Source organism: Prolixibacter bellariivorans ATCC BAA-1284, assembly GCF_000621705.1.
Classification (GTDB): Bacteria; Bacteroidota; Bacteroidia; order Bacteroidales; family Prolixibacteraceae; genus Prolixibacter; species Prolixibacter bellariivorans.
In genome coordinates, this window is record NZ_JHXO01000010.1 from 115,344 (window position 1) to 173,014 (window position 57,671).

The 57,671-nt window shown below is 44.9% G+C and carries 46 protein-coding genes and 1 riboswitch (2 of these 47 cut by a window edge); of the genes, 22 read left to right on the forward strand and 24 right to left on the reverse strand.

The window, feature by feature from the left end; translation table 11 throughout:
- The 3 genes in view from T426_RS0113870 to T426_RS0113880 are tightly spaced (at most 54 nt apart) and all read left to right on the forward strand, a layout consistent with a single transcriptional unit that may run on beyond the window.
- Positions 1-101: the final stretch of a rhomboid family intramembrane serine protease gene (locus tag T426_RS0113870; protein WP_025863100.1), read on the forward strand. The gene continues 718 nt to the left of window position 1, outside the view; 101 of the gene's 819 nt are visible here — the last part of the coding sequence; the start codon falls outside the window, past its left edge; its stop codon occupies positions 99-101.
- Between the two features lie 54 nt (positions 102-155).
- On the forward strand, positions 156-986 hold the full coding sequence (locus tag T426_RS0113875) for a rhomboid family intramembrane serine protease (RefSeq protein ID WP_169737687.1): 831 nt from the start codon (positions 156-158) through the stop codon (positions 984-986).
- A 12-nt stretch (positions 987-998) separates the two neighbouring features.
- Positions 999-2,084 carry an endonuclease/exonuclease/phosphatase family protein gene (locus T426_RS0113880; RefSeq protein WP_025863099.1) on the forward strand — a complete coding sequence of 362 codons (1,086 nt, stop codon included), beginning with the start codon at positions 999-1,001 and terminating at the stop codon, positions 2,082-2,084.
- On the opposite strand, the gene T426_RS0113885 is transcribed toward T426_RS0113880, so the two are convergent.
- From T426_RS0113885 to T426_RS0113905, 4 genes are all read right to left on the reverse strand, one after another.
- Positions 2,076-3,032, reverse strand: coding sequence for a DUF58 domain-containing protein (locus T426_RS0113885; protein WP_148303666.1), 957 nt, complete (start codon positions 3,030-3,032; stop codon positions 2,076-2,078). The genes T426_RS0113880 and T426_RS0113885 overlap by 9 nt on opposite strands.
- A 42-nt stretch (positions 3,033-3,074) precedes the next feature.
- Positions 3,075-3,392, reverse strand: coding sequence for a thioredoxin (gene trxA / locus T426_RS0113890; RefSeq protein ID WP_025863097.1), 318 nt, complete (start codon positions 3,390-3,392; stop codon positions 3,075-3,077).
- Positions 3,393-3,446: 54 nt separating this feature from the next.
- Positions 3,447-7,079 (reverse strand): DNA polymerase III subunit alpha, encoded by a 3,633-nt coding sequence (dnaE, locus tag T426_RS0113895; RefSeq protein WP_025863096.1) that lies wholly within the window; start codon positions 7,077-7,079, stop codon positions 3,447-3,449.
- Between the two features lie 249 nt (positions 7,080-7,328).
- Positions 7,329-8,018 carry a hypothetical protein gene (locus T426_RS0113905; RefSeq protein ID WP_027585863.1) on the reverse strand — a complete coding sequence of 230 codons (690 nt, stop codon included), beginning with the start codon at positions 8,016-8,018 and terminating at the stop codon, positions 7,329-7,331.
- Positions 8,019-8,251: 233 nt separating this feature from the next.
- On the opposite strand from T426_RS0113905, the gene T426_RS0113910 reads away from it, so the two are divergent.
- From T426_RS0113910 to T426_RS23750, 3 genes are all read left to right on the forward strand, one after another.
- The gene (locus T426_RS0113910; protein WP_025863094.1) at positions 8,252-8,833 is read left to right on the forward strand and encodes a 30S ribosomal protein S16; all 582 of its coding nucleotides are present in this window, start codon (positions 8,252-8,254) and stop codon (positions 8,831-8,833) included.
- Between the two features lie 116 nt (positions 8,834-8,949).
- The gene (gene rimM / locus T426_RS0113915) at positions 8,950-9,492 is read left to right on the forward strand and encodes a ribosome maturation factor RimM (protein ID WP_025863093.1); all 543 of its coding nucleotides are present in this window, start codon (positions 8,950-8,952) and stop codon (positions 9,490-9,492) included.
- A gap of 78 nt (positions 9,493-9,570) precedes the next feature.
- The gene (locus tag T426_RS23750) at positions 9,571-10,281 is read left to right on the forward strand and encodes a head GIN domain-containing protein (protein ID WP_051538509.1); all 711 of its coding nucleotides are present in this window, start codon (positions 9,571-9,573) and stop codon (positions 10,279-10,281) included.
- Positions 10,282-10,341: 60 nt separating this feature from the next.
- Here T426_RS23750 and T426_RS0113925 read toward each other — a convergent pair whose 3' ends face one another.
- A complete protein-coding gene (locus tag T426_RS0113925) occupies positions 10,342-10,920 on the reverse strand; it encodes an L-threonylcarbamoyladenylate synthase (protein WP_234406385.1) in 579 nt (192 codons plus the stop codon).
- Between the two features lie 14 nt (positions 10,921-10,934).
- Positions 10,935-11,753: a 2,3,4,5-tetrahydropyridine-2,6-dicarboxylate N-succinyltransferase gene (locus tag T426_RS0113930; RefSeq protein WP_027585864.1), complete on the reverse strand. Its 819-nt coding sequence runs from the start codon at positions 11,751-11,753 to the stop codon at positions 10,935-10,937.
- A 199-nt stretch (positions 11,754-11,952) separates the two neighbouring features.
- Here T426_RS0113930 and T426_RS0113935 point away from each other — a divergent pair, with 199 nt between their 5' ends.
- Together T426_RS0113935 and T426_RS0113940 are read left to right on the forward strand one after the other, a co-directional pair.
- The gene (locus T426_RS0113935) at positions 11,953-12,771 is read left to right on the forward strand and encodes a carboxypeptidase-like regulatory domain-containing protein (RefSeq protein WP_027585865.1); all 819 of its coding nucleotides are present in this window, start codon (positions 11,953-11,955) and stop codon (positions 12,769-12,771) included.
- A gap of 74 nt (positions 12,772-12,845) precedes the next feature.
- Entirely contained in the window at positions 12,846-13,790 is a 945-nt protein-coding gene (locus tag T426_RS0113940) for a pyridoxal-phosphate dependent enzyme (protein WP_027585866.1), read from the forward strand.
- On the opposite strand, the gene T426_RS23755 is transcribed toward T426_RS0113940, so the two are convergent.
- Positions 13,787-14,842: a PorP/SprF family type IX secretion system membrane protein gene (locus T426_RS23755; protein WP_025863089.1), complete on the reverse strand. Its 1,056-nt coding sequence runs from the start codon at positions 14,840-14,842 to the stop codon at positions 13,787-13,789. The genes T426_RS0113940 and T426_RS23755 overlap by 4 nt on opposite strands.
- Positions 14,843-14,859: 17 nt before the next feature.
- The gene (locus T426_RS0113950; protein WP_027585867.1) at positions 14,860-25,512 is read right to left on the reverse strand and encodes a PKD domain-containing protein; all 10,653 of its coding nucleotides are present in this window, start codon (positions 25,510-25,512) and stop codon (positions 14,860-14,862) included.
- Between the two features lie 849 nt (positions 25,513-26,361).
- Here T426_RS0113950 and T426_RS0113955 point away from each other — a divergent pair.
- Entirely contained in the window at positions 26,362-26,778 is a 417-nt protein-coding gene (locus tag T426_RS0113955) for a DUF6146 family protein (RefSeq protein WP_051538504.1), read from the forward strand.
- On the opposite strand, the gene ribD is transcribed toward T426_RS0113955, so the two are convergent.
- The gene (gene ribD, locus T426_RS0113960) at positions 26,775-27,830 is read right to left on the reverse strand and encodes a bifunctional diaminohydroxyphosphoribosylaminopyrimidine deaminase/5-amino-6-(5-phosphoribosylamino)uracil reductase RibD (protein ID WP_025863086.1); all 1,056 of its coding nucleotides are present in this window, start codon (positions 27,828-27,830) and stop codon (positions 26,775-26,777) included. The genes T426_RS0113955 and ribD overlap by 4 nt on opposite strands.
- A gap of 25 nt (positions 27,831-27,855) precedes the next feature.
- Between ribD and prmC the strand changes: the two genes are divergently transcribed.
- Positions 27,856-28,698: a peptide chain release factor N(5)-glutamine methyltransferase gene (prmC, locus tag T426_RS0113965; protein WP_025863085.1), complete on the forward strand. Its 843-nt coding sequence runs from the start codon at positions 27,856-27,858 to the stop codon at positions 28,696-28,698.
- Here prmC and T426_RS0113970 read toward each other — a convergent pair whose 3' ends face one another.
- From T426_RS0113970 to mobA, 12 genes are all read right to left on the reverse strand, one after another.
- Positions 28,699-29,631, reverse strand: a complete 933-nt coding sequence (locus T426_RS0113970; RefSeq protein ID WP_027585868.1) for an MOSC domain-containing protein — start codon at positions 29,629-29,631, stop codon at positions 28,699-28,701. It lies immediately after the preceding gene.
- A gap of 4 nt (positions 29,632-29,635) precedes the next feature.
- Positions 29,636-30,088 carry a cyclic pyranopterin monophosphate synthase MoaC gene (gene moaC, locus T426_RS0113975; RefSeq protein ID WP_025863082.1) on the reverse strand — a complete coding sequence of 151 codons (453 nt, stop codon included), beginning with the start codon at positions 30,086-30,088 and terminating at the stop codon, positions 29,636-29,638.
- A gap of 66 nt (positions 30,089-30,154) precedes the next feature.
- The gene (locus T426_RS0113980; protein WP_025863081.1) at positions 30,155-30,955 is read right to left on the reverse strand and encodes a GTP 3',8-cyclase MoaA; all 801 of its coding nucleotides are present in this window, start codon (positions 30,953-30,955) and stop codon (positions 30,155-30,157) included.
- A complete protein-coding gene (locus T426_RS23760; protein WP_025863080.1) occupies positions 30,939-32,126 on the reverse strand; it encodes a molybdopterin molybdotransferase MoeA in 1,188 nt (395 codons plus the stop codon). Before T426_RS23760 ends, T426_RS0113980 begins: the two co-directional genes overlap by 17 nt.
- Positions 32,111-32,638, reverse strand: coding sequence for a P-loop NTPase family protein (locus T426_RS0113990; protein WP_027585870.1), 528 nt, complete (start codon positions 32,636-32,638; stop codon positions 32,111-32,113). Before T426_RS0113990 ends, T426_RS23760 begins: the two co-directional genes overlap by 16 nt.
- Positions 32,639-32,714: 76 nt before the next feature.
- A riboswitch (molybdenum cofactor riboswitch) is annotated at positions 32,715-32,850 on the reverse strand.
- 43 nt (positions 32,851-32,893) lie between these two features.
- A complete protein-coding gene (locus T426_RS25210; RefSeq protein ID WP_025863078.1) occupies positions 32,894-33,514 on the reverse strand; it encodes a rhodanese-like domain-containing protein in 621 nt (206 codons plus the stop codon).
- A 38-nt stretch (positions 33,515-33,552) separates the two neighbouring features.
- Positions 33,553-34,143, reverse strand: coding sequence for a YeeE/YedE thiosulfate transporter family protein (locus T426_RS0114000; RefSeq protein WP_025863077.1), 591 nt, complete (start codon positions 34,141-34,143; stop codon positions 33,553-33,555).
- A gap of 11 nt (positions 34,144-34,154) precedes the next feature.
- On the reverse strand, positions 34,155-34,682 hold the full coding sequence (locus T426_RS0114005) for a YeeE/YedE thiosulfate transporter family protein (RefSeq protein ID WP_234406382.1): 528 nt from the start codon (positions 34,680-34,682) through the stop codon (positions 34,155-34,157).
- A gap of 28 nt (positions 34,683-34,710) precedes the next feature.
- Positions 34,711-35,655 (reverse strand): NrfD/PsrC family molybdoenzyme membrane anchor subunit, encoded by a 945-nt coding sequence (gene nrfD, locus T426_RS0114010; protein ID WP_025863075.1) that lies wholly within the window; start codon positions 35,653-35,655, stop codon positions 34,711-34,713.
- A 20-nt stretch (positions 35,656-35,675) separates the two neighbouring features.
- Positions 35,676-36,209: a 4Fe-4S dicluster domain-containing protein gene (locus T426_RS0114015; protein WP_051538500.1), complete on the reverse strand. Its 534-nt coding sequence runs from the start codon at positions 36,207-36,209 to the stop codon at positions 35,676-35,678.
- A 2-nt stretch (positions 36,210-36,211) separates the two neighbouring features.
- Complete coding sequence (locus tag T426_RS0114020) at positions 36,212-38,452, reverse strand: molybdopterin-containing oxidoreductase family protein (RefSeq protein WP_025863073.1); 2,241 nt, start codon at positions 38,450-38,452, stop codon at positions 36,212-36,214.
- Between the two features lie 362 nt (positions 38,453-38,814).
- On the reverse strand, positions 38,815-39,384 hold the full coding sequence (gene mobA, locus T426_RS0114025) for a molybdenum cofactor guanylyltransferase (RefSeq protein WP_025863072.1): 570 nt from the start codon (positions 39,382-39,384) through the stop codon (positions 38,815-38,817).
- Between the two features lie 122 nt (positions 39,385-39,506).
- Here mobA and T426_RS0114030 point away from each other — a divergent pair, with 122 nt between their 5' ends.
- Together T426_RS0114030 and prfB are read left to right on the forward strand one after the other, a co-directional pair.
- The gene (locus T426_RS0114030; RefSeq protein WP_025863071.1) at positions 39,507-39,980 is read left to right on the forward strand and encodes a regulatory protein RecX; all 474 of its coding nucleotides are present in this window, start codon (positions 39,507-39,509) and stop codon (positions 39,978-39,980) included.
- Positions 39,981-40,055: 75 nt separating this feature from the next.
- Positions 40,056-41,151, forward strand: a protein-coding gene (prfB, locus tag T426_RS0114035; protein ID WP_148303665.1) for a peptide chain release factor 2 whose coding sequence is annotated in 2 segments (ribosomal slippage) — positions 40,056-40,118 and positions 40,120-41,151 — 1,095 coding nt in all. Because the reading frame shifts where the segments join, the coding sequence is not laid out codon by codon here.
- Between the two features lie 41 nt (positions 41,152-41,192).
- Here the strand turns inward: prfB and T426_RS0114040 are convergent.
- On the reverse strand, positions 41,193-41,837 hold the full coding sequence (locus T426_RS0114040; RefSeq protein WP_025863070.1) for an HAD-IA family hydrolase: 645 nt from the start codon (positions 41,835-41,837) through the stop codon (positions 41,193-41,195).
- Between the two features lie 125 nt (positions 41,838-41,962).
- Between T426_RS0114040 and T426_RS0114045 the strand changes: the two genes are divergently transcribed.
- From T426_RS0114045 to T426_RS0114070, 5 genes are all read left to right on the forward strand, one after another.
- Positions 41,963-42,304, forward strand: a complete 342-nt coding sequence (locus T426_RS0114045) for an arsenate reductase family protein (RefSeq protein ID WP_025863069.1) — start codon at positions 41,963-41,965, stop codon at positions 42,302-42,304.
- Positions 42,305-42,843: 539 nt separating this feature from the next.
- Complete coding sequence (locus T426_RS0114055; RefSeq protein WP_025863067.1) at positions 42,844-44,772, forward strand: methylmalonyl-CoA mutase family protein; 1,929 nt, start codon at positions 42,844-42,846, stop codon at positions 44,770-44,772.
- Positions 44,773-44,838: 66 nt separating this feature from the next.
- Positions 44,839-46,995, forward strand: coding sequence for a methylmalonyl-CoA mutase (gene scpA, locus T426_RS0114060; RefSeq protein ID WP_025863066.1), 2,157 nt, complete (start codon positions 44,839-44,841; stop codon positions 46,993-46,995).
- Between the two features lie 348 nt (positions 46,996-47,343).
- Complete coding sequence (locus tag T426_RS0114065) at positions 47,344-48,624, forward strand: DUF2202 domain-containing protein (RefSeq protein ID WP_025863065.1); 1,281 nt, start codon at positions 47,344-47,346, stop codon at positions 48,622-48,624.
- Positions 48,625-48,656: 32 nt separating this feature from the next.
- The gene (locus tag T426_RS0114070) at positions 48,657-49,214 is read left to right on the forward strand and encodes a DUF302 domain-containing protein (RefSeq protein ID WP_234406381.1); all 558 of its coding nucleotides are present in this window, start codon (positions 48,657-48,659) and stop codon (positions 49,212-49,214) included.
- Between the two features lie 69 nt (positions 49,215-49,283).
- Here the strand turns inward: T426_RS0114070 and T426_RS0114075 are convergent, their stop codons facing one another.
- Both T426_RS0114075 and T426_RS0114080 read right to left on the reverse strand, forming a co-directional pair.
- Positions 49,284-50,459, reverse strand: a complete 1,176-nt coding sequence (locus tag T426_RS0114075) for a S8 family peptidase (protein ID WP_025863063.1) — start codon at positions 50,457-50,459, stop codon at positions 49,284-49,286.
- Positions 50,460-50,647: 188 nt separating this feature from the next.
- Positions 50,648-52,087, reverse strand: a complete 1,440-nt coding sequence (locus tag T426_RS0114080; RefSeq protein WP_153637572.1) for a hypothetical protein — start codon at positions 52,085-52,087, stop codon at positions 50,648-50,650.
- Positions 52,088-52,364: 277 nt separating this feature from the next.
- Here T426_RS0114080 and T426_RS0114085 point away from each other — a divergent pair, with 277 nt between their 5' ends.
- The 5 genes from T426_RS0114085 to T426_RS23770 all read left to right on the forward strand — a co-directional run.
- The gene (locus T426_RS0114085) at positions 52,365-53,048 is read left to right on the forward strand and encodes a response regulator transcription factor (RefSeq protein WP_027585876.1); all 684 of its coding nucleotides are present in this window, start codon (positions 52,365-52,367) and stop codon (positions 53,046-53,048) included.
- Between the two features lie 253 nt (positions 53,049-53,301).
- On the forward strand, positions 53,302-53,544 hold the full coding sequence (locus T426_RS0114090) for a PqqD family protein (RefSeq protein ID WP_025863059.1): 243 nt from the start codon (positions 53,302-53,304) through the stop codon (positions 53,542-53,544).
- Between the two features lie 33 nt (positions 53,545-53,577).
- Positions 53,578-54,624 (forward strand): ATP-grasp domain-containing protein, encoded by a 1,047-nt coding sequence (locus T426_RS0114095; protein WP_025863058.1) that lies wholly within the window; start codon positions 53,578-53,580, stop codon positions 54,622-54,624.
- 30 nt (positions 54,625-54,654) lie between these two features.
- Positions 54,655-56,001, forward strand: a complete 1,347-nt coding sequence (locus T426_RS0114100) for a type III PLP-dependent enzyme domain-containing protein (protein WP_025863057.1) — start codon at positions 54,655-54,657, stop codon at positions 55,999-56,001.
- Position 56,002: 1 nt separating this feature from the next.
- Positions 56,003-57,671, forward strand: partial view of an urea transporter gene (locus tag T426_RS23770; RefSeq protein ID WP_025863056.1) — the 5' portion only. Its footprint extends 542 nt past the window's final position; 1,669 of the gene's 2,211 nt are visible here — the first part of the coding sequence; its start codon is at positions 56,003-56,005; its stop codon lies off the right edge, out of view.

The window sequence follows — 57,671 nt, forward strand, 5'->3', positions numbered from 1 at the left end:
ATCCGGGAAGTCATGTGGCACATTTTGCACATCTGGGTGGTATGATTTTTGGTTTTATCTTGATTAAATTCTGGAATCGGAATTCCAACAGCTTTTATTGATTTGAAATGGGAATTTTAGAGGAAATAAAATTATCGTTTAAACACGGTTCATATTTGACACGGCTGATTTATCTGAACGTTGGTGTTTGGGTAATCGTCCGCCTGATTTATGTTATTCTGTTTTTGTCAGGAGCACAAAATACGCCGGTACTAAGTTGGCTTTCTTTGCCTTCCTCTTTCGCCGTATTTATGACCCGTCCGTGGACGATCATTACTTATATGTTCCTCCATTTCCAATTTTTTCATATTCTCTTTAATATTTTATGGCTCTATTGGTTCGGGCGTATTTTTCTCGAATATCACGACCAGCGAAAACTACTAGGACTATACCTGATTGGTGGGGTTGCCGGTGGCCTGGTATACATGCTGGCTTACAATTTCCTTCCCCCTTTCCAGGGAAAACCGTCTGAACTGCTGGGCGCTTCGGCTGCTGTTATTGCTATTGTCATAGCCATCTCGGTTTATGTACCCAATCACGTTATCCACCTGATGTTTATCGGACCGGTAAAAATCAAGTGGATTGCTGTCGTTTCTATTATCATGTACATTATTGGCCTGGGCGGAAACAATGCCGGCGGCGACTTCGCCCATCTTGGCGGAGCACTATGGGGTTGGCTTTACATGTCGCAACTGATTAAAGGACGTGACATTACGCGAGGCTTTGAGCGAGTCATGGATGCGTTCTTTACCTGGTTCAAACCCCGAAAAAAACTAAGGGTAGAACATCGTGGCGAGGCTGTTAACATTGACTATGAGTACAACCACAAAAAGAAGGAACAACAGGAGCACATCAACGAAATTTTGGAGAAAATCGGTAAGTCTGGTTACGACAGCCTCACAAAAGAGGAGAAAGAAACACTATTCCGAATGGGAAATAAAAAATAACCAAAAGCCACATTGAAGAGCTTTATCCTCAAAATAGCATTCTTTGTCAACATCATCTTTGCCCTGACATTGGGTGTATCATATCTTTCGGTGCATATTCCGCCCGACAGGTTTTGGTATCCTGCGTTCCTCGGAATGGCTTATCCATACCTGCTCCTTATCAATATCATTTTCATATTCTTCTGGCTTTGGTTTAAACCGCGCCGCATCTGGCTTTCCATTCTGGTATTCATTCTTGGAATCAATCACTTCAACGACTACTATCAACTCTTTCCGAGCAAAAAGTTCACAGGTAAGGGGATTAAAGTACTCAGCTACAATGTTCATCACTTCACCTACGACCTGAGTAAAAAGAAGAGTAACTCACCGGAACTGTTGGAGTTTTTAAAATCTGAAGCTCCTGATATTATCTGTTTGCAGGAAACCCGCTTGTTGAAACGGGGAAAACTGAGTCCTGCTTCCATATGCGATCTTATTCCATCGATTCATTATTACCAACTGGCGCATACCACCACTTATGCCGGTCCGCTAACTTTTTCGCGTTTTCCTATCGTGAATCTTGGGGAAATCCGGTTTAAGAACTCCTATAACATGGTGCTTTTTTCGGATATTGTCCTTCCGGGAAATGATACGGCGAGGGTCTACAACTGTCACTTACAATCCAATCGTATCCTTCCGGATGAATATGGCGTTGTTGATTCGTTGACCACCGGAAATGATCCCAAACTTAAAGAGACGAGACTCGTTTTAGGAAAATTGAAAAGAGCATTTGTTGTCAGGGCAAATCAAGCCCGGATTTTATCGGCTCATATAAAAAAATCACCTTACCCGGTTATTGTTTGCGGCGACTTTAATGACACGCCTGTTTCGTTTACCTACCGGGAAGTGAGAGGAAAACTAAAAGATGCTTTCGTTGAATCGGGTTTCGGAACCGGCAATTCTTACAACGGAAAACTGCCTTCGTTCCGGATTGATTACATTTTGTACAGCAACCTGTTTGAAGCACATAACTTTAAACGAATAAAAGTCGGGTATTCCGATCACTATCCGGTGACAACTACCTTGACTGTTCGGGATAACGCTTCCGAATCAGAATAGCTTTTTTCGCTTGACCAGGTAAGACCACAAAACATCGTGAAAATCTTCACGAATATCCGCCTCCACCAAATCAATATTGAATTGCCCACACCGAAGCTTCAACTCGGTGAAAGTCTTTTCTTGTGCATCCCGGTACATTTTCCGGTAATCCGCCGGATTCATATTGATGCGCTCACCGGTTTCAATATCGACAAAGCGATGTGGACGATTGCTGTAACCCAGTTCTTTCTCCAACTGATGATCAGTTACATGAAAGAGGATAACTTCGTGTTTGTTATAGCGTAAATGCTGCAAAGCCTGAAAAAGCTCATCAGGTGCTGAACCGGAAATCATATCGCTAAAAATGATGACCAGCGAACGCTTGGGCATACTCTCGGCCAGCCGGTGTAACACATCGGCCGCCCCCGTTCCGTGATTGATTTCCGGGGAACCGTTATGTATCAATTCAGCCAGCTTACCGTAAATCATATCGGAGTGAACAGATGATAAACGTGCTTCGCTGTGAAAATTCAGTTCTTCATCGAACAACGAAAGGCCAATGGCATCGCGTTGGCGGCGCATCAGATACGTAAGTGCCGCCGCACTGTAAACCGAAAATGCCAGCTTACTTTTCAGCACTTCCTTCCCTCTTCGCCGGTAGGGAAATAGCATCGACGAGCTGGTATCGACGACCAACTGGCACCGGAGGTTAGTTTCTTCTTCGTACTGCTTGACAAAAAGACGTTCGGTCCGCGCATAGAGCTTCCAGTCGATGTGCTTGGTCGACTCCCCGGTATTGTACAACCGGTGTTCGGCAAACTCTACCGAGAAACCATGAAACGGACTTCGGTGCAAACCGGTAATGAATCCCTCCACGACTTCGCGGGCAATCAGTTCCAGGTTATCGAACTGCTGAAAAGCTTCTATGTCAAACAGATTTTTCAACGGAAGTGCAATAAAAAAAGGCATAAGAAAGAAATCTTATGCCTTGTAATTATACTCAATATTTTCTTACAAGAGAGCATCTAATTTCGAAGAAAGAATTGTTTTCGGTACTGCTCCAACCTGCTTGTCTGCAACATCACCACCTTTAAAGAAAAGGATGGTAGGAATATTGCGAATGCCAAATTTAGCCGCCGTTCCGGGATTGCTATCCACATCCATTTTGGTAACGACCACTTTCCCTTCATAATCATGGGCCAGCTCTTCCACCAGTGGACCAACCATACGGCACGGACCACACCATTCGGCCCAGAAATCGACTAATACAGGTTTGTCTGATTGCAATACAATCTCCTCGAAATTAGCATCAGTAACTTCAATTGCCATGTCAATATTTTTTATAGTTATTAGAATTTTCTTTGGAACGCCCAAAGTTACAAATTAATTAATTGTAAACGCAATATCCGGATTATTTTGAAAATACTCCACCAATTCATCCGTTAGTTCAACACGTTTGTTCCGGGAAAACATCTGAACACGGATATTGTTTTTCACATCGAAAACAGCAAATTTCAATAGCGTATTACCACTATTTCCATTGAGGCGTTCACCCAATTCTTTAAGGAATTCATTGGTGATCGTTTCCGACGGAATTTCCAGCATCACGCTTTGCACCTGACTGCGCAGTTCGCTCAACAAGTCAATCTTGTTTACCTTAAATTCCCAGTCGTTGCTGTCGCGCCACCTTGGCTGAACTTTCCCTTTTACCAAAAGGAATAATCCCTGGCGGCAAAATTTTCCAAAGTTAACGTAATCGTTTCCAAAGAAATATACCTTATGCGATTCACTGTAATCGGTCAGGGTTATTGTCGAGAACGGCTTCCCATTTTTTGAAATGCCTTCGTGCGCTTCTGTTACCATTCCGGCAAACGTCAAATCGCGGTTGCGGAAAGCATCGATATTTTCTTTCAGCTGAGCTAAATTGATTCCTTTGGTACAAAAACTCTCGATTTCCAGTTTATAATCGTCAAGCGGATGAGCCGACAAATAAATGCCAATTAAGTTTTTCTCCTTGTCGAGTAAAACAATGCGTGGCCATTCCGGAACATTCGGAACATCGGGCCTTTTCACCTCAACCGCATTCTCACCACCAAACAGTGAGGCCATCGCGTTCTGCTTCTCCCCCTGCATCCGGCTTCCATAGCGGACCAGCGCCTCGATAAACGAAACACCTTCGCTGTTTTCGGCAAAAAACTGCGCCCGTTTCATTCCGCCTAGATTATCGAATGCACCAGCCATGGCTAATGATTCCATGTTTTTCTTGTTAACGGTTTGCAAATTCACCCGTTCAACAAAATCAAAAACATCGGTAAACTCACCGTTTTCTTCCCGTTCACGGATAATCTCATCAACAGCACCGTTACCAACACCCTTAATCGCTGCCATTCCGAAACGCAGGTCGCCTTTCTTATTCACAAAAAACTTGGCCCTCGATTCGTTCACATCGGGCCCAAGAACAGGCAACCCCATGTGATTCGACTCATCCATGAAAATGGAGATCTTATCGGCATTAGACAGGTTGCGACTTAACACGGCTGCCATAAACTCGGCCGGGTAATGCGCTTTTAAATAACCTGTTTGATAGGCGATGTAAGCATAACAAACCGAATGTGACTTGTTGAAAGCATACGAAGCAAATGCTTCCCAGTCTTTCCAGATTTTATCAATCAGAACTTCCGGTTTCTTGCCTAATTCCTTACAACCTTCCATAAATTTTTCGTTGCTGAGGCAACCATCATGGAATTTCACCTTCAGCTTGGCCATCAGGTCGAATTTCTTCTTACCCATGGCTTTCCGCAACGTATCCGATTCACCACGCGTGAACTGTCCCAGTGCCCGCGATTGCAACATCACCTGCTCCTGGAAGACCGTAATTCCGTAGGTATCATTCAGGAAGGGTTCCATCATTGGATGATCGTATACAATCTCTTCGTAACCATGCTTCCGGTTAACGAAATTGGGTATGTATTCCATCGGTCCCGGGCGGTACAAGGCATTCATCGCCACCAAATCTTCAAAACGGTTTGGCTTCAGTTTGCGCAACCATTTTTTCATTCCCGGCGACTCGAACTGGAAGATGGCCGTCGTATCACCGCGACCGAACAGCTCAAAAGTTTCCTGGTCATCCGGCGGCAGTGTGTCTATATCGATTTCAATACCACGGGAGAGTTTGATATTATCAAGACACTCTTTTATTATCGAAAGTGTTTTTAACCCCAGGAAATCCATCTTGAGCAAGCCAATAGCTTCCACGAATCGTCCGTCGTATTGGGTGGTAAGTAACTCCTCCTCTTTGGTAGGCATCACCGGCAGATGCTGGTCCAATGGATTTTTACCAATGAGGACACCACAGGCATGTACACCCGTCTGCCTTACCGAGCCTTCCAGCGTTTCGGCCAACCGGAGCGTCTTCGCAACCAACAGGTTCTCCGACTGTTTTTCCATCTCCAGTTGCGGATTCTCCTTGTAGGCTTTTTGCAACGTCATCTTCGGTGCTTCGGGCACCATCTTCGCCAACCGGTCGGCTTCCGGCAAGGGAAGCTTCAGTACCCGAGCCACATCACGCAAAGCCAGTTTGGCAGCCATGGTTCCGAAAGTACAAATGTGCGCCACTTTATCGTGACCATATTTTTTCGTCACCCAATCCAAAACCAACTGCCGACCGTCATCATCGAAGTCTATATCGATATCAGGCATCGACACACGGTCGGGATTCAGGAAACGTTCAAACAGCAAATCGTATTTAATCGGGTCAACGTTCGTAATCCCCGTACAGTAAGCAACGGCTGAACCCGCTGCCGAACCACGCCCGGGACCGACAATTACACCCATTTCACGTGCCGCGTTAATGAAGTCCTGTACAATGAGGAAGTATCCCGGGAAACCCATGGTTTTAATGGTTTCTAGCTCAAAGTCGATACGTTCTTTATTGTCGCCCGAAAACGCTTCGCCATAACGCCATTCAGCTCCCTTATAAACCAGATGCTTTAAATAATCTGCTTCGAATTTCACCCGGATCACCTTATCGTAGCCCCCCATCCGGTCGTAAGCTTCACCAAACTCTTCTTTCAGCTCATTCTCACCAAACTTGTTCCGAAACTCTTCAAGCGTGCTAAAGCTTTCCGGAATCGGGAATTCCGGCATAATCGGGCTGGAATCGAGATCGAAAAATTCAACTTTGTCAACAATTTCCTGTGTGTTGGCTAACGCTTCGGGAACATCGGAAAACAATTCATTCATTTCAGTAGTGGTTTTAAACCACTCCTGCCGGGTATACCGCATCCTGTTTGGATCGTCTATGTCTTTACCGGTATTCAGGCAAATCAGCAAATCATGTGCTTCGGCGTCTTCTTCATTAATAAAGTGTACGTCATTGGCGGCAATCAATTTAACATTGTGCTTTTGTGCTATATCCATCAGCACCTCATTCACCATCACCTGCTTGTCGTACACATCCATCTTCATCCGCGGGTCATCGGTACGATGCCGTTGAAGCTCCAGGTAATAATCGTCGCCAAATACACTTTTATACCATTCGATGGCTTTTTCAGCACCGGGAATATCGCCGCGCATAATTAGTTGAGGTATCTCGCCTCCCAAACAAGCTGACGAAACAATGATCCCCTCGTGGTACTTTTCCAGCATCGACTTATCGATACGGGGTTTATAGTACATCCCACGCGTATTCGCAATCGAAACCAGTTTCAGCAAATTTCGGTAGCCTTTCTCGTTCTTGGCCAGCAGAATCAGGTGATTTCCTGAACGATCAACTTTATCCGACTTGTCATCAAGGCTTCGGGCAGCAACATACGTTTCGCAGCCGAGTATCGGTTTTAATCCATTTGCCTTACAGTTTTCATGAAACTCTTTCATTCCAAACATGGAACCATGGTCGGTCAGGGCAACTGCCTTCATTCCATCATTTTTGGCTTTTTCGACCAAACCGGGTACACTGGCGGCTCCATCCAAAATGGAATACTGACTATGGACGTGCAAATGGGTAAATGGGATCATATGGTATATTTTTCGTTCCTCTGCTCAATACGTTCCCCTACCGGAATAGGTTTCCGGCAGGCTGTTTTTTCATCACTAAAGATAGAAAATTGACACCCGCGGATGAATTTTACTTTTCAACACCTTGTCAAAAATATCGTTTAGCGAGGGCACAAAATTATATCAACAATTCAACAAAGGAAATAGCCGTGCATAAAAAAGGGAGAACCGCTTGGTTCTCCCTTTTCAAACATGCTGTTAGCTGGCTATTTAATTGATCGTAATATCCCGGTTTGTGTTCGATATGGTCTGAATTTTGATATATGCAGAGGTTTCAAATTTCAAAGCAATCACTTCAAACTTCAACGTTGCCGGTACATAATTCTGGATTACAGATACCGGAATTGCCATTTGAAATGTGTCCTGTCCGGCGCTTCCGGAAAACGGCGCTATATTATATATCTGCTGGTCACCATCGAAAATTTTAATTTGGTAACCATCCGCATCAGCTACTTTATCCCACTTCAGAAAAACCTGATTTTGATCCGCCTGGTATTCAGCAGCAAGGATATGCGGCGGATACAGGAAGTCAGTTGTCAAATCGTTCGTATCGGTAGCCGTCATTCCGTCACTAAAGTTGACCGAGAAGGTGTAGGTTCCCGGAACTGGAACTGTTGAAGTCATCAACGAATCAGGCGTTTGCTTATAGTAAGAATACCCTGTCCCATCATAACTATCAAGCGGAACCGTCTGTCCATCGGGCGTTTGGACCTCTACGCTGGCCGCCTGTGCCAGCGTAATCACCGAGTACACGATTCCGTGAACCGTATCGTTATTATACACCGTGGTATGTGAAAATACATCAACAGTTGTGGTATAATCCGGCCTGGATTTTTTATTACATGACACTAACCCCATCAGTATCAATCCAACACCTAGTAACACATGCAATCTTTTCATAGATATTTATTTGATTTTACTATTGTATACTTGAATAAGATGATATTTGATAAAAAACGTTGCATTAAAATTACTCTTTTTATCAGAAATTCTTTCATTATGGCTTTTGAACCTAACTTCAAATTCATTCGAACCTAATCATTTGAAAACCATAGAACGGGTATTTCAGAATTAAAATATTGTTGTAACTTTGCCGAGCATTTAAAATTTTCAAAAATTAATTGTAATTTCTTATGCCAGTAAAGATTCGTTTAGCAAGGCATGGTCGTAAGAGACATGCTTACTACCACATTGTGGTAGCAAATAGCAGGGCGCCACGGGATGGTCGATACATCGAAAGGATTGGTTCTTACAATCCGAACACAAATCCTGCTACCATTGAGCTTGATTTTGACAAAGCTCTGGACTGGCTACAAAAAGGCGCCCAACCAACTGATACCGCACGTGCGATTCTTTCGTACCGTGGTGTAATGATGAAAAAACACCTCCTGGAAGGTGTGAAAAAGGGTGCTTTCGACGAAGCAGAAGCTGAAAAACGTTTTGAAGCATGGATGACGGAAAAAGAAACCAAAATCCAGGCTAAAGTTACTCGGTTAGCTGCTGAATCTGACGAAGCATACAAAGCAAGGCTGGAAGCGGAAGCAAAAGTTAATGAAGCCCGTGCTGCTGAAATTGCCAAGCGCAATGCAGACCTGGCTGCTGAAGCTGAAGCCGCCAACGCTGAAGAAGCTGCAGAGGAAGTATCAGAAGAAGCAGAAGCTGCTACTGAAGAGCCTGCCGCTGACGACAGTGCCGAAGAGAACACTGAAGCATAAGGTGTTCATTTCTTTGCTCCGACTTCGACGTTGGGAAAAAGAAATACAAAGCGATGGTCTTATCAGGCCGTCGCTTTTTTTATGTAACTTATCCGGACATCTAATTGGTTGAAACAATGATGAGGGCTATCATTAAAGAAGATTGTACAACAATTGGCTATTTGCAGAAAACACATGGACTCGACGGAAGTTTCTCCATGCATTTTGACGAACAGTTTGACTTAACGCTGGAAGAAGCAGAATATCTCTTTCTGGAAATTGACGGAGGTTTGGTTCCATTCTTTATCAGCGAAGAAGGTTTTCGCTTTCGTGGTAACGATGGTGCCATCATTCATTTCGACGAAATTGAATCACAGGAACAGGCCCGTGAATTTACCGGAAGTCCTGTTTGGGTATTTACCGATGAAATTATTGAATCGGAGGAGGACAATTCCCCTTCATTGCTGATCGGTTATGATGTAGTCGACCAAAAACACGGCCTGCTTGGCAAGGTAACAGACGTCGATGATTATTCAGGAAACCTGGTTATTACTGTCATCTTCCGTGAAAACGAAGTGTTGATTCCTCTTTCCGATGATGTACTCACGGAGATGGATGAAACCAACCGCCAATTAAACCTCATTTGTCCGGACGGCCTGATTGAACTCTATCTCGAATAATTCATCTTTTTTTCAACAGAGGTGCAACTTTAGCCAGACTTTAACGTCAATACTTATATAACCAAAAAGGAAGATCAAATGACATCAAAGATTTTTTCGCTTATGGTTGTTCTGGCTTTTGCCTGGAACTTAAGCGCCAAAGCTCAGGAAACGGATAAACGCACGCTGCCACCTTTTACGGAAATATCGCTAAGAATCAACGGTGATATCCATCTCACGCAGGGTGACGACCAATCAGTGGAAATTAAAGCCAAATCTTCCACCATCAATAAACTCATTACCGAAGTGAAAGACCGCAAACTGGTGATTCGGTACAGCACCACCAATTCGTGGTTCAAAAACTGGAATCCCGGCAAAGTAGACATTTACATTACGATTCCGCAAATCGACGCACTTTCAATTTCCGGTTCCGGGTCCATTCTTTCGGACGATGAAATTACGTCGCGTATTCTGGATCTGGCTGTCAGTGGCAGCGGCGATATAAAACTGACTGATTTAAGCGCTGAAAAAGTATCTGCCGCTGTTTCCGGTTCTGGTGACATTTACCTGGAAGGCAGCGATACATCCGATTCGTTTGAAGCTGCAATCTCTGGATCGGGCGATATAAAAGCATCCGAACTAAAGGCAAAAAATGTGAACGTGAAAATCTCCGGCTCGGGCGACTGTGATGTTTATGCTGTCGACCAACTCAAGGTCAGAGTTATCGGATCCGGAACGGTTCGTTATGATGGGAATCCGCAAATTGACTCCAATATTAGCGGTTCCGGCGGATTTAAGAAAGGACGTTAACAATTTGAATGATAGAAAAGAGCGGGAAGAATTTTTCCCGCTCTTTTTTTGTTCCATATTTTATTTTCGCAGGATCTGAATCTCACCGCTCACTCCCAGCTTAATGATGCTGGAAGGTAATACCGGGTTCCGATCTTCTTGTCGGTACTGAACCACATAATCTACTCCATCGACGATTTCCTCACTTACTTCATCGAAGAATGCCGGTGGAGACTCACTACTTATATTTGCCGAAGTAAAGACAATGGGTCTGCGGAAACGCTTTATCAATTGCTGTGTAAACGCCTCACCCGAGATACGGATACCAACGCTACCATCTTCCGCAATCAGATTAGTGGCCAGATTTTTGGCTCCCGGATAAACAATGGTCAGCGGTTTATCTGCCACATCCACCAATTCCCAGGCTACTTCCGGAACTTCCTCGATGTACGAATTCAACAGATTGGGATTTTCCATCAACACCAACATACTCATGGAGTCCTCCCGCTTTTTCAACTGGTAAATCCGGGCAACCGCTTCAGCGTTGGTCGCATCGCAGCCTATTCCCCAAATGGTATCGGTCGGATAGAGAATAATACCGCCCTTCTTCAATACCTCAACGGCTTGTCGAATGTCTTCCCGAAAATCGGATTCCATCATATCAAATTTTTCAATTAAACAGACACACCATACTCCCTCAAAGCATCGTTGAGTGATGTTTTTAAATCGGTAGAAGGCTTACGCTTCCCAATGATCAACGCACAGGGAACGCCATATTCTCCGGCAGGGAATTTTTTCATCCGGGTACCCGGAATAACGACTGAATTGGCCGGAATGTATCCTTTGTATTCCACTTCCTCTTCTCCGGTTACATCGTAAATTTTAGTCGACTTGGTCAGTACAACATTCGCTCCGAGAACAGCTCCTTCTTCCACTCGAACGCCTTCCACCACGATACAACGGGAACCAACAAAACAGTTATCTTCGATAATGACCGGGGAAGCACCAACAGGCTCCAGCACGCCGCCGATACCGACACCTCCGGAAAGGTGAACGTTAGCACCAATCTGCGCACAACTGCCGACAGTAGCCCAGGTATCAACCATGGTATTACTCCCGACCCACGCGCCAATATTTACGTACGAAGGCATCAGGATGGCACCTTTAGAAAGGAATGAACCATAACGGGCCACCGCATGAGGAACCACGCGAACGCCCAATTCCTTGTAATTTTTCTTGGTCGCAATTTTGTCATGAAACTCCAGTGAGCCAACTTCAATGGTTTCCATTCCCTGGATCGGGAAATAGAGGATCACCGCTTTTTTTACCCATTGGTTAACGGTCCATTCGCTGCCGTTTTTCTCGGCTACCCGAACTTTCCCTTTGTCGAGCATCTCGATAACTTCGCGGATGCAACTTTGCGTATCTTCTTTCTGCAGAAGGGAGCGATCTTCCCAGGCTGCTTCAATTGTTTCGATGTACTTATCCCACATAATATTCGTTTTAAATCACAAAAATACATATTCCGGTTCCGTAAAAAAACCACCCCCCCCGGCCGATTTGATTTCAGCAACTTTCAAATCGTAACCAACGTTTTGTATCTTGCCTGCATCTATTGGTTAATGTCCAATTTGAAATAACACGTTCCCTTCACAGTAAAAAGCAGGATTGGGAAGCTATCAGGAAGCAATTATGCACAAGGCAAGATTTATATATCGTACTGAAAATCCATACATCCGAACGTTGCAACGACTCATTTTGTTCTTTGCATTATTACTCATTTCTGTATCACAAGTCAAGGCGCAAGTCTACTTTCCGGAAGACATGAAACAGGTGTCTGGGAAACTGATTGATGCGGAATCGGGAGACATTGTTCCTTATGCCCATATTATTAATCAGCGCGTGCATGGAGGAACCATTTCCGATAAGAATGGTATTTTCTCCCTTCAGGCCGATCCGTCAGATACCCTTACGGTGAATGCCATGGGTTTTACAACCATGAAAATCATCGTGGCCGATTACCTCAAGAAAAACAAACAGTTGGTAGTATACAAAATGAAGCCCATCAGGTACCTGGTCGGCGAAGTGGAAGTAACCGGAAAAAACCAGAAGCTGGACTTGTACGGTGTTCCCCAGGGAAATAAATCGAAAGTGCCGATAGAGTTGCGTAGCGATGATTTTAAAGAGAAACCCCACTGGACTTCTGCTATTTTTTCACCTCTCTCGTTCCTTCACTACAAGCTTAGCAGGAACGAGAAAAACAAACGAAAGGCCATGGCCGCCATTATCACTGAGCAACAATGGGATAAATTTAAGCTGGTTTACAATCGCGACATCGTGCACAACATCACCGGACTGGATGGCGATACGCTCGATGATTTCATGGTTTACTGTAATGTACATATGAATTTGTACTACAGCGCCACCAGCCTCGAGGTTGACCAGCGGGTGCGGGAACTATTCAAACAATACAAGGCCGAAAAAATTCCCAACGACTCCATCAGCAATTAATTCGTGAAGTTTGCCTTAAAGTCGTTTTAGTAACCGGAACGGATTTCTAATTTTATTGAAAAATCCGTTTAGCTATGATTCTTCCAACTTTCAACGACATAAAGGAAGCGCACGAGCGCATCCAGCCATACATTCACCGCACGCCTGTTCTCACCAGCGAGAGTGTTAATCGTCTGCTTGGCGCAGAATTGTTTTTTAAATGTGAAAACTTCCAGAAAGTAGGCGCGTTCAAATTTCGCGGTGCCTGCAATGCTGTTTTTTCCCTTACGGAAGAAGAGGCCGCAAAAGGTGTCGGGACGCATTCATCGGGGAACCACGCTGCAGCGGTAGCTCTGGCTTCTCGCTTGCGCGGAATAAAGGCACGGATTGTGATGCCGGTAACAGCCCCCGACATCAAGAAAAAAGCGGTAGCCGGTTACGGAGCCGAAATTACCTACTGTGCTCCCACCCTCGAAGCGCGGGAAACAACCCTCCAACAACTCATCGACAAACATGGCATCACCGAAATTCATCCGTACAATAATTTTCGTGTGATTTCGGGACAGGGTACAGCCGCCAAGGAATTGATTGAAGAAACGGGGAATTTAGATATCATCATGACACCCGTAGGAGGTGGTGGATTGCTTTCCGGCACGGCCCTTTCCGCGAAAGCGCTGTTACCCAATTGCAGGGTTATTGCGGCCGAACCTGCCGGTGCCGACGATGCCTACCGTTCGTTCAATGCAGGACGCATTATTCCATCTACGCAGCCCAATACCATAGCCGACGGTTTGCTGACGTCATTGGGCGAGATGAATTTTGCCGTTATTCAGCAATCGGTTGACGACATTGTTACCGTGTCGGAGGAAGCCATTGTTGAAGCCATGCGCATGATTTGGGAACGGATGAAAATTATTATTGAACCATCATCGGCTGTTCCCGTGGCTGCCCTACTGGAAAAGAAAATTCAGCCGGAAGGACAAAAGATTGGAATCATCCTTTCGGGGGGAAATGTGGATTTAGGCAAACTTCCTTTCTAATAATAAATTTTCAGGTTACGAGGTTGTTCTTTGTTGAAATGCAATCCGGCCCGCTTCGTAAAACAGTCGAGATACTGGGCGCCACAGCCGAAAATATCGCCAAACTCGATAATGATGGATATCTCGTGGGCGCCACCACCAAAGCCGGCTAAATCGGAAGTTTGTATGTCATAACTGTAGCCAAAACGAAATGAACCGGTCACCAACGCTGCACTCAAAACAACGGCATCGTTATCGAGGTAGTGTGTTCCCAGGTTTTCGTTCTTAAAAACCGGAATTCCCCGCCACCAGGCGCCAAACTCCAACGACCGACTATACCAATAAGCACCAAAATCAAGCTGACTAAAGTTGTGCTGATGCTCGTAGCGGTAGCAAAATGCAGCTCGCCTGGGTTCTTCAATACGACTGACTCTTTCTCGCCAGATATTCATCCCTCCAAATACGACCATCTTCATCGATGTCTTGGCCTGATCATCCAAAAAGGAATAGCTGGGTTGCATCATATGCTCCACCGTTGTTCCTATCCAGTACTTTCTGGAGTAAAGAAAAAGCGAGGTATTGAAATCGAAATAGTTGGCTTTGGTTTCGGCCAGATAAGCATTACCACTCGACTGCCCTCCATTTACCAATCCATCAGGAAAAATCAACTTGTTCCTGTTCAAACTCATTTGTCCCAACGTAAATTGAAGTCCCGGAATGAATTGCAGGTTCTCTCCTAACTGTATACGATATGAATATTGCAAGCCAAGATAGGTCGTATTGTAATCGGCAGAACCGGCCTGATCGGTTACCATGATGGCGCCGAAACCACTGTGGTATTTATTCACATACATATCGCCTGAAACAGCATACGACTGGTATGCCTGTTTGATACCCGGCCATTGGTTACGATAGTTGGTTGTCACGCGCACCCCTCCGGTTGATCCCGCCAATGACGGACTCATGAAAGTAGGCGCTGCATAGAACTGAGAAAAGTGCGGATCTTGTGCATAAGACTTTGTCCCCAACAGAAACACCTGCAGTAGCAATATGAATGTAATACGTTTTATCATCCCTCGTATACCATGTACTACTGCAATAACGTAACATCACCCGCTTTAATTATTTGCGAACCATCTTTAAACGTACATTTAATGCGCCAAATATAAACTCCCGGCGAGGCAAGCTCTCCGTTATAGTATCCATCCCAACCTGTACCAAGTTCGTTAGAGAGGAACATCAGGTTACCCCAGCGGTTAAAAATCTGCAACTGATATTGTTCCACATCCCCCTTAGCCACAACCGGATAGAACACATGGTTGTATCGGTCACCCGGAGTGTATTTACCGCCATTCGGACCATCTTTACTTGGCATAAAGGCATTCGGAACCTGAATTTTTGCTTCACTGTAAGCCTCAACTCCCTGCGAAACAGAGAATGTATCGGTACAGTCTTGCAACGAGCTGGCGATAAGCGATACCGGGAATACCCCTACTTCGGTGTATTCGTGTTCCGGCTCGTAAACAGTCGAGGTATCACCGTCACCAAAGTTCCACAAATATCTATCAGCATTTTCAGAGAAATTGGAAAAGCTTACTTTCTCTCCCGGAATTTTCACCCTGCTGGGGAATAGATTGAAGTAGGCCCTGACTGCCGGATAGACAATAATTTTTCTATCCGATTCGGCGACGTCGCCCACTTGATTGAAAACCTGCAAATGCACATTGTAGGTTCCTTCGGCAAAGAAGGTATGCTCGGGTGCTTTTTGCGTTGAATAGTTTCCGTCTCCGAAATCCCAAACATAGCGATAACCATTCTTCGACTGGTTCCGGAATTGTACTTTGAGCGGCGGACATCCCGCTGTATCCGGATCGAATACCGATGACGGCGGACCTGCCAATACAGTTATCCGTTGAACAGTCTTCAGTGAACAGAAATCACTGCTGGCCGTCAGGGTAATATCATAATTCCCGGGTTCTTCAAAGTCATGAGACGTTACATCACCATTCACTTCATCCGTCATATCACCAAAGTTCCAAACGTAATTCCACGGTCCTCCAGGAGTTTCATTCGTTATTTGGACAGTTTTATCCGGGAACGTCTGCACCTGCGGATCGACAGAGAAGCTGGTTTGCGGTGTCGGATGTACCAGAATAGGTTTATTTATCGTATCTGTACAACCACTGACTGAAGTTGTCACCAATTGCACCATGAATACCGAATCTTTCGATGTCGTATTGACAAATGTATGTCTTGGCTGGAATTCACTGGAATACACGCCATCATTGAAATTCCAGTAATAAGTCGCACCTCCTGAAGACAGATTCGAGAAACTGACACTTAACGGACTACAACCTTCGCTTTTATCGGGTTGGAAATCGGCCGTCACCATCGGGTGCACCTCAATATCGGCAGTGTATGACGACTTACAGCCAATTTCATTTGCCACCTGTAAAGTCACTGGATAACTGACGGTCGTCTGTCCTGTATTAAAATAGTCATGCGTAAAGTTCTCTTGATCATCGGTTGAGGAAGTACCATCACCAAATTTCCAGAGATAACTTTCAGCACCCACGGATTGATCGGTAATCTCCAAAGTATAAGGTGCACATCCTCCCAGCGAATTAACACTGAAACTTGCGACAGGTGACGGGTATACCCGAACGTCCACTACTGCCGTGTCCGAACAGCCATATCTCGACATGGCAACAAGCATCACATGGAATATGGTATCTTCCTGGGAACTATTAACAAACGTGTGACTTGGATTGGTCGAACGGTATACGCCTGAACCATCGCCGAAGTACCACTCATAAGAGTAAGCACCCTCCGATAAATTCTTCATTTCAAGTGTCAGCGGTGAACAGCCCAATGTATCGGTAGAGAAAGCTGCCTTGATAAATGGATTTACCTGAACACTTTCATACGCATCATCCGAACAGCCAAAGTTATTAGAGGCTTTGACCCAAATATGGTAACCTTGAACCATCGGATTTGTATTCACATAAGTGTGGGTAACCAACGTATCAGAACTGGTAGAGGTCGTTCCATCACCAAAATCCCATGCAAAATTGTCAGCTCCGGTCGTATGGTTCGAGAACATTGCATCAAACGGAGTACAACCTTCCACATCAATGGCTGAAATATCGGCATTGGGTGTTGGATGTACTGTAATATCTTTCATGGTTGAATCCACACATCCATAGGGTGAGTAGGCCAACAATTTCACATTATAAATGGTATCACCAACAGCCGAATTGTTGAAAAGGTGATACGGACTGGTAAAGTTCTCTACTGCTGACCCATCGCCAAAATTCCATTCATAAGCAGACGCACCATTCGACTCATTGTTAAATCGGATTCCCAAAGGTGCACAGCCAATTGAATCACTGCTAAACGCTGCATTGAGCTCCGGCAACACCTCGATGCGTGTTGTCATTGAATCCACACATCCGGTGGCACTTTCAACAAGCACCCGCAATGAGTAACTGATTGCCTGACTGGTTGTATTGTGATAGGTATGGTTTACGATCGCGCCTTCTGCTATGTTTTCCTCAGTTCCATCACCGTACTTAACGGTGTAAGTAGCACCTCCAACCGATTGATTTTCCAACTGAATATCCAACGGACCGCAACCAGTTGTTTTGTCAACCGTAAAATCAGCATGAGGCGAAGCAAGAACCGTTACATCCTGGTAAGTAGAATCTTCACATCCATAGAATGATTTGGCAACCAGTTCTACCGTATATGTTGTATCATTAGTCGTCGACATGTTCACGAACGAATGCGATGGATTGTATGCCGTTGAAGTGGCAGTACCATCACCGTAATCCCAAAAGAACTGTTGTGCACCGGTAGTAAGATTCTGAATTGTTGTAAACAACGGAGAACAGCCGATAGTGTCAAGCACCATCGCAGTTTTAACTTCCGGAAGAACGGTAATACGACGAGTGACCGAATCACGGCATCCATTCAGGGTCTCCACCACCAGTTTTAAATCGTAGTAGACCGGTGTAACACCTGTATTTTGATATGTATGGGTTACCGACTGCCCAGCTGAGGTATACTCATCTGAACCATCACCATAAACCCAATGGAACGTATATCCCAAATACGAATTATTAGTCACATTCACTGTAAACGGGGCACAGCCTTCACCTGACGAAACGGTTATATCTGCAACTGGTGATGGTGATACAGTTATCGTATTTACTGTTGTATCAGAACAACCATAATTATTGTAAGCTACCAATTGAACTGTATTGATGGAATCATTCGGTGTGGTATTATCAAAGACCCTGACCGGATTCTCTGTAAAATCAGTAGTTCCGTCGTCAAAACTCCACTCGTAACTGAACGCGCCTTGTGATGTGTTCTGGAACCTTACAGGAAGCGGCGAGCAACCTTGTGTATCGCTAACAAAATCGGCAGTAACCGTAGGGTAAAGATGGATGTTCTTAACGATGGAATCTGTACATCCGAAAGGATTATCCCCCTGAACAACCATTTTATAAAACTGTTCAGCCGCATGCGAAGCTGTATAGGTATGTGTAGCGTAACCTCCGCTGTTAATTGTCTCAGTTACTCCATCACCATATTTGACTGTATAAGCCTGACCGGAAAGCGACAAATTATCGACACGGACTGTCAACGGTGCACAGCCAACGGTGTCGCTCACACTTACTTTAATTTCCGGCGCAGGATGAACCGTTACGGCCTGTTGCAATGTGTCCGCACAACCGTTTACCGAGGTAGCAATTTGCGTTACCGTAAAGAGTTGGTCAATCAAATTGCCGGTATTCACAAATACATGTTTCGGATTAGCCGAGGTAGCATGAGCACTACCATCGTCGAAGTCCCAATCGAGGTACGATTCTCCCACAGACGTGTTACTAAACTGAACACCCAAAGGTGAACATCCAACTGTTGGATTCATGTTAAATCCGGCCGTTACCTGTGGATAAACCACAAATACATGCTCATTGGTCGACTCACAGCCGTATGGCGAAGTGGCAGTTACCTTCAATCGATTACTTATTGTCTGTAACGTTGTGTTCTTATATTCATGTGTAATATTGGTAGGAGCAGTAGTTACCTGTAAAGGAGAGCCATCACCCCAATCCCATGTCATCGTTGTTCCGGGAGTTGAATTATCAGTAACTTCGACATTGAAAGGAGCACATCCATTCGTTGCCGAATAAGTCAAATCAATATTCGGAGTTCCGTAAACAGTAATATTCTGTGTCAGACTATCCTTACAACCATCCGGAGTATACGCCAACATCTTAACAGTGTAAACCGTATCTCTGTCGGTCGGATTATAGAATGTATGACTTGGGTTCATTTGCGAAGAGGGCGAACTGCCATCACCAAAATTCCATAAATAATAATAAGCTCCAACTGAATTGTTCGTAAACTGAACGTTCAACGGGGCACAACCATCTGTTTTAGAAGTAAACACTGCTTGAACTCCCGGCGTTGCCAGCACATTGTCATTCGCAGTACTCACACAGCCCTGTGCATTGGTTGCTGTCAATGTTACCGGGTAACTTTTCGGGTACGTTGTTGCATTCACGTAAGTGTGTGATACTGTTGCTGAAGCGTCGTTTGAGGTCGCTCCATCTCCAAAGTCCCAATCATACGTAGTTGCTCCTGTCGAATTATTCTCAAACAGGGCATCGAATGGAGAGCAACCCGAAACAATCGGGGTATTGAAACTGGCTTGCGGATTGGCATAAACGGTCACGGTCTGCGAGGTCGAATCTTTTTTCCCGTAAGGGGTAACGCCAATTAACCAAACGGTATATGTAACATCGGTTGAACCATTATTTTCAAACGTGTGCACCGGATTGGTCAAACGTACATCGGGTGTACCATCGCCAAATCGCCATATATATGACGTTGCATAGGTTGACGTGTTTCTGAACTGGACCACGACCGGACTACAACCCGCCGTATCGGGTTCGAATGTGATGACCGGCGGATTATCCGTATCCAGCACCTGTGTTACAGCATCGGTACAACCAGAGGCAGATGTTGCTGTCAGTGTAATATTGTAGCTTGTGGAAGCATCCGGAGAAACAAAATCATGGGTAACGGTAGTCCAACTTCCCAAAGTAACTGTGTTTCCATCTCCGTAATCCAGAACATAACTCACTGCACCATCCGAAAGGTTCGTAAACTCAACCGTTGTCGTTCCTGCTGCCACATTGGTTACCAACATAGAAAAGTTGGCCTGTGGACTTCCCAATACGTGTACATTCCTGGTAATTGAATCAACACAGCCATAATAGGATTTGGAGATTAATTTAACCGAATTCACTGCATCAACACCCGGCGCGGTCTGGTAACGATGGGACGGATCGGCAGTATAGTTGGTTGCGGTACCATCGCCAAAGTCCCACTCGAATTGCTGAGCGTTGGTTGACAGGTTTCGGAACTGAACATCCAGAATAGAACATCCGGTTGTATCCGGTTCAAAATCGGCAGTTACCTGCGGAAGCACCCTGATCGATACTGTAAGAGAATCGCTACAACCTAATGAATTAACAGCCTTCAACTTCAGTTTATAAGTAGCCGGGGTTGTTGTGCTATTATTATATAAATGGGAAATATTACCCAGACTGTTGGTCGTTTGCGTGGTGCCATCACCAAAATCCCAGTAATACGTAGTTGCACCTGTCGATACGTTCGTCGCATCGAAAGTAAAAGGTGTACAACCGGTATAGCTTGAGGCATTCAGATCGGCTACCGGTGCCGGAGCTACCAGGAATGCCTGATGTGCCGTGTCGGAACAACCATACAGTGAAGTGGCAGCTAACGAAACATTATATATTGTATCGTTAAGACCGTAATTATTAAATATCCTCACCGGATTTTTCACATACTCTTTTGCACCACCATCACCGAAATTCCATTCGTATGAGAATGCTCCGGTTGAAGTATTGGTGAAATCGACTACCAACGGAGCACACCCAGCTGTATCTGCAGAGAACGAGGCAGTAACACCCGGATAAACCACAATACTCTTCACCACAGAATCCTGACATCCAAATGAGTTGGTCGACTTCACCACCAGATTATAGGTTTGTGGCAATGTTCCGGTATTGAGATATTGGTGCGTCAGGTCGGTTGCAGTGGTCAACGTTTCCGTTGTACCATCGCCATAATCCACTTCATACGAAACACCATCGGGAGAAGTATTGTGCAGCGTGGTATTGACAGGGGTACATCCGGTCGTATCGCTAATATTAAAATACACTTTATTAACCGGATACACATGCATCGTCGCATACGCCGTATCCAAACAGCCACCTGACGAACGAGCAACCTGCATTACTGTAAACAGATTTTCCGCATTGCCGGTAGCATTGTAAATATGCTGCGGATTAAAGTTGGTATCATCAACCGTTCCGTCACCAAAATCCCAGTGCATCGTGTATGCACCAGTAGCGGTATTGACGAAGTCAGCGACCAATGGAGAACAACCAACGGTATCAACTGAAAAACCTGCGACTACACCAGGTAACACCTGAATTGGGTAAGTCACTGAGTCTCGGCATCCTTCCGCCGATTCTACCACCAATTTCAGGTTGTACACTACCGGAGTCAGATTCGGGTTGGTGTAGGTAATGCTGTAGTTGGCAGCAAACCCAGTCGTATCTTTTCTTCCATCGCCATAATCCCAATAGTAGTAATCGCCATTGACCGAATTATTCTGAATGTCAACAACTAACGGATCACATCCATAGTTATCCGATAAGGTAATATCTGCCTTCACCTCCGGTTTCACGAGCATCTGATGGGTTGTCGAGTCCTTACAACCGTAGAAGGAGGAACTGTTCAATTTAACAGTATAAACTGCGTCTGTTCCGGCTGAATTGGTGTAGGTATGGGAAGTCAGGTATCTGTTGCTGGGATTCACCGTTCCATCACCGTAATCCCACGTATAGGTATAGGCTCCCGGATCAGCTACCATAATTACATTGGCTGGTGAACACGCTGTATCGGGTAGAATACTGAAATCAAAATGCTGCGTCGGGTAAACTGTTACTTCCCGCATCAGACTATTAATACATCCATAGGTATTGGTTGCAACCAACCTTACCCGGAAATACCGGATGTAGGTGGAATCGTTAATAAAATCATGTGTTGTATTGAAATCTGTACTCGACTGCCCATCATTAAAATCCCACAAATAACTAACTGCACCAGATGTCTTATTGGTGAATGTTACCGGAACCGGACTACATCCCGGCATGTAATCCATATCGAAATCGGTCTGCGGAATCGGGTGTACCAGAATATTCTTATAGGTTGTATCCGAACAACTACTGCTGTTTGTTGCAATTAACCTCACTCTGAAAGTAGCATCTGTAGTCGATCCATTCGAGAAAGAATGGGTTGGATCGGTCGCAACACTGCTCATTCCATCATTAAAGTTCCACAAGTACAAGCTTGCATGTTCCGACTCGTTCGTAAACGCAACATCCAGCGGGTTACAGCCAACACTATCGGAAACAGCGAATTTGGCAACGGAACGTTGATAAAGTGTAGCCGTATTATTGACCGTATCCACACATCCGAAGGATGACTGGGCCGTCAACTGTACGACATAGGTTGTATCATTTCCGGTAGTATTATTAAATGTATGTGATGGACTCCGAAGACTACTCGTTGGAGAGCCATCACCGAAATCCCATTTCCACCAGCTTGCTCCTGGATTCGCATTAACAAATCCGAAGGTCGATGGATTACATCCTTCAAAGTGTACAGGTGTTCCCGCGGAAAAATCTGGTTTCACCGTGATCTCTTGCTGAGTTGCTGTTTCACACGTTCCGTTTTGAATGGTCAGGGTAATCACATACTTCACAACCTTGGTATCGGTATTCTGAAACGTATGCGTCACCGGATCGGCCGTAAACACCGTGTCGCGCGTACCATCACCATAATCCCAAATATACGCGGAACCTCCAATGGTACCTCCATCTGACATTTGCAAAGTATAGGGCGAACAACCGGATGTATCGGGAACTGAAATTATCGGATCGGGATAAGCGACAAAATCAATGGTCACGTCATCGTAGGAAGAACAGCCGTTACCGTTGTCGTCTGTCCAACGGAAAACATAACTTCCCTGTTGATCGACATCAACCAGTGTATTATTCCGGTCTGAAAATTCGAAAGTCGCCGTTCCCGGCCCTGAGACTTGCGTCCAAAAGCCGTTCCCCAGAGCTGCACTCCCCGAAAGGTTGTACTGCAATCCACAGACAGAATCATCAGGACCTGCATTGGGGGTAGGAAGCTGTATGAAATTAACCACAACCGTATCAACAGCTTCACAGGTTTTATTCACCACTGTCCATCCAAACTCATACGTTCCATATGAAGAAACACTTACTCCACTTGCCGGATCTGATGTATTGGTAAAGCTTGAGGTCCCGGGACCGGAAATCTGTACCCAATGTGCCGGATAGGTGAGAGACTGATTTGCATTCAGATCAGCCGCTAATCCACAGGTATCCTGATCGGCTCCTGCATATGATGTAGGCATCTCTAAAATCTTAACAACCGTAGATGCATTATCGCTACAGCCGGCATCGTCGGAAACTGAATAATCGAGATGATAAATACCCGGAGTTCCTACCTGGAAATTCGGATTCTGTGCATTGGCATTGTCCAAATAGGTTGCACCATCACCTGTCCATGAATGACTTATATAATTACCCGAACCACCAGTGATGACCGGTTGCATTTCTATCGGTTCACCGGTACAGCCATAAACCGTGTCCGGCAGCGTCACATTCACATTGGCAACTTCCAGATTAAAATGAACGGTATCGGCACAATGCGCACTACTCACAATGTACCGGATGTGCCACGAACCGGGATCACTACCGTCAAAATGAACGACAGAACTACTATTCGGTGTCGGTTCCTGTAAATAACCGGTATCGCCACTCCAGTTGTGCGTTAAACCAGAAATCAATAAATTGGGATGTCCATCTAATTCCTTAACCGTCCCCAAACATAAATGAATTGGATCTCCCAACAGGTTTCTGGCATCCAAATCAGGATAAACATAAATATTCTGATAAGATGTATCGGCACAACCGTGCGACGTCGTTGTAATCAGACGAACCCTGACGGTATCTGTTTTACCCGTTTTATTCTCAAATGTAAAGGTCGGATTGGAAGAAGTGTTATCTGTTACTCCATCTTCATTAAAGTCCCACGCATACGTGTCGGCTGTGTATGTACCCGATGGACCACTTCCCTTAAAATCAACCGTAAAAGGTGCGCATCCTACTGTATCACTCGCCTCAACGCCAACTTCGACAACATCGTAAACCCAAAGGTTTCTGCCGCGGCTTGCTTCACATCCGTTATTGCTGATGGCTGTCAGGGTTACTCTGAATTTTTGGCTTGAAGAATTGGCCCAATAAGTGTGTTCGGTATCTGTATCGTTACTGGTCGGTGACCCGTCGCCATAATCCCATTGATAGCTGTCGGCATCTTTCGATTTATTATGCATGTATACATGTAGCGGCTCACACCCCCTGTAATCCGATAAGCTAAAATTCGCATAAGGTGCTTGTTTAACCGTCACATAGATGGTATCGGACCCGGTACATCCGTCACCGTTGCTTTCGGTATAAATGATTTGGTTTGAACCGATATTCGCTTTAGATGGGTCAAAAGTACTGCCACTAACGCCTGGTCCCGACCAGGTTCCACTTTCGGTCACATTCCTCCCGCTAACCGTAAGATTTATCTTTGGATCGTTGCTACACACCGGATCGATCGGTGTGATTTTCGGCCAGGGCTTATCGATAATAATGATTCGGGCCGTACCGGATACGGGATCATTATCCGGATATGGATTACAGAAGTTCCAGTTATCCAGTCTGATTTCAAACACTTTGCCAACATCCGTTGAATCAGTTACCGGCACATGTATTTCCCATGTCCGGTTTTTCGGATCATAAGGGCCATCAGCGATGTAACCATAATGCGTAGTATCACCAACAACTGTTACAACTCCCATATCTCCTATATGGACTATAGAACCATCTGGTTTCTTTAATTCAATTCCAGGAATCCGGTTTGCTGGATTGGTATCAATACCATAGGTAAATTGGGTAATTCGATCCTGGTAGTTTGGTTTATCAACGGCTGGTGCAGTACAGTTCCATATACTCTGATCATGAAATACAATCGTGGTATCTTCACCCACGCAAACCTGTACTTCATACGGATAGATGCTGATCTGTCCACCATTCGAATCATCCTTATCCCAAACCGTGACCTGTTGTGTCGCCCATGTATTACTACATTCCTGACCATCAACTATCAAAATGGTAGTAGTGGTATATACACAACTACCATTGGGCGACGATGGATAAACATGGGAATCAACTCCAGTTACAATTGATTTATTCGGGTCGCTGGGATCACTCTCAATAGTAGCGGAAACCGTATGGATAGTTCCATCTCCATAATCAAAACGGACTTCGAAAGTATTATTTAATAAACTCTTAGCCTTCTGAATTGTATAGACTCCTTTAGCTTCATAAGCATCTACTGGTGCACAAAAACCACTAACCTGAATTCCCGCAAATTTTCCAGATACCAAGTCACAAACCTGAGCGTTTGCGCTATTGCTTCCGAAAAGCACTAACGAAATAAGCAGTAAAAAAAAGGTGTACTTGCCCTTGTGAGATTTAATTTGTCTCGCTCCCATGAATTTTGCCCCGACTTTATATTACTCCTTATGAACTAAGCGCTCCTACTGCTTATAAACGAAGCTCAGACTTTACCTTACGCAAACCCTACCAGACAAAGTGGCCGTTTGTCATTTTCACCGGACTGCGACCGGTAAAGCCAATTTCACTTCGATTGCTCCATTTTTTCTTCTTTATCAATTCAGAAGATTAATCGGTAGGAGTGCCTGTTTTATACTCCTATCCTCAATACATTGATTGCCTGGTGGAAAATAAAGGGCTTTAAGCCTTTGTCATTCCCTGAAAAAACAGTTGCATTCATTCAGGGATTCTGATTCTCAGTCCATCTGTTTAAATAATTAACATCAACACGACACATTCCAATCTGAAGAAATGTTTGAAATACTTACCTGTCATTAATCTCCTCTGTGTCGGACCAATAGATGGTTAATTATTGAAAATCAGCTCCAACCTTTGCAGTTATTTATACTTTAAGAACGTAAAAGGTAACCCGTTTAGTCTATAATTTTTACATTTTTTCCTTCTTGACCTCCCTCAAAGTGTAAACATTTCAATCATGAAATCAATTAATTACGTGTCATCTTCCTTTAAAGATGCATCTAACATATTTTTTCTGATTTAACAAATGCCCTGTTCATTTCTAATTTTTTAACGATTATGCCCATTTATCAACTCATTTTCTGAAAGATAAGCAACACTGCGCTTGTTTTTTGGCATGATTTTGGCAACTTTTATTTATACAAAAGACAGGAGGCAACCATGAAACGAGCCATGGCAAAGACCTTTAACACACAGGCTAACGTTCATTGACGAGTTCCATGTGCCTATTGAAAATTAAAAATAAACACATGAAACAATTAATGTTTTTAGTGCTTGTCGTTTTTGCTGCATCATGTACTACTCCAAAAGAAAGCGCGAAACGCGTAGTACTTAAAGCCGAAAATGACACAACACAAAAGGACACCACCGAAGTCATTGCTTTGGACCCCGGATTTGAAAGCTGGTATGCCATGCACAACAACAAAGCCAGTTACAGAAGTAAACAATACTATCACAATTGGAATGTACGTTATGTAAGGGATTGGAACCTGAAAGCTTCGACTTATCCTCATGCCCAACTTTTCAACGGGCAGATTAATTACGATTTCTCGGAAGATTATCCACTGGAAGTCGAGCACAAATTATTCATGTATTTTCAGTTTGTTGAACACAAATTGGGAATTCCAATACTAACAAGTGGTTCACGACCGCAAGCAGTTTTTTAGATATTTCTGAAAAGCAACAGCCGGCTTCCGTCCAGTTCATCTTCTTTCATCAGTTTACCTGGTATTTTCGGTGCAGGAACACCGTTCCGGAATAACCGGTTCCCAACAAATACGCGCGCTTCGTCCCACTGATTTCGCTCCATGAAACTGTCCAGCAATTTGCGGCCTCCCTCTACAATTAACGATTGTATCTCCCGCCGGTGCAATTCATCCAACATTTGTTGAACAGCGTCCTGGCTGGGATCGAGTTTCACAAATTCCAGGTTGGGTCCGTCTTCTTCAGGCTTTTCGGTGAATACCAATGTAGGTGTCGATTTATCAAACAAAGCCAGCTCCCGACCCAAACGCCGTTTCCTATCGAGTACAATGCGTAGCGGATGACAGCCGTGCCACTCTCTGACCGTCAATGAAGGATTGTCCTTTTCGGCTGTGTTAGTGCCCACCATGATGGCCGCCTCGTCGGTTCGCATTTTATGCACTGCCGTTTTCGATAACTGGTTCGTGATCCAGGTCGATTGTCCATAATGCTCCGGCGATCGGTCAACGTCGATAAATCCGTCCAATGTTTGCGCCCACTTCAGGATGATATAGGGCCGTTTCTTTTCATGAAAAGTGAAAAACCGCCTGTTCTGTTCCTGACATTCTTCCCTCATCACACCCAGCACAACACGACAACCTGCAGACTTTAATTTTTCGATTCCTTTCCCGGCTACCTGGGCAAATGGATCGACTGTACCAATAACCACGCGGGGAATTTTTTTCGATACGATTAAATCGGAACAAGGCGGTGTTTTTCCGTGATGCGCACAAGGCTCCAGTGTCACATAAAGTGTCGAATCTTTTAACAACTCCTTTCGTTTCACCGAGTTGATGGCATTCACTTCTGCATGCGGCCCACCATACTTCTGGTGAAAACCCTCGCCAATAATTTTATCCTGATGAACAATCACACAACCCACCATCGGATTGGGAGCCACATTACTCATGCCCAAACGAGCCAGTTCGATGGCCCGTTCCATATATTTCTTATCGTAACTGAATGACTGATTCATTTCCGGCTTTCTTTATCTTTGCACAATGAGACGATTATTCGATCATATCCGGGAAAAACTTTCGGTCCGTTACGAGCCGTCCGAATGTGAAAGCATTTCTTTTCTGATTTTCGAGCACATTCTCGGATATAGTCGCCTTCAGGTTCACCTGAAAAAGGATGAAACCATTCCGGATGCTAAGGTAACGGAAATTGAAGAAATTCTGAACCGACTTGTTGAAGGGGAGCCTATTCAACACATCCTCGGGAAAGCCGATTTTTTTGGGCTAACGTTTTATGTCAATCCCCATGTGCTGATTCCGAGGCAGGAAACGGAAGAACTGGTGGACTGGATTATCAATGAAAACAAACTGGCTGCTCCGGAAATTCTGGATATCGGTACCGGAAGCGGCTGTATTCCTGTTTCTTTAGCCAAAAACATCCCAGATGCAGAAGTTTCAGCTTACGATATTTCAGCGGAAGCAATCAGTATTGCGAATCAGAATGCAAAAAACAACGCCGTCAGTATTCGCACACGACAGGTCGATATTCTTCAATGGGAAGCCGTATCGATTGACAAAACTTTTGACATCATTGTCAGTAACCCTCCATACGTAAAAGAGGAAGAAAAAAAGCTGATGCAGGAACACGTTGTTAGCCATGAACCTCATTTAGCACTTTTTGTTTCCAATGATGATCCACTGATTTTTTACCGCCGCATTGCTGAATTTGCACAACAACATCTTTCCCCGGAAGGGACGCTTTATTTTGAGATCAATGAAGCACTAGGTCACGAGACTGTTTCGCTACTTCAGGAAAACGGATTTAACAATGTTACTCTACGAAAAGATATCAACGGGAAGGACCGAATGATTTGTGCCACCCGGTGATCAATGCCCATCAATTCCGGCCAGCATCAGGAATGCGTGATTGAGAATCCGGAATATCTCCGCGCAGTATTCGTGCACCGCTTTAGGACTTCCCGGCAAGGTAAACACCAGCGTTCTTCCCATTACACCAGCGACTCCACGACTTAACAGCGCATTGGGTTTTTCTGCTCCATACTTCAGGCGTATCATTTCCATAATGCCCGGCAGCTCTTTATCCAACATCTGAGCAACCACATCTGGTGTAATATCGCGGGGACCAATACCGGTGCCACCGGTTGTAAAAACCATATCAACGCCTGTTTCCCTTGCTTCCTGTAAACGATATTGCAAAACTGGTCCTTCATCGGGAATGACGATGGCTTCCACCTCCAGCTTCCGGTTTTCATCTGTAAAAAAATCAGTCAGCAATTTGGCCAGCAAAGGACCACTCTTGTCTTCATACTCTCCTTTAGAGGCTCTGTCACTAAGTGTTATAATCAGTGCACGAAAAACACGCGGATGGTACGTCAATACATCGCCTTTCTGTACATGGCCGCCTTTCAACACCCGCGCAAAGATGCCTTCCTTCGGCATCACACAATTACCCACTTCACGGAAGATGGAGCAATTATCGCCATGGCACTTCTTTCCAATCTGGGTAACTTCCAACTCGACATGCTCGCCCACCAGACGATCGAATGGTCGCATGTCGTAAAGTAAAGCTCCTTCCGTGGTAATATTTTCAGCAAACTCGCCAAAAGTAATCTTCCTCCCGGCTTCTTCCGAGAATTTATCAATGCTCTCCGTTCCCAGCAAACTCACCTGCCGGTGCCAGCTACCCGCATGCGCATCGCCCTGCACACCGTGAAAGTCTAACTTTATCCGGTCAACCGGTAGTTTAATGGTTCCCTTCTTTTCTGAAATATTGACTGATTTTACAACAATCTGTTCCATCTTTTTACACTTTCGTCTTTTCGTTTAACCGAATATCCTGCATGACCATTTTTTTGTCAACCGCTTTACACATGTCATAAACGGTGAGTAACGCGACCTGAATGGCGGTCAATGCTTCCATCTCCACACCGGTTTGTCCGCTGCAAACTACTTCACCTATAGCTTCCACGCCTTCTTCGGTGAGGGTACAGGTTACTTTCACTTTGCTAAGTTGCAAAGGGTGACACAACGGAATCAGCTCGTGCGTTCGCTTCGCCGCCTGGATGCCGGCAATTTCAGCTACGGTAATCACATCGCCTTTCTTCATCTGGTTCTCCTTCACCAACCGAACCGTTTCCGCTTGTAACAAAATCCTACCCGAGGCAACCGCTCTCCTTCTTTGAACCGGCTTATCCGAGACATCGACCATGCGGGCCCGGCCTTGCTCATCAGTATGTGATAATTTTCCCTTTTCCATTTTTTCTCCGATTAAACTGAGTTATTCCTTCTCTTTTCCTATATCTATCCTATATCCATTCTATATCTAACCTCCAATTTTGTAAAATGCACCTGTTTGGTTTTTGCTTCCGGATTTGGGTTTGTTTTCCACTGCCAGCTTTAAAGCTTCTTCAAACCCGTATTGCCGCACATTGAAACCTTTCGGATTGAACAAACAAGGCTTCACACAGCCGTTGGCCATCAACCGGATGCGATTACACGAACGACAGTTGCCACCCTCACCGTTTTTTACCTTCGAAAAACTCCCGGCTTCCAAATCCATCTGGTGAATGTATTGCACTTTCAGCCCTTTCGTTTTGGCAAATTCAGTGACCAATTGTGCATCCTCTTCGTCTTCAGAATTCCGAATCACGCAGTTGATTTTCACCGGTGTCAATCCATGTTTTAAAGCCGCTTCGATACCGCGAAAAACCGCATTGATATCTCCGCCTCGTGTGATATAGCTGTATTTTTCAGGATTGGTCGTATCGAGACTGATGTTCACCCGGCTCAATCCGGCTTCTTTCAGCTTCGGAGCAAATTTTTCCAGCAGAATTCCATTGGTCGTCATCGCCACCTCTTCAATGCCATCAATCTGCGCCAGCATATGCACTAACCCGACAATTCCTTTGCGAACCAATGGCTCTCCTCCGGTGAGACGCACTTTGGTAATGCCCTGCGCAGCGCCACGTCGAACAAATTCGGCAATTTCCTCGAACGAGAGAATATCCTCATGTCGCATCGACTCCACACCTTCTTCGGGCATGCAGTAGCGGCATCGCAGGTTGCACCGGTCGGTAACCGAAATGCGCAGGTACGTTATTTCGCGGTTATAACGGTCGAACATAAACGCTTTCTCCTTTATTTATTTCGCTTATTCCTACCGGGATTTCCATCAACGCATTGGCACCGGTAAGCGCATGTATATGTGCCGAACCGTGATACGGAAGCAGTTCCACTTCCCCGGATGGGGAAATAATCACGGGTAAAAATTCGTAGCGATTACTCTTCTTTCTCTTAAAATCAACAGCCAACCGGGCTTTAATTCGGAAAGGTGTAAAAGAGGTTCCCATCAACCGATAGAATAACTCTTTTCCGATAACCTCCAACTGGACATACGAAGAGACCGGATTTCCGGGCAAACCGAGTACATACTTTTTTCCCTTCCGGACGAAAAGCGTATGCTTGCCGGGTTTGGCAGCCATCACGGTAGTTAAAATGGTAAAACCAAGTTCTTTTAGTACTTGCGGAACAAAATCGTAATCGCCAACCGATACCCCTCCGGAAAGAAGAATCACATCGTTTTCCCGCAAAGCATTTTGAATGGCCAATTGGGTTGTCTCAGGGGTATCCTCAACAATGCCGGAATATTGAACCGGAAAGTTCATCGAACGAAGTTGAGCGACCATTTGCGGTCCGTTACTGTTTCGGATTTGCCCGGCAGATGGTTTTTCTGTTGGCTCAACCAATTCGCTTCCAGTTGTCATCACGGCTACTTTTGGCCTGCGGTAAACGTCAACCGTTGTTTTCCCGACGCCGGCTAAAACAGCAATATGCTCCGGACGAATCAATGTGCCGGCACTCAACACTTTGTCATCTTTTTGGACATCCTCACCCAACAGGCAAATATTGCTGGCGCCTCCGTCCTTCGTGTAACGGATGTGGTCATTGTCCAAAATCTCCACAAACTCCTTCATGATAACGATGTCAGCACTTTCAGGAACCGGTGCACCGGTCATGATTTTGACACACTCCCCCCGACCGATAGTAAAAGTCTGAAAACTACCGGCAGGAATTTCGCCCAGCACTTTCAATGGTCCCGGAAGGTCTTCTTTACGACAAGCAAAACCATCCATCGCTGACTTATTGAACGGCGGCATATTCACATCCGAAAAAACATCTTCGGCCAGAACACGCCCGGTAGCTTCCGGCATCTCCACATTTTCAATGCCGAGTACTTCGGCATTATTCCGCACAATTTGCAGTGCTTCATCAATCGATATCATCTTTTCTGCCATCTGTTGTTATTCCAGTTAAACGGTAAACGCACTCTGGAAGGTTCATTTTCCGTGATTCGTTGATAGTTGAAAGACCAATCTGTTTTCTTTTCACGACTCCCATCGCAAACTAATGCTGCAGCTCCGGGACGAATATATCTTCCCAGCCCGCCTGATTCAATGATGACCGGCTGATCTGCATTGAATTTTTCAATTAACCATTTCACCAAAACCGGAAGACTCTCCTCCCGAGCCTGTACATAATACACCTTCGATGCACCAGCGGCCAGGTAACGCGAACTGTCTTTTCCTGATAAGGCATCGGTTTCTTCTGCAATCATTAGTTTGTCATCAGAAGTCAGTACGTTCAGAGAATCTGTCAGCGCATGAAAATGTGATGAAATTTTGACAACATAAACGGGAGTCTTCAGCGAAAGCTCTTTAACCAAAGCACAACCGGCTGAGGTTTTACCCACATTCCTTCCACAGCCGGCAATTAGCAAAGCATTATTCATTTTTATCAACTCCTTCATCGTAGCAACCTTCTGTAAAAAAATTTGCCTGACCTCCCACATGGAAAATCAGGCAAATATCGCATAGTACCGCTCAGGGTTCTTTGCGTTATCTCCTTTCCAAGTCGGGAATCTCTGATTCCGTCGGGAGGCCAAACCGTTTCCGGATTGACCCGCGTCCTGCTCTCCATGGCTTTCGCTTTAGGAGAACAGGCTCGGAGTTCAAAATCAAACCAATTATATGTTTTACGTCACCCGGACGCGCTCACTGTTCAATTAACATCCACCAGCAGCCCGTTTTTTCTTTGGACGCTTAGGAACCGGTGCCGGAGCTGGTGCAGACACCTTGTTATCCGCTGGAGCAATAGCTCCGCCACCTAATACACCGCCGGCAGCTTTCCGGAAATTGTAACGGGCAATTTCATCGTCCGGGCTGGTCGATGCCGGCTTCTCCGGATTCATGATGGTCTCGGCCCAGTAGTTCATTCCGCCCTGCATCACATAGTTACTCTTGTATCCTTTCTGACGCAGCAACATCCACGCTTCGGTGGCTTTGCTGTTGCCATTGGAATACAGCACATTCATTTTTGCCGATTGATCGAAATAGCCGGCCCATTCATTGGCCAGAATATTGTCAATCGGGATATTAATGGAGCCGGGAATGTGATAGGCTTCAAATTCATCCGCACTGCGCACATCGATGAGTACCAGACCCGGATCTTTCTGAATCAGCATATCAGCCACGGCATCGGTGGTGATGAGATGAGAATTGCTTCGCACTTCGCTCAGAATTTTATCCGGGCTCGACTTCACAGCTTTCGTCTTTGTTTCAGGAACAGCGGCAATAAACAGTCCCAACGGAATGAATACTGCGGCTAGTTTTAATCTCATGTTCATTTTCGTCTCTTTTTACAGTTTCACTCTAAAACTTCCGATTAATATTCATCGCGGGGGAATTTTCGCTCCGACCATTCTCCCAGCCAGAACATCCCGAATGCTGCGATGATCAGCAATGCTGCAAATACACCACGCGACATGCCAAGTGCATCGTACACAAATGGTGCACCCATGAATTCGGCTTTGTAAATTCCTTCGAAAACCGGATAAGCTTCCGTGAAAAGGAATACACCAATGAAAAGTCCGCCAATGAAGGCCAGAGCATCGAGTTTACCAATGGACAACGCACAGAACGCGGTTCCGGGGCAAAAGCCGCCCAGGATGAATCCGGCTCCCATAACTGCGCCACCGAGAATGGCTGACCACAAATACGTGGGGTTAATGTAGATTACACTCAAATCGAGCCACCCGAAAAGAGCAAAGATGAGTGTGCCAACCATGGCTGTTATGGCTGCCGTGAAAAATACTTTCAGCACCGTGGTATCGTAGCCGTAGAACATTCCGGCCAGTTTCCGTGAGGAGGAAAATCCACTGTTTTCGAGCACAAAGCCAAAACCGATGCCAATGATGAACGCTAACACTAAGTTAGTATTAGCTGATATGATTTCATATACCGTTAAAGGTCCCATAATTTCGTGTTTTAAATCCAGAGTTTACGTGCAAAATAGGCCAGCGCGAATGCTGTTCCGAAAATAAATATCATGGTAATGAAGCCTCCAAGGCTCAATACCGCCATGCCGCTCAATGCAGCACCGCTCGTACATCCGCGACCAAGCTGCGAGCCCAGACCGAAGAATATTCCGCCCAATACGGCAAAGATGATACGCTTACGGCTGGTAATTTTCGGACTATGTTCCACTTTGAACTTCAGTCGTCCGGACATTGCTCCTGAGACAAAACCTCCCACTACGAGGCCCAGCATTTCAAATACCAGCCACGATTTCATCGGATTACCCGAATGTGAAGCAAAATATTCTTTATAGAACGGAGTGCTTTCGACATGTGACGGAGCAACCGCTTCCATGCCGGTTACGAGCACACTCTTTACGGCACCGCTGGCTCCAAGCCCACGTCCGGCTGTATAGATGGCAGCCAGCAGAACCAAACCAAGCATTACGCCTCCGAAGTATGGATTCCAATACTTTTTACTTTTATCCAGATTCATCATTTTTCGGTTTAAGATATTCTCTGATTCATTAATTCATTACCCAATGGCTCATCTGTCCGGCATGCGCCAGAATAAAACGAAGGATGAGACCACCAATCAATACAAGGACAGGAGCCGCCGCGTACGGAACTTTCTTATCTCGCATCTCCAGAATTTCCAGTATCGCAGGGATAACAAGTCCCATTCCGACAACCAGCACCCAGAATGCCGCGGTGAAATCGCCTCCCATGAAAAGATCGGCTGCATTGATTTTCGTTTGCGTACCGGCATTGAAGCCCATGAACATGTGGATGATCAAGAACAGTTCAACGGCAATCAGGCCCAAGTCAATACGGGCAAACATGTGTCTTTCCGCCTTCACTTTGGAAAGCAGCACGATAGAGGCCGCACCGGTTGACAATCCGGAAATCAGGAACAACGGCCCAAGGATGGAGGTATTCCACAACGGACGTGCATTGAAAGCGGAGAACAGAATACCGGTATAAACGCCAAGAATCAATGCGAGGGTCATCATCGCCCAGGCCATCTCCTTTTTGTATTTATTCAGCCAGTTAACTCCATCCTTCACCCATTGAAATTTCCAGTCCCAGTTCGGAAAGAATTCCCGGATATGCAGTCCGGCCCAGACAATGGACAGCGGAGTGATAGCCATCAGGGTCCAGGCTCCCCAACTCATGGGCGATTCCAGTTTGATGGTTGTATACAATCTCCAGAAATAGAGTTTGTGTTTCAGGTCGAGGAAGAGAAACAGCAGTCCTAATACCAGGATGAAGGGCACCAGAATAGGCGCTTTTCTGACAGCAGTCGGATATTGCTCCTCTTTATTCCATACAGCGAACAGCCCGGCGAAGAACAGGATGCCGGCAGCCAAACCGCCCAAAAAAAGGTAACTGGGGATTTGCCACTCCCAAACACCAAGATGCGGGTCGATTAGCGGATTCATCCGTCCACTGACAATGAGATCTTCGTTCATTGTTATATGATTTTTTAGGTTTAGACTAAGATGTACAATTGCGGATCAGTTCCCGCTTCCGGAATTAGTGTTTTGTACTTTCGTACACGAAGAAGTGTTGACATTTCGGAATTCGGATCATCCAAATCACCGAAATATAGGCACTTGGTCGGACAGACCGCCACACAAGCCGGATCTTCGCCATCTTTCACCCGGTGATCGCAGAAAGTACATTTGTCGACATACCCTTTCGGGTGAATATACCGGGCATCGTAAGGGCACGAAATGATGCAGGCACTACACCCAATACATTTCTCTTCGGCTACTTTCACAATACCGCCTTCGGCATAATGACTTGCCCCGGTCGGACAGCTTCGCACACACGGCGCATTATCACAGTGATTACAACGCTCCGAACGCAATTCGGTATGCAACTCAGGATAAATACCGTGGTTGATTTCACGCACCCAGTCACGGGCATAGCCGATGGGTACATTATTTTCAGTCTGACAAGCTACTACGCAGTCGCTACAACCCACGCATTTTTTGCTGTCAACAGCCATTGCATATCTCATAATCAGGCCTCCTCTCCTTTCGTAAATCTGAAGGTTACAAAGTTTCCACGCATTCCGGTTCCGCCCATAATCGGGTCAACCATCACATTGGTAATCATTTCAGCATCGCTGGCACCACGTCCGTAAGCTCTGGACAACTTTTTATTGGCATGTCCAAAACCATGAACCATGTAAACCGAATCCCAGCGGATGCGTTCGGTTACCCTGACTTTAATTGGGAAACTGGAAACTACGTTGTCCTGATTCTGCAGATACACTTCCTGACCATTTTTCAAGTCCCATTCGCGGGCAACTTTCGGATTCACCCAAACCGAATTCTCGGACATCAGGTCAGTCAGATTCGGGTTATTCGCTGTGCGCGTGAAAGTATGCATGGGAGCCCGGCCGTAAATCAGTCGGTAATAGCCCTGTGGAGGTTCGGGGTGAGCTGTGTAGGTCGGCATCGGATCGAAACCGGCTTCAGCGAAAGCAGTTGAATAGAGTTCAATTTTTCCCGTATTGGTAAAGAATTCTACTGCTTCTCCATCCTTGAAATAGATATCGTCGTAAGCACGCTTCCATTTTTTCACACCCACCTGTTGCATTTCGGCAAGAGAAGTACCCATCTGCTTCAATTCATGATCCAGCTCTTCTTCAAGTGTATCGAAAGGGAAATACTGTTCCAGTCCCATGTAACGGCTCAGATTTTTGGCCATCCACCAGGCACTGCGACTTTCGTATTTCGGTTTGGCTGCCGGCATACGTAAGGCAATAGTTGGCTCACGATGCTGCGAATCACGGATTGAATCATACCGCTCGAGATAGGTACATTCGGGAAGAACGACATCTGCCCAACCGGTAATTTCCATCGGCATGGTATCAACCACGACCATTAAATCCAGATTTTGAATGGCTGCCAGTGTTTTCTTACGATCAGGCAACGTTTCAATCAGGTTGGTTCCATTGACAATCCACCCCTTAATAGAGCGGTTCATCCCCGAAGTTGGAATGGTCGCATCGCACATCCCGTTGGCTAAAGCCAGATCAGCCAGCTGATATTTACCGTCCATGGCATCACGCCATGTAAATTCCGGCTTGGGGAAAGGTGGAAGTTTAGCGTGTGGAACACTAACCTTATCGGGCATGTAGAATCCACCCCGACGGCCCCATGAACCCAAAAGTGCGTTCAGAATCGCTACTGCACGCAACCGCTGCGTATCGTCACCGTACCAAGTTACATGCCTTCCGGGATGAACAATGGTGGCCGGAGCCGCTTTTGCCATTTCACGAACTGTCTCACGGATCACATCGGGTTTGATGGTGGTAATTCCATAGGCCCACTCAGGAGTCATGCTTTGAACATGCGCCTTCAGCTGATCGAAACCATAGGCGTGCTGCTCAATATATTTCTTATCGTAAAGTTCTTCATTGATAATCACGTGAATCCATGCCAGCAATAAAGCAATATCGGTAGCCGGTTTTATTGGCAACCAGTATTTCGACTTGCTTGCAGCTGTGGAAAAACGGGGATCCACTGTAATAATAGTGGCATTTTTATCGATGGCATCCGACATTTCCTGCACGTGCCCGTTGTGCATATTTTCACCGATGTGTGAGCCAATCAGCACCATGCAACGGGTATCACGGATGTCGGTATTCTCGGGAGAATTGATTCCCTGTCCATAGGTTGCGATAAAGGCCACTTCACGCGGACCACGACACTGCGCGTACGAGGGGGCAGCAACATTTGCCGAGCCAAAACCCTTCATTAGCTTGGTGAAGTGCTTACCTCCCGAACCATGAGTAAACAGGGCTGTGGCTTCAGCGCCATGCTCCTCTTTAATTTTGGCCATCTTATCAGCGATGTACTTAAAGGCTTCGTCCCATGAAGCACGACGAAAGGTTTGTTTGCCTCGCTCTTCTGTTCGAATAAGCGGATATTTCAGCCTATCTTCGTCGTAATACATGCCGACACCTCCGGTACCACGAGGACAAAATCGCCCGTTGCTATTCAAATCCAGGTTATTACCGGTGATTTTCTTAATCTGACCGTCCTCATCCTTGTGAACCCAACCAGCGCATTTCCAGAAACAGACTTCGCAATACGTGGGAGTTCGTTTTAATTCAGAGGGCAGCTTATAATCGCTATCCTGCTTTTCGGAGCCGGCAACCGATGATGTAGCCTTAACGACCTGATTACCGACAAACAAACCAGCAGAACTTAACGCGGAGATTTTGATAAAATCCCTTCTGCTCTTTACCATTAAGTTAGACTTTTAAACATTTACATACGAAAATATACAATTATTAACATGCTAATACATGAAAAAATCACAGGAAAGCAACACACCACACAACTACCTGTCTTTCAGACATGTGTTTTTTAGCACAAGAGTGTAATTATATTTGGTTTTATTCCAAATAACTTATCTACAGATTGATTTTTAAGCACTTTGCAGGAGAACCGGGAAAGATGGGTAATACGCCGCCATAATTAATTGTTATTCTTTTCATTACAAAGAACAAGGCTGCACATTCAGACACTAAAGAAGATGCATTTGTAAAGCAGGCAAGAATACTATGCTTATTAAGATAGAATAAATATAAAATATAACTATCCTTCTATCTACAGGTCACTCGGAGCATTCAGATTATCAAACAAGCGGGGATTCTTGTCCAACATATCCTGAAAAGAAAGCAGGTGGATATCGGCAGACTTAATGATTTCCTGCAAACGATACTGGTTCAGCAATAGATTTTCCTCAAAAACCAGGTGCATGGAATGATGATATATCGCCACCAGGGGTTCAAGTCCACCATCGTGATAAGGTACCGTGCCTTTACTCGCGCGTGCGCCAATCAGTCGGGAGAGTACTTCGCGGGTAACAAAAGGAACATCACAGCTTAACACCAGATTCCATTCATGTGTGGATGCGCGCAAGGCTGCATGCAAGCCACCAGCTGGTCCACAATATATGTATTCATCTTCCACCACCGGGTAACCAAGCTCACGATAAGCATCGTGATTGGCGCTTATGATGATATCCTGACAAAAATATTTCAGCAGCGCAAGCGAATATTGCACAAGTGGTTTTCCCTGATAAAGAACAAATCCCTTATCGGTTCCCATCCGGGTACTTTTTCCTCCGGAAAGTACAATACCTCCCAAATCCAGTGTCAGTTTTTCTCGATTCATACGACTAAATGTAGGCAGAAATCCAAAACAGAACAAGTTAACTTTTAGCCGTCCATTTTATTCTTCAACTCAAGACCTCACGCCTATTTTCATTACCTTTAAATTCCTGAAAAAAGTTATTTATGAACCCAATTCTGAATTATAAGGAAGCAATAAGCAAAGCAGCAGCTCTCTGCAGTAAATCAGAAAAATGCAGTGGCGATATTCGAAAAAAAATGCATGACTGGGGCATTTCTCCTGAAGAAACAGAAAAAGCCATCACCTGGCTTCAAAACGAGAAATTTCTGGATGACGCAAGATTTGCTGGCTTTTTTGCCCGCGATAAATTTCGGTTCAATGGCTGGGGAAAAATCAAAATACGCTATGCTTTGCGACAGAAAGGAGTGGACACATCAATTATAGAGGAATCGGTAGCTGCCCTTGATGAAAAGGAATACCGACGCCTCCTGACAGAACTTATTCAGGCGAAAGCCGGAAAGATAAAAGCCGAATCGACATACGAGAAAAAAGCCAAGCTGGTTCGTTATGCCCAGGGAAGAGGTTTCGAACCCGAACTAATTTTCAACGCTGTTGACGATGTGCTGGCAGAGGAATAAAGAGGGCGTTTTCAGAGCTTCCGCCAAGCTATTTATTTTCCTACCTTTGCGCGACAGAATAAAAACTGAAATACCATGATACAAAAGGAGCAGATCAGAGATCTTGCTGAGCGCCGGGATGCGCTGAGGAGGTATCTTTGACGTCGATCAGAAATTGATCCAAATTGAAGAAGAAGAATTAAAGACTCAGGACCCTGGTTTTTGGGATAATCCCAAAGAGGCAGAACAACAAATGAGAGTTATTCGTGGCCTCAAACAATGGACCGATGCTTTTCAGGGAGTTAATCAGTCACTTGAAGACCTTCTGGTACTTTTCGAGTTCCAGGAAGCTGGTGAAGCCACGGAAGAAGAGGTTGAAGAACAGTATTCCAATGCATTGGAGGCTGTCGAAAACCTAGAGACCAAGAACATGCTGCGGCGTGAAGAGGATAAGCTGGGTGCCGTGATGAAAATCAATGCAGGCGCCGGTGGTACCGAGGCCAATGACTGGGCTGAAATGCTGATGCGCATGTATATTCGATGGGCGGAACAGCATGGTTACAAAGTCCGCGAATCGAGCCTTGTGCCCGGCGAGGATGCCGGTGTGAAAAACGTTACGTTGGAAATTGAAGGCGATTATGCTTATGGTTACCTGAAAAGTGAAAACGGAGTTCACCGATTGGTTCGTATTTCACCATTCAATGCCCAGGGTAAAAGACAAACTTCGTTTACTTCGGTATTTGTTGCTCCATTGGTTGACGACACAATTGAAATTGACATCAATCCGTCGGATATAACCTGGGAAACATTCCGTTCAGGTGGAGCTGGCGGACAGAACGTTAACAAGGTGGAAACCGGAGTTCGATTACGGCACGGACCGAGTGGAATTGTTATCGACAACACCGAGTCGCGTTCGCAGCTTCAGAATAAGGAAAATGCCATGCGCTTACTGAAATCTCAGTTGTATGAAATTGAGATTAGGAAACGCCGCGAAGAAGAAATGAAGCTGGAAGCCACCAAAAAGAAAATTGAGTGGGGCTCCCAAATTCGCTCGTATGTGATGCAACCCTATAAAATGGTGAAGGACACGCGGACAAATTATGAAACTTCCAATGTTCAGGGAGTTATGGACGGCGATTTGGATGGCTTCATTAAAGCTTTCCTAATGGAGTTCTCTTCGGAAGAGGCCTGAGGCTGATAACGTCAAATGATATGATAAAAGCCCGGAGACATTCAATCCGAATGATTCGGGCTTTTGTTACTTTGAAGAATACCAATCACTTCGTTAGGCGAATCAGCCAACCATCCGGGGTGCAGCTCCGATAAGCGCTGCCGTGTATTCATTCCCCAGGTAACGGCAATCACGGGCACCGCCACCCGTTGACAAGCTTCGACATCGCGTACCTCGTCACCTACATAAACCACATCATCAGCCGATAGCGATTCACTTTTTAACAAACGCTGCAATGCCTTGCTCTTCCCGAAAAGGGGAATATTGCACTCCATTCGGTCGAAATACTCCAGCCCGTTTCGTTTTAAAAATTCCTGTACTACTTCAAACTTATTACTGGTAAGCACCAGCAATCGCTTATCCCGGGTTAAAGTATCCAACATCTCTTTAATGCCGTCAAAAGGCTGTACTGATGCCATCTTGCTCCGGAACATTCGTTTCATGTCGCGCATGAAAAAGGGCAACCGATACCATGAAATTCCTGATTCACGCAAAAGTTCTTTCGTACTCTTGTTCCGGTTTTTACGCCAATCATCCGTCTTCGGGTAACGATACTTCTCCGCCAGTTCATTGGCGCAGTCGGCCATCACCGGCGCCGAATCGGCCAGCGTTCCGTCAAAATCAAATATGATAACATCCGCGTTCATGCGTCCTCTGTTTTTGTTGGTGTTTCCCGTGAATACACGGTGTGTAAGTTACTTTTTTGTTTTTCTTAAACTGAATGCGTCGGAAACTGTTCAAGAGTGATAACAATAATTTAATTCGCTGAACTATGATGACCATTTACCACAATCCACGTTGCGCCAAATCACGCGCCGGACTTAAGTACCTGGAAGAAAACAATATTGAACACAAAGTGCGCCTGTATCTGCAAGAGCACCTTTCGGTTGAAGAGCTTTCAACCCTGTTAAAACTAACTGGTTTGGATGTAGTAGATCTGGTCCGGAAACAGGAAGATTACTACAAAAAGGAATTAAAAGGAAAAGAGTTTACCACCGAAGAGTGGCTTCAGATTCTGGCTGATAATCCAAAATTATTACAACGCCCCATTGTACAGGAAGAGAAAAAAGCAGTATTAGCCCAGCCGCCCGAAAAAATTGATGAACTGAAATAGGACCATCTCCGGGCTAATGATTTTGCCTGATGAGAGCAGATGAAATTTCGGACGGAGAAGTAATTCCATGATAACATATTATATTATTCACATATTATCATTCTTATAATTATACTCTATCCTCCCTTTTCTGACGAGCTATTTTTTCAGACAAAAATATCTTTTTCCATAAAACACAATCGAATTACCAACGAAAAATAAAAGGCGGCAGAATGGCTCCTGCCGCCTTTTAAATCAAACAACTAATATTACCCTAAATGTCAGCTTATATCACTGACAACCAAAACCATTTAACTTTGCAATTGATCAAAATAAACCCCAAAAACAAACTAAAAAAATACGCAAAGTTACTATTTAATACGGAGTCAAATGGAGATGGTTACAATGTCATAAATAATTTTCTCTTCAGTATTACCTCGTCCTACCGATTCCAAACCGATGATTATTATCAGATTCAGTAAAAAAGCTTAGATTTTTTAGAAACAACTAGTATAAAACCTTTAACTTTGGCCTCGATTTTTCTAAACAGTTACATTGTTATGGCAGAGAAAGATATAAACCTATTTAAAGATTTTCCACCAGTATCAACCGATCAATGGTTTGAGAAAATCAAAACCGACCTGAAGGGTAAGGATTATGAGAGAGCCCTCGTTTGGCGCACCAACGAAGGGTTCAACGTACAACCGTTTTACCGTCAGGAAAACCTTGAGGACAAAGGATACCTCAATGCGCTTCCCGGTAACTTTCCTTATGTGCGTGGAAACAAAAAACAAAATAACGACTGGTTCATTCGACAGGATATTCAGGTGACTGACCTGACTGCAGCCAACGCTAAAGCACTGACGATCCTGAACAAAGGAGTCACTTCTCTTGGATTCGTAATCACTGGCAACAAAGCCATCTCCGGTTCCGACCTGGATGTTTTATTAAAGGATATTTGTCTGGAAGCTGCAGAAATCAACTTTGTTGTTTCCGGCAATGTTGCTCAATTAGCTGAAGCATTCATCGGACATACCAGGAAAAGAGGCTATGACCTGAAGACAGTTAATGCTTCCATCAACTATGATCCACTCAGCGAACTGGTGCTGAAAGGAAAGATGGCGGCATCCGATGCCGAAACCTTCACTTCCGTGAAAAATGCAGTGGAAACTTCCGCTGAAATGACCAGTTTACAGGTCATTTCCATCGACGGAAAGAACTTCAACAACGCGGGTTCTTCCATCGTACAGGAATTGGCTTTCTCTCTGGCCATGGGTGCCGAATACCTCAGCCAATTAACTGAGCTCGGTGTGAACGCCGGAATAGCTGCCCCAAAAATCCGTTTTAACCTGGGAATTGGAGGCAATTATTTCATGGAGCTGGCGAAACTGCGTGCCGGCCGTCTGCTTTGGTCTCAAATTGTTTCGGCTTACAAGCCGGAATGCCATTGCGATGAAACCTGTGATTGTGAAGAAGAATGCAAAGATGGTATTTGCCGTTGCGCGGGAAAAATGAAAGTACACTCCGAAACTTCTATCTGGAACAAGACGGTTTACGACGCATACGTTAACATGTTGCGGACCCAGACAGAAGCCATGTCGGCTGCGCTAGGCGGAACCGACTCGATGACTGTGCTTCCGTTTAACTCGTTTTTCGAAGAAACCGGAGAATTCTCCGAACGGATTGCCCGCAACCAGCAAATTCTGTTGAAAGAAGAATCACACCTCGATAAGATTGTTGACCCGGGTGCCGGTTCTTATTATATCGAGTCGCTCACCGACTCCATTGCTGAAGAGGCATGGAAACTATTCCTGGAAGTTCAGGAAAAAGGTGGATTCCTCGCCGCCTTCCGAGCAGGTTTTGTGCAGGCGAAAGTTAACGAAATGGCCGACAAACGCCGCAAAGCTGTCGCTATTCGTAAAGAAAGCCTGTTAGGTGTTAACCAATTCCCCAACTTCAGCGAGCAAGCTAAAATTGAATTCGGGAAAAACTTCTTCGAGCCGGTTTCCCAAAAGGTTGACGGAGCCGAAGCAGAACCAATTTGTCTGTTCCGCGGCGCTGAAGAGTTCGAAAAAATGCGTTATGCAACTGATACTTTCGCGAAAGCGAACAGACGACCGAAGGCATTCATGCTCACCATTGGTAATCTGACCATGCGGAAGGCTCGTGCACAATTTTCATCCAACTTCTTCGCCGTTGCCGGTTACGAAGTAGTCGATAACAATGGTTTTGCCAGTATTGATGCAGGTGTAAAAGCCGCCAAAAAAGCCAATGCCGATATCATTGTGCTCTGCTCGTCGGATGATGAATACACTGAATTCGGACCTCAGGCTTACGAGTTGATTAAAGATGACGCAATTTTAGTGATTGCCGGAGCTCCGGCATGTGCCGATGAGCTGAAAGCGAAAGGCATCGAAAATTTCGTTCATGTAAAAACCAACTTGTTGGAAGCACTGAAGGATTACAATAAAAAACTGGGAATTAATTAAGGGATGAAGATGATTTCCGGTTTTCCCGGAAGGCATTTATGATTCATCACTAAAAATACTCAAGCAATGAAACCGAATTTTAAAGACATCAATATAAAAGGTTCAAAAGCCGGCTGTTCAAGTAGTGAAAAAGAGTGGGCCGAAAAGAACCACATTTCAAAAGATTGGCTGACACCAGAGCAGATTCCGGTAAAACCGGTGTATACAAAAGCCGACCTGGAAGGCATGGAGCAGCTGAATTATGCCGCTGGTCTGCCACCCTTTTTGCGCGGTCCTTACTCTGCAATGTATGCCATGCGTCCGTGGACCATTCGTCAGTATGCCGGATTCTCTACCGCAGAAGAATCCAACGCATTCTACCGTCGCAACCTGGCGGCCGGACAAAAAGGTTTGTCGGTAGCCTTCGACCTGGCAACACACCGCGGCTACGACTCCGACCACCCTCGTGTAGTTGGCGATGTTGGTAAAGCTGGTGTGGCCATCGACTCGATTCTGGATATGAAAATCCTTTTCGATGAAATTCCTCTCGACAAAATGTCTGTTTCGATGACCATGAACGGAGCCGTACTCCCGATTATGGCCTTCTACATTGTTACCGGGCTGGAGCAGGGCGCTACCCTGGAACAACTTTCCGGAACCATCCAGAACGATATTCTGAAGGAATTCATGGTGCGGAACACATACATTTACCCGCCGGAATTCTCGATGAAAATCATCGCTGATATTTTCGAGTTCACCTCGCAGAAAATGCCCAGGTTCAACTCTATCTCCATTTCAGGATACCACATGCAGGAAGCTGGTGCTACCGCTGACATTGAAATGGCGTACACCCTGGCTGACGGATTGGACTATATCCGTACCGGAATGAAAGCTGGTTTGGACGTGGATGCATTTGCACCTCGCCTTTCCTTCTTCTGGGCCATCGGAATGAACCACTTCATGGAAATCGCCAAGATGCGTGCAGCTCGTATGCTCTGGGCCAAAATCGTGAAGAAATTCGGTCCGAAGAACCCGAAATCGATGGCACTGCGTACACACTCGCAAACTTCGGGATGGTCGTTAACCGAGCAGGATCCATTTAACAACGTAGGTCGTACCGCAATTGAAGCTATGGCTGCTGCACTCGGACACACCCAGTCGCTGCACACCAATGCACTCGATGAAGCAATCGCGCTGCCGACTGATTTCTCGGCTCGTATTGCCCGTAACACGCAGCTTTACATTCAGCAGGAAACCGAAATTTGTCGTTCACTTGACCCATGGGCCGGTTCTTACTACGTGGAATCACTGACCAAAGAATTGGCTGACAAGGCCTGGAAACTCATTGAGGAAGTGGAAGAGTTGGGTGGTATGTCGAAAGCCATCGAAACCGGGGTGCCGAAAATGCGCATTGAAGAGGCGGCTGCCCGCACTCAAGGTCGCATCGACTCAGGTAACCAGACCATCGTTGGTGTCAACCGCTACAAACTTGACAAACAAGACCCGATTGATATCCTGGAAATTGACAATACCGCTGTGCGGAAATCGCAGATTGCCCGTTTGGAGAAACTGCGCGCCGAAAGGAATGAAGCTGATGTAAAAGCTTCATTGGAAGCCATTACCCGTTGTGCGGAAACCGGAAAAGGAAACTTACTGGAACTCGCCATCGATGCAGCAAAAAAACGTGCTACTTTGGGAGAAATTTCCTATGCTTGTGAAAAAGTTGTCGGACGGTATAAAGCAGTAATCAGAACCATTTCAGGAGTGTATTCATCAGAAGCGAAAAACGATAAGGAGTTCGGAGAGGCTCGTAATCTCGTCGAAAAATTTGCGGAGAAAGAAGGACGCCAGCCGCGTATCATGATTGCCAAAATGGGACAGGACGGTCACGACCGTGGTGCCAAGGTAGTCGCAACCGGTTATGCCGACCTCGGTTTCGACGTGGATATGGGACCATTGTTCCAAACTCCGGAAGAAGCCGCTAAACAGGCTGTTGAAAATGATGTGCATGTGCTGGGAGTTTCCTCCCTCGCCGCAGGTCATAAAACATTGGTACCTTCGGTTATCGAAGAGCTGAAAAAACTGGGGCGTGAAGACATCATGGTCATTGCCGGCGGTGTGATCCCGTCGCAGGATTACCAGTATCTTTACGATGCCGGTGTAGTTGCCATTTTTGGCCCTGGAACTTCTGTTACCACAGCCGGTAAAAAAATTATGGAAATTCTGCTGGCTGCCCAGGAATAGAATTCATTCATTTACGATAGTTGAGAACCCTGGCTACGGCCGGGGTTTTCTTTTTTCATAAAAATCGTATTTCATTTTACATTAAGAAATTGTAATTTAGTTATCTAAACCAGACCATACAATTTTCGGCAAACAACTGCTTCCCCGACCAGACTAAAGTATCACCATCCATCCTCCTCATTTTTTCGTTGATTCTCATTTCTTTTTTATCCTGATAAAAGAGAGAGGAATCATTTCACTCTATGCAGATAAATAGGCACAACACAATCGGCTGGCTATTTATCCACGCTACATGTTAGACCCAACCTGCTCCTCAACAAAAAAATTAACCTTTAAAAGTCTGTTTCCATGAAAAAGTATCTATTGTCTTTCATCAGCTACCTGCTGTTGATTGGCTTATTCATTCCTTCTTGTACACAAGACAGCCCAATTACGGATAGTCCGGAAAAATCAAAGGAAGGAGAAATGGCGACCGCGCAGTTGACCGAAGATTTGGAGGCATGGGAGATTGATCTGTATACGTTGGCAAAAACGGAAAAGCTTGCCTACGATTTGTACAACGAATTAAAAGTGATGTATCCCAATAACCCGGTTTTCGCTCACACTGCTTCAAGCGAACTGGTACACTGGACACGTATCAGCAATTTGATTGCAACTTACGACAACCTGAACGACCCAACTCGTGACGATGGAGGTACTGCTTACGGTCCCGGCGTTTTCGACGATGCTGAGGATGATTTCACCACATTCTACAGTACCCTAGCAGGTGCAAAAGTCGATGTACTGACAGCACTAAAAGCAGGATATACTGTAGAAGCACTGGAGATTCTCAAAGTCTATGTGGCAGTTCAATCCGCTACCACAGCTCAAATTTCGGAAGCGCTAGCTGCTTACAGCTGTTTGGAGAAAGCCGAGCCACATCACCTGAAAGCATACAACTGGAATCTGCTAAAACTGGACATAACGTATGACATCTCCACTGCAAGTACTGACTTTGCAGGTATTTTTACAGATGATGAAGTTACCCAGCTACAGGATTTGATTTCTTCGATCCTCGAAGATCAGAACAGCACATTCACTGGCACTACTGTTTGTCCCGGTTGTGGCTTAGGACCTTTTACAAATGATTGTCCATGCGGACTGGGTCCATGTGGAACCGATGGTACAACTACTGCAACGTTATCCGATGCAGAACTTGCCGATCTAGTTCTTCTGGTAAAAGTTGAGAAACTGGCTTATGATGTTTATTATACACTAGGTCAGACATACACCACTCCGCCTATTTTGGGCAACATTACCGAAGCTGAAAATAGGCATTGGAAAGTGCTCCAAAATCTTTTCGTCAAATATGGCGAAACCGATCCAACACTGGATGGTAGCGGTCTCGACCTGGCAACCGGGTTGTATAATGATGCAGATATGGAAGAAGCTTATCAGGAATACGTCGATTATGGTGTTGTAAGTCTGCTCCAGGCAATGGAAACCGGTACCTTGATTGAGCAACTTGAGCTCGATAAGCTAAATAGCGCTCTTGGTAATACAACGCTTCCGGATCTTACCACCATCTACACCAATTTCATCAGTGCAGATGGTGCTCATATGACAGCATTTGAGAATCACACAAATTAAATGCAAATAATTTAGGTTCACATTGACTTTCCATGGCAAACGGGGCAATGCATCTGGCGTTGCCTCGTTTCTTATTAAACAAACCAATATTTTATATATCTACATTTTTCAATATTTTTGAAATTGTTCTGTTCTTTATAGACGGAAAACTAAACAGTTTTTCAAATTACTTGTTAGTAACAACAAAAAGGAGATGTACTATGGAATTTTATCTGGCAAAAACATTAACTGATACATCATTTGAAGTTGCATTAGACAAAGTCACATCAGCGTTGAAAGATCAGGGCTTTGGGGTTATTACCGAAATTGATGTAAAAGATACGCTGAAAAAGAAAATCGATGTGGACTTCAGAAAGTACAAAATTCTGGGAGCCTGTAATCCGGCTTTAGCACATCAGGCACTTGAGAGTAACGACAAAATTGGAATTATGCTTCCGTGTAACGTCGTTGTACAGGAAACACCGGAAGGAAAAATTGAGGTCTCTACAGTTAATCCAATGGAGGCAATGAAACCGGTTGCAACACCCGAACTAGAGCAATTTGCAGGAAAAGTGACACAACATCTTCAGTCTGTTTTAGACGTTTTGTAAATAGTATAGATAACTTTAGTCTTTCCATGAAAAAGGCCGCGAATCGCGGCCTTTTTTTATTTCGTCATCTTATTGAATTCCTATCGGATCGGGATTGCCATCCGGGTCACCAGAGACAACTCCATCAGCCACTGGTTTTCCACCAGTCATTAACAGAATTCCAGCCATATGAGGTGCCGCCATCGAGGTTCCACTCATCGTCGTATAACCTCCTCCCTTATAAGTTGAGAGTATGTTTACACCTGGTTCACAATAATCAACATGTGTTCCGTAGTTGGAAAAATAAGCCCACGCATCTTGATCATCACATGCCGAAACCGTAAACAGATTAACACCTTCAGCTCGTGCCGGTGAGTGGTATTCTGCATCATCCGATTCATTACCTGCGGCTAAAGACACATATACACCACTAGCACCCAAGGCCTCAACAGCCAGGTCAATTGGCTCATAAATTGAACCACCCAAACTTAAATTAGCAGCATCGCCGGGTGAGGCATTACTCGTTACATAGTCGATTCCGGCAATAATCTGGGAATACGCTCCGGAACCTCGCCTGTCAAGTACTTTGACCGGGACAACAGTTGCTCCTGCTGCCACACCTACAACGCCAATATCGTTATTCAATGCTGCAATAATTCCGGCACAATGAGTCCCATGGCCGTTATCGTCATCAGCAGTGGTTGTGCGTGTAACAAAAGTCTGTCCATCGGCAACATTTACAATCAGGTCAGGGTGCTCATAGTCAATTCCGGTATCAATTACCCAAGCTGTTTTCCCGGTACCGTCACCGCTTCCCACGCGGGCAATCCCGTAAGGTACTGTTTGTGCCGGAGGGGTAGGATCGACTACAGGTGGTTTTCCCCGTAAAATGAACATTCGATCGGGAAATATTCGATCGACATTCGAATTTTTACGTAATTTGGTCAACTCCGCATCATCCAGCTCTGCTGCAAAACCTTTTACAGCTGTGCCATAAACCTGCAAAAATGGTCGGGCACTTAAATCTCTTTCCGGAAGGAAGGTTTTTGCCGATTCTTTAACTGCAGCTTTCCGGCCTTCATAAGTTAGAGATGCCGTTTTCAAATCAACGACTCCGGACTTTAGGACAACGATATATTGTCCTGGAATTACTTGTCCGCTTTGAATTGTTTCATCGTTTTCCGTGGATAGTGAGCTTTCATTTTTCTCACAACTAACCCAAAGCAATACCAGCAATGCTGATACGATTAATTTCATCATTTTCATACAGTAAAGGTTTTAATGTTAATTAATCTAGCAGAGTCATTCTTGGTCAACACAATAAATATAATAAATTTAAATTAAAAGCAGGCAGTGTTTTCGGCTTAACACTACCTGCTTAATGGGGTTAGGATTAGGTCAGTTCAAGCAAAGTCTGCTTCCGTTGCAGAAGTAAAAAAATAAATCGTTGTATATCATCTACGACCTCGTCGACCTCCACCTCTTGAGCCTTTCGAACCAGTTGCTCCTGAACTGGAATCATCTGTAGCCACTTCTTCATCATCACCCTTTCCATCTGGCCGATTACCATGAGATTCTTCCTCTGCGGTGTAAGAGAAAGGTGATGAAGAACGATCGACATTCGGCATTTGCCATACCATAAACTCTTCATTACCATGAATGAGTTCAAGTGCCTGTACATAGTCATCAGCCTGGTTGGTAAATCCGTCCATTTTTTTCTTGTAAGGAGCGTCAATTGTATACCGATAAGTGCCTAACAGAATATCCAGTTCGGCTGCGTTGCCCTTCAGAATCTTATGAATAGTATAGGTTCCCAAGTCTTTATACGTCCATGGGTCAGTCGAATCGTCAATAGTGCGAATGGTGACAAACGTTTTCCAGAATTTTTGCCGGGTGTACATAAACGCGGACAAGTCGATATACTTCTTCACAACAGTTTCCTGCTCCTTGTTAGTTTTGTTCAATATTCTAACGGTTTTCTCTATAACAGGATAGAAACATTCATCACCAGGAATGCCCATAAATTCGTTCAGATAGCATATCTCATCTATCGTCAAAGTTCCTGTTTTATCAGAACCTGCACTGACACAAGCCGCACAAAGGTTGGCAACAAACAATTGCTCTTCTTCCAGAGACATAAACTCTACGGGTTTTTCACTCTGACTCCAGTCGCTAATATTATCGAGTCGACCTTTTATCTTGAAGTTATCCTTAAGGAAACTGAGTTCACCGTGAAATCCGTGGGCCAGTAACTCTTTATAAACAGCTAAATTCTCTAATGGTGAATCGATAGGCTTATCTTCCATATCCTGCTCGAGAGCAGCATCTGTTCTAACCATAAATAAACGGCCACAATAGTCGCGAATAACTTCAGATACCGTTCCGTCGCCAAAATTCTTAATCACCTCTTCTAACCTGCGGGCAAGAACTTCCGGTCCCGAACGAATCAGGTTTAAACGTCCCATTTCAATTTCCTGGACATTCTCTCCCACAACTTCATAAACCTCACCTTCGGAATCGTAAAGCAAAGGCACATCATCCCATTCCGGGAAACCGCCTCCTTCGGGAACAATTACATCACCTTCGGGAGTTGTAATACTGGCTGTGAGATAGGGAATCGTTACATCGATAATTCCTTCTTTCACCACATCCTGAAACTCCACAGAGTATTCCAGCGGGTATAACTTGGGTATTCCTTTCAAATTACGCTGGATAACCCACAAGTCACCATACAGATCGCTAGGATCAACAGTAATCTTTTTACCTTTCTTCAAAACTAACTCAGCTTCAGCCTCGTCTTGTTCGTCAAGGAATGATTGTTGACATCCTGCAAACAAAAAGCAGATTGCAAGGGACAACAATAGCATCAATTTCATTTGTTTTAGGTTTCTCATAGCAAGATTTTTTAAGAAAAGTTAACGTCTGCAGAGGATTGAGGTGGGAATTCTTCCATAAATGCAGACGGGGTTGATAGTTTGTTTAATTAAATGTACAGATTATTGCCTGTTGAAGACAATCGTCATTATGTGCATTTTATCTCCCCTAGATGTGTAGTTTTTGATAAACATTCATCTAGACTGCCTAAACATATGAGGATTCTGAATAAACAAATGTTGATTTCTATTGCCTTTCTGTTTAAATCACTGTAACTTGTTTTATGAATCGATGCTTATGAAAACACAGATTTTGCTCATAGGATATCATCAACGAATTTTAGCCGATGCTCTGAGTGCTGTATTTAATAACATTAAGGATTTTGCACTCGCTGGCGTTGTTCCAATTGGTGATGAGCTATTGGATAAAATCAGGGTTTACGAAGCAGACATTCTCGTTCTTGAGTTTAACTCTCTGTCGCTTTTGAATTTGAATTACATTAAAAAGATACGCCTGTTAAACCACAACTTAAAAATCCTCATTTTATCAGACCTCGTTTCCCGAGGCCTGTTGGAGAAGTGGCTTCCCGAGATCGATGGCTATATGTTAAAGTCATGCTCTGCTGAAGAATTCATTTTTGCCATCCGTAAGGTTTCTGCATCAGAAAAATATCTTTGCTCAAAGGTGGCCACTTCTCTTTTTAATCAAGATCAGCACTCTTCTTCCCGTATCTTACTTACCGAACGTGAACGGGAAATCCTAATCCTGATGTTGATGATGGACAACAATCATCGGATAGCCGACAAACTCAATATCAGCGAATCAACCGTAAGGACTCACCGTAAAAACATCCGGCAAAAATTTGGAACTGCCAACCAGATCCAGATTTTGATGTATGCCTGCAGAGAGCGCCTGCTTCCAGACAATTCTCACCCGATTTGTACAAACTGCCGGATTCATTGTGAAGCAACTCCAGCCTAAATAATTATCATAATCACTCTCTCTCACAATCTGCTCATTATCTTTCCTCACAACACTCCTTTCAATTATTTACCGAATTTCATATTAGGGTAAATCCGGTTTCACTCGGTATTTCAATAAAACGGAAACAGTAGTTCAAAAAAATCTGATTTATCATATTGGTTTAATCGACTGATTCAACGTAACTTTAATATGAGACGCAGATTTTATAACTGCGATCCCTGATTCCAAACCTCAGATTAATTGAATTGATATGCGAATAAAAAAAAGTGTTGCTGTAAGTGAAAACGGATTTGTTTTCGACAGCTCAACAGGCGATTCATTCAACCTAAACAGCATTGGGCGGGAGATTGTGGAGTTAATGAAAAATGGCTCTGAACAATCTGAAATAACCCAAAAAATTGTTGAACGATATGAAGTTGAACCAGCCATTTTTGAGCAAAACCTGATGGATTTTCAGTCCATGCTCAAACAATTTAACCTAATGGAAGAATAATCACTACAATTTTAATCCTTTGAAGTTCCTCCTATGCCAAGAAAAAAAATAACAATTGCCATTACCGGATTAAATAATACGGATAATCCGGGGCCTGGAGTACCTTTTATCCGTGCCATCAGAGAGTCGGACAGATTTGAAACTACCGTCATTGGGCTGGCTTACGAAAACCTCGAACCCGGTATTTACATGGAAGGCATTACCGATAAGACCTACCTGATTCCCTACCCTTCGTCCGGGGCGGAGCAATTGCTCGCACGCATAGAACAAATACACCGCAAAAACCCGATTGATGTGCTGATTCCCAATTACGATGCAGAGCTTTTCACCTTTATTAAAAATGAAGGTTGGCTTCGGGAAAGAGGAATCAGGACATTTCTTCCAGGAATGGAAAGCTTTATGGAGCGGACAAAAGATAACCTCAGCTCGTTTGGGGAAAAGTACGATTTAAAAGTACCAAAAAGCCTGCCGTTAACCGGAGCTCACCAAGTCGACCAACTATTCGAGGATCTGGACTTCCCGGTTTTTGTCAAAGGTAAATTCTACGATGCGTATAAGGCCTGGGACAAACACGAGGTTAGTACCCTGTTCCATAAAATAAGTGCAAAATGGGGCCTCCCGGTTATGGTCCAGGAGTTTGTGGAAGGTACAGAAGTAAACGTCATTGCACTGGGCGATGGCAAAGGAAACACGATTGGTGCTGTACCCATGCGGAAAACCTACATCACCGATAAGGGTAAAGCATGGGGTGGCATTACCATCGACGATGAAAAAATGCTTTCGCTGACCTATGATATTATCCGGAAAACCAAGTGGCGTGGCGGAATGGAGCTGGAAATGATTCGAACCCGGGACAACGAATACTACATCATCGAAATTAATCCGAGGCTTCCTGCCTGGCTCTATCTCGCTGTAGCTGCAGGGCAAAATCTTCCGGAAGCAATGGTCCGCCTGGCACTTGACGAAAAGGTTGAACCCTTTCATGCTTTCAAATCCGGCAAAATGTTCATCCGCTACTCATACGATTTGATTGGAGATATTTCTCTTTTCGAGAGCATTACAGTGAAAGGTGAATTATAAAATTAACAACTACTGAAAAACAATAAAGCTATGGCAAAATTAGCCTACGAAAGACCCATTATCAACCGGATTAGTGCCGGTATCCCCGATAAGTTCGGAATGCAAAGCCGCATTCGCCCCATCCCACAAATAGAGGGCTTGTCTGTCGAAGAGTTGATGAAGAAACACGGCTCCCCATTATTTGTACTCTCCGAAAAAACCATTCGGGACACATTCCGCAGTGCCCTGAAAGCTTTCGAAACACGTTATCCTTCTGTTCAGTTTGCATGGTCGTATAAAACCAACTACCTCGACAGCGTGTGCCGGATATTTCACCAGGAAGGTTCATGGGCCGAAGTCGTTTCTCGTTTTGAATACGAAAAAGCGCTGGCCAACGGTGTTCCGGGAAATCAAATCATCTTCAACGGGCCGCACAAAACCCGCGACGATTTGGAGGTTGCGATTGAAAATGACTCGCTGATTCACATCGATCACTTCGATGAATTGTATACCCTGCTGGAAATTGCCGGTAAATCGGTTACCAAGCCCAAGGTTGCGATCCGTGTTAACATGGACACCGGAATTTTTCCCCGTTGGGAACGGTTTGGTTTCAATTACGAAAACGGTGAGGCATGGGATGCCCTGAACCGAATCATGCTAAGTGGAAAGCTCGATTTAGTGGGTCTTCACACCCACATCGGAACGTATATTCTGGCTCCGTCTGCCTACGGAATGGCAGCCAACAAACTGGCTCAACTGGCCATTAATTTGGCACGGAAATACAACCACCACATTCAATACATCGACATGGGCGGCGGTTTCGCATCGAAGAATACCCTGAAAGGAGCTTATCTTCCGGGTACGGATACCTGCCCAACTTTCGATGAATATGCTGATGCCATCACCAGCGCATTAATCAACTCAGAAATTGAACCGGATCATATGCCGACTCTTTTCCTCGAATCAGGCAGAGCATTGATTGACGATGCCGGTTATTTGCTGGGAACAGTAGTTGCCAATAAGCGCCTTCCCGATGGTCGCCGGGCAACGATAGTAGATGCCGGAGTGAACCTGTTGTTTACCTCATTTTGGTACGATCACCAGGTTGTGCCAGCGGTTATTTCGTCACAGCATACCGAAAACACAACTATCTACGGACCTCTTTGCATGAATATCGACATTCTGCGCGATGCCGTTATGTTTCCACTACTGAGACCTGGAGAACGAATTGTGGTTCCACGTGTTGGTGCTTATAATATGACCCAGTGGATGCAGTTCATCACCTACCGGCCTAATATTGTTCTGATTGACACAGAACAGCGCATACATGTGATTCGCGAACAAGAGAACCAAAACACATTTCAAACATCCGAACGTATTCCTCAATATTTAAAATAACATGACCGAAAACCAGCACATCGTTCTGGCCTCCATACCACGAAGCTATGCTCAGGTGTTCTTTTCCAATTACTCATTCCTGGGATGGTTATTACTCGGAATTAGTTTTATCGACTGGGTAGCCGGAACCTGTGGCTTGATTGCCGTTATTGCGGCCAACACCATCGCATGGCTTTTAGGCTATTCTTCCGAAATGATTAACCAGGGAATGTACGGGTTTAATGCATTGCTGGTGGGATTGGGAACGGGACTCGGTTTCCAGCCCGGATGGGAACTCTTCTCTATTACGATTTTCGCCGCAGTTTTTACGTTATTCCTGACACTCGCATTGGAAGGCATTTTATACAAGTACAACCTTCCCTATCTCAGCCTTCCGTTTATGTTTGGAATGTGGATGGTCATGCTGGCTTCCCGCGACTTTCAATCGCTCGGCCTCAGCGAAAGAGGTATTTATACCGCCAATGAATTATTCACACTGGGAGGGAAACCGCTGGTTGATCTCTATTATTCAATCAGTCACATCGACTGGCCACCATCAATCCGCACCTACTTGTTATCGCTTGGCGCGATTTTCTTTCAAACAAATTTGCTTGCCGGAATGCTAATCGCGCTCGGCCTGTTACTTTTTTCGCGGATTGCATTCACTCTTTCAGTATTAGGGTTCAGCATAGCCTGGGGATTTTATCAGCTTACCGGCGCCAGCATCCACGAGTTGACGTATACGTACATCGGATTTAATTACATCCTCACAGCTATTGCTATTGGTGGTATTTTCCTGGTTCCGTCATTTAAGAGTTACCTCTGGACGGCTATTTTGCTTCCTATTGTAGTCATGTTGACATTAAGCCTTGGAAAAGTGTTTTTGTCCTTTGGTCTTTCGGTTTATTCTCTGCCCTTCAATATTGTAGTCATCACATTTGTGTATGTTTTAAAATTACAACTGGAGCCCGAAAAAGGTCCTGTAGAGGTCACTTTACAGGAAAATTCTCCTGAGCGGAATTTATATCACTTTATCAACACCAAACAACGATTCTCCAATCCCAATTATCTTCCCGTATCTCTTCCATTCTTTGGTGAATGGACCGTTTTACAAGGACATTCCGGAGAATACACACACAAGGATGAATGGAAACATGCGTGGGATTTCGTCATTACCGACGACGAAGACCAACAATATCGTGGCGATGGCGATTGGGTAACCGACTATTATTGCTTTGGAAAAGCAATTTCTGCGCCGGGAGACGGAACCGTGGCGGAGCTACTGGAAGGTGTTCCCGATAACAAAATAGGCGATGTGAATACCCACCAGAACTGGGGCAATACGATTGTCATTAAACACAGCGACTACCTGTATTCAAAACTATCACACTTGAAAGAGGGCAGCATAAAAGTAAAGAAAGGGGAATTTGTAAAGCAGGGGCAGAATATTGGTGAAGTTGGTAATTCCGGTCGCTCGCCTTATCCTCATCTGCACATGCAATTCCAGGTGCTACCCAACATTGGTGCTCCTACCTTTTCATATCCTTTGGGTCAATACATTCTCAACAATGGGAAGTCTGCTGAACTAAGGTCATTTGCCATTCCCCGTAAAGGGGATAAAATCTCCAGTATCCGGAAAACAAAACTTCTCGAGGAGGCGATGCATTTTATACCGGGAGAACGTCTTCATT

Excerpts from the sequence above, each read along its gene's own strand:
- mobA (WP_025863072.1), bottom strand. The coding sequence starts at position 39,384 with ATGAATCGAGAAAAACTGACACTGGATTTGGGAGGTATTGTACTTTCC.
- T426_RS0113925 (WP_234406385.1), bottom strand. The coding sequence starts at position 10,920 with ATGATGGAATCCGATTTTCGGGAAGACATTCGACAAGCCGTTGAGGTA.
- T426_RS0114000 (WP_025863077.1), bottom strand. The coding sequence starts at position 34,143 with ATGGGACCTTTAACGGTATATGAAATCATATCAGCTAATACTAACTTA.
- moaC (WP_025863082.1), bottom strand. The coding sequence starts at position 30,088 with ATGGAAAAGGGAAAATTATCACATACTGATGAGCAAGGCCGGGCCCGC.
- T426_RS0114095 (WP_025863058.1), top strand. The coding sequence starts at position 53,578 with ATGCCAAGAAAAAAAATAACAATTGCCATTACCGGATTAAATAATACG.
- nrfD (WP_025863075.1), bottom strand. The coding sequence starts at position 35,655 with ATGAACGAAGATCTCATTGTCAGTGGACGGATGAATCCGCTAATCGAC.
- T426_RS0114040 (WP_025863070.1), bottom strand. The coding sequence starts at position 41,837 with ATGAACGCGGATGTTATCATATTTGATTTTGACGGAACGCTGGCCGAT.
- T426_RS0113935 (WP_027585865.1), top strand. The coding sequence starts at position 11,953 with ATGCACAAGGCAAGATTTATATATCGTACTGAAAATCCATACATCCGA.
- T426_RS0113905 (WP_027585863.1), bottom strand. The coding sequence starts at position 8,018 with ATGAAAAGATTGCATGTGTTACTAGGTGTTGGATTGATACTGATGGGG.
- T426_RS0113940 (WP_027585866.1), top strand. The coding sequence starts at position 12,846 with ATGATTCTTCCAACTTTCAACGACATAAAGGAAGCGCACGAGCGCATC.
- T426_RS0113930 (WP_027585864.1), bottom strand. The coding sequence starts at position 11,753 with ATGTGGGATAAGTACATCGAAACAATTGAAGCAGCCTGGGAAGATCGC.
- T426_RS0114090 (WP_025863059.1), top strand. The coding sequence starts at position 53,302 with ATGCGAATAAAAAAAAGTGTTGCTGTAAGTGAAAACGGATTTGTTTTC.
- T426_RS0113990 (WP_027585870.1), bottom strand. The coding sequence starts at position 32,638 with ATGAAGGAGTTGATAAAAATGAATAATGCTTTGCTAATTGCCGGCTGT.
- T426_RS0114015 (WP_051538500.1), bottom strand. The coding sequence starts at position 36,209 with ATGAGATATGCAATGGCTGTTGACAGCAAAAAATGCGTGGGTTGTAGC.
- T426_RS0114055 (WP_025863067.1), top strand. The coding sequence starts at position 42,844 with ATGGCAGAGAAAGATATAAACCTATTTAAAGATTTTCCACCAGTATCA.
- T426_RS0113980 (WP_025863081.1), bottom strand. The coding sequence starts at position 30,955 with ATGTTCGACCGTTATAACCGCGAAATAACGTACCTGCGCATTTCGGTT.
- T426_RS0114020 (WP_025863073.1), bottom strand. The coding sequence starts at position 38,452 with ATGGTAAAGAGCAGAAGGGATTTTATCAAAATCTCCGCGTTAAGTTCT.
- T426_RS23755 (WP_025863089.1), bottom strand. The coding sequence starts at position 14,842 with ATGATAAAACGTATTACATTCATATTGCTACTGCAGGTGTTTCTGTTG.
- T426_RS0113955 (WP_051538504.1), top strand. The coding sequence starts at position 26,362 with ATGAAACAATTAATGTTTTTAGTGCTTGTCGTTTTTGCTGCATCATGT.
- scpA (WP_025863066.1), top strand. The coding sequence starts at position 44,839 with ATGAAACCGAATTTTAAAGACATCAATATAAAAGGTTCAAAAGCCGGC.
- prmC (WP_025863085.1), top strand. The coding sequence starts at position 27,856 with ATGAGACGATTATTCGATCATATCCGGGAAAAACTTTCGGTCCGTTAC.
- T426_RS0114075 (WP_025863063.1), bottom strand. The coding sequence starts at position 50,459 with ATGAAAATGATGAAATTAATCGTATCAGCATTGCTGGTATTGCTTTGG.
- ribD (WP_025863086.1), bottom strand. The coding sequence starts at position 27,830 with ATGAATCAGTCATTCAGTTACGATAAGAAATATATGGAACGGGCCATC.
- T426_RS23750 (WP_051538509.1), top strand. The coding sequence starts at position 9,571 with ATGACATCAAAGATTTTTTCGCTTATGGTTGTTCTGGCTTTTGCCTGG.
- T426_RS0114045 (WP_025863069.1), top strand. The coding sequence starts at position 41,963 with ATGATGACCATTTACCACAATCCACGTTGCGCCAAATCACGCGCCGGA.
- T426_RS0114030 (WP_025863071.1), top strand. The coding sequence starts at position 39,507 with ATGAACCCAATTCTGAATTATAAGGAAGCAATAAGCAAAGCAGCAGCT.
- T426_RS0114100 (WP_025863057.1), top strand. The coding sequence starts at position 54,655 with ATGGCAAAATTAGCCTACGAAAGACCCATTATCAACCGGATTAGTGCC.
- T426_RS0113885 (WP_148303666.1), bottom strand. The coding sequence starts at position 3,032 with ATGCCTTTTTTTATTGCACTTCCGTTGAAAAATCTGTTTGACATAGAA.
- T426_RS0113910 (WP_025863094.1), top strand. The coding sequence starts at position 8,252 with ATGCCAGTAAAGATTCGTTTAGCAAGGCATGGTCGTAAGAGACATGCT.
- T426_RS0114080 (WP_153637572.1), bottom strand. The coding sequence starts at position 52,087 with ATGAGAAACCTAAAACAAATGAAATTGATGCTATTGTTGTCCCTTGCA.
- T426_RS0113950 (WP_027585867.1), bottom strand. The coding sequence starts at position 25,512 with ATGGGAGCGAGACAAATTAAATCTCACAAGGGCAAGTACACCTTTTTT.
- T426_RS0113970 (WP_027585868.1), bottom strand. The coding sequence starts at position 29,631 with ATGGAACAGATTGTTGTAAAATCAGTCAATATTTCAGAAAAGAAGGGA.
- T426_RS0114070 (WP_234406381.1), top strand. The coding sequence starts at position 48,657 with ATGGCAAACGGGGCAATGCATCTGGCGTTGCCTCGTTTCTTATTAAAC.
- trxA (WP_025863097.1), bottom strand. The coding sequence starts at position 3,392 with ATGGCAATTGAAGTTACTGATGCTAATTTCGAGGAGATTGTATTGCAA.
- T426_RS0114005 (WP_234406382.1), bottom strand. The coding sequence starts at position 34,682 with ATGATGAATCTGGATAAAAGTAAAAAGTATTGGAATCCATACTTCGGA.
- T426_RS25210 (WP_025863078.1), bottom strand. The coding sequence starts at position 33,514 with ATGAACATGAGATTAAAACTAGCCGCAGTATTCATTCCGTTGGGACTG.
- T426_RS23760 (WP_025863080.1), bottom strand. The coding sequence starts at position 32,126 with ATGGCAGAAAAGATGATATCGATTGATGAAGCACTGCAAATTGTGCGG.
- dnaE (WP_025863096.1), bottom strand. The coding sequence starts at position 7,079 with ATGATCCCATTTACCCATTTGCACGTCCATAGTCAGTATTCCATTTTG.
- rimM (WP_025863093.1), top strand. The coding sequence starts at position 8,950 with ATGATGAGGGCTATCATTAAAGAAGATTGTACAACAATTGGCTATTTG.
- T426_RS0114085 (WP_027585876.1), top strand. The coding sequence starts at position 52,365 with ATGAAAACACAGATTTTGCTCATAGGATATCATCAACGAATTTTAGCC.
- T426_RS0114065 (WP_025863065.1), top strand. The coding sequence starts at position 47,344 with ATGAAAAAGTATCTATTGTCTTTCATCAGCTACCTGCTGTTGATTGGC.